The 57671-nt window shown below is 43.2% G+C and carries 56 protein-coding genes (1 of these 56 running past the window's edge); 10 read left to right on the top strand and 46 right to left on the bottom strand.

The window, feature by feature from the left end; translation table 11 throughout:
- The 4 genes from D4N35_RS07435 to D4N35_RS07420 form a co-directional block, all read right to left on the bottom strand.
- Positions 1–649, bottom strand: the 5' portion of a protein-coding gene (locus tag D4N35_RS07435; RefSeq protein WP_120072025.1) for an alpha-ketoacid dehydrogenase subunit beta. It extends 374 nt beyond the left edge of the window; 649 of the gene's 1023 nt are visible here — the first part of the coding sequence; its start codon is at positions 647–649; its stop codon lies off the left edge, out of view.
- A 58-nt stretch (positions 650–707) separates the two neighbouring features.
- The gene (locus tag D4N35_RS07430; protein ID WP_120072023.1) at positions 708–1691 is read right to left on the bottom strand and encodes a thiamine pyrophosphate-dependent dehydrogenase E1 component subunit alpha; all 984 of its coding nucleotides are present in this window, start codon (positions 1689–1691) and stop codon (positions 708–710) included.
- Between the two features lie 351 nt (positions 1692–2042).
- Positions 2043–3968: a sigma-54-dependent Fis family transcriptional regulator gene (locus tag D4N35_RS07425; RefSeq protein ID WP_120072071.1), complete on the bottom strand. Its 1926-nt coding sequence runs from the start codon at positions 3966–3968 to the stop codon at positions 2043–2045.
- A 297-nt stretch (positions 3969–4265) separates the two neighbouring features.
- On the bottom strand, positions 4266–4601 hold the full coding sequence (locus D4N35_RS07420; RefSeq protein WP_120072021.1) for a L,D-transpeptidase: 336 nt from the start codon (positions 4599–4601) through the stop codon (positions 4266–4268).
- A 124-nt stretch (positions 4602–4725) separates the two neighbouring features.
- On the opposite strand from D4N35_RS07420, the gene D4N35_RS07415 reads away from it, so the two are divergent.
- The gene (locus D4N35_RS07415; protein ID WP_120072019.1) at positions 4726–5103 is read left to right on the top strand and encodes a DUF2512 family protein; all 378 of its coding nucleotides are present in this window, start codon (positions 4726–4728) and stop codon (positions 5101–5103) included.
- Positions 5104–5207: 104 nt separating this feature from the next.
- On the top strand, positions 5208–5483 hold the full coding sequence (locus D4N35_RS07410) for a YqhV family protein (protein WP_120072017.1): 276 nt from the start codon (positions 5208–5210) through the stop codon (positions 5481–5483).
- 58 nt (positions 5484–5541) lie between these two features.
- On the opposite strand, the gene D4N35_RS07405 is transcribed toward D4N35_RS07410, so the two are convergent.
- The 4 genes from D4N35_RS07405 to D4N35_RS07390 all read right to left on the bottom strand — a co-directional run bounded on the left by D4N35_RS07405 (position 5542) and on the right by D4N35_RS07390 (position 8532).
- A complete protein-coding gene (locus D4N35_RS07405) occupies positions 5542–6729 on the bottom strand; it encodes a spr1629 family repressor/antitoxin (RefSeq protein ID WP_120072015.1) in 1188 nt (395 codons plus the stop codon).
- A gap of 17 nt (positions 6730–6746) precedes the next feature.
- Positions 6747–7481 (bottom strand): spr1630 family ClpXP-sensitive toxin, encoded by a 735-nt coding sequence (locus D4N35_RS07400; RefSeq protein ID WP_120072013.1) that lies wholly within the window; start codon positions 7479–7481, stop codon positions 6747–6749.
- Positions 7482–7635: 154 nt separating this feature from the next.
- Positions 7636–7956: a thioredoxin family protein gene (locus D4N35_RS07395; protein ID WP_120072011.1), complete on the bottom strand. Its 321-nt coding sequence runs from the start codon at positions 7954–7956 to the stop codon at positions 7636–7638.
- 81 nt (positions 7957–8037) lie between these two features.
- Positions 8038–8532, bottom strand: coding sequence for a sigma-70 family RNA polymerase sigma factor (locus tag D4N35_RS07390; RefSeq protein ID WP_120072009.1), 495 nt, complete (start codon positions 8530–8532; stop codon positions 8038–8040).
- Between the two features lie 457 nt (positions 8533–8989).
- Here D4N35_RS07390 and D4N35_RS07385 point away from each other — a divergent pair, with 457 nt between their 5' ends.
- Positions 8990–9574 (top strand): competence protein ComK, encoded by a 585-nt coding sequence (locus tag D4N35_RS07385; protein ID WP_120072007.1) that lies wholly within the window; start codon positions 8990–8992, stop codon positions 9572–9574.
- Between the two features lie 185 nt (positions 9575–9759).
- Here the strand turns inward: D4N35_RS07385 and D4N35_RS07380 are convergent, their stop codons facing one another.
- The 3 genes from D4N35_RS07380 to D4N35_RS07370 all read right to left on the bottom strand — a co-directional run bounded on the left by D4N35_RS07380 (position 9760) and on the right by D4N35_RS07370 (position 11443).
- Positions 9760–10014 carry a hypothetical protein gene (locus D4N35_RS07380; RefSeq protein ID WP_120072005.1) on the bottom strand — a complete coding sequence of 85 codons (255 nt, stop codon included), beginning with the start codon at positions 10012–10014 and terminating at the stop codon, positions 9760–9762.
- The gene (locus tag D4N35_RS07375; protein ID WP_120072003.1) at positions 10001–10234 is read right to left on the bottom strand and encodes a hypothetical protein; all 234 of its coding nucleotides are present in this window, start codon (positions 10232–10234) and stop codon (positions 10001–10003) included. Before D4N35_RS07375 ends, D4N35_RS07380 begins: the two co-directional genes overlap by 14 nt.
- A gap of 84 nt (positions 10235–10318) precedes the next feature.
- Positions 10319–11443 (bottom strand): NAD(P)/FAD-dependent oxidoreductase, encoded by a 1125-nt coding sequence (locus tag D4N35_RS07370; protein WP_120072001.1) that lies wholly within the window; start codon positions 11441–11443, stop codon positions 10319–10321.
- A gap of 113 nt (positions 11444–11556) precedes the next feature.
- Between D4N35_RS07370 and sspL the strand changes: the two genes are divergently transcribed.
- The gene (sspL, locus tag D4N35_RS07365; RefSeq protein ID WP_120071999.1) at positions 11557–11697 is read left to right on the top strand and encodes a small, acid-soluble spore protein L; all 141 of its coding nucleotides are present in this window, start codon (positions 11557–11559) and stop codon (positions 11695–11697) included.
- Positions 11698–11857: 160 nt separating this feature from the next.
- On the opposite strand, the gene D4N35_RS07360 is transcribed toward sspL, so the two are convergent.
- The gene (locus tag D4N35_RS07360) at positions 11858–12610 is read right to left on the bottom strand and encodes a uracil-DNA glycosylase family protein (protein ID WP_430722743.1); all 753 of its coding nucleotides are present in this window, start codon (positions 12608–12610) and stop codon (positions 11858–11860) included.
- 96 nt (positions 12611–12706) lie between these two features.
- Between D4N35_RS07360 and D4N35_RS07355 the strand changes: the two genes are divergently transcribed.
- Positions 12707–12967: a sigma-G-dependent sporulation-specific acid-soluble spore protein CsgA gene (locus D4N35_RS07355; RefSeq protein WP_235870325.1), complete on the top strand. Its 261-nt coding sequence runs from the start codon at positions 12707–12709 to the stop codon at positions 12965–12967.
- 297 nt (positions 12968–13264) lie between these two features.
- Here D4N35_RS07355 and D4N35_RS07350 read toward each other — a convergent pair whose 3' ends face one another.
- The 6 genes from D4N35_RS07350 to D4N35_RS07325 all read right to left on the bottom strand — a co-directional run bounded on the left by D4N35_RS07350 (position 13265) and on the right by D4N35_RS07325 (position 20347).
- Complete coding sequence (locus D4N35_RS07350; RefSeq protein WP_120071995.1) at positions 13265–14656, bottom strand: YjiH family protein; 1392 nt, start codon at positions 14654–14656, stop codon at positions 13265–13267.
- A gap of 216 nt (positions 14657–14872) precedes the next feature.
- Positions 14873–16135 (bottom strand): peptidase, encoded by a 1263-nt coding sequence (locus tag D4N35_RS07345; RefSeq protein WP_120071993.1) that lies wholly within the window; start codon positions 16133–16135, stop codon positions 14873–14875.
- 66 nt (positions 16136–16201) lie between these two features.
- Positions 16202–17383 (bottom strand): thiolase family protein, encoded by a 1182-nt coding sequence (locus tag D4N35_RS07340; protein ID WP_120071991.1) that lies wholly within the window; start codon positions 17381–17383, stop codon positions 16202–16204.
- 123 nt (positions 17384–17506) lie between these two features.
- Positions 17507–18160 carry a 3-oxoacid CoA-transferase subunit B gene (locus tag D4N35_RS07335; protein ID WP_120071989.1) on the bottom strand — a complete coding sequence of 218 codons (654 nt, stop codon included), beginning with the start codon at positions 18158–18160 and terminating at the stop codon, positions 17507–17509.
- Positions 18145–18822, bottom strand: coding sequence for a CoA transferase subunit A (locus tag D4N35_RS07330; protein ID WP_120071987.1), 678 nt, complete (start codon positions 18820–18822; stop codon positions 18145–18147). The genes D4N35_RS07335 and D4N35_RS07330 overlap by 16 nt, the downstream gene beginning before the upstream one ends.
- Positions 18823–18994: 172 nt before the next feature.
- Complete coding sequence (locus tag D4N35_RS07325; protein ID WP_120071985.1) at positions 18995–20347, bottom strand: aspartate aminotransferase family protein; 1353 nt, start codon at positions 20345–20347, stop codon at positions 18995–18997.
- 147 nt (positions 20348–20494) lie between these two features.
- On the opposite strand from D4N35_RS07325, the gene D4N35_RS07320 reads away from it, so the two are divergent.
- Positions 20495–22126 carry a PucR family transcriptional regulator gene (locus D4N35_RS07320; protein WP_120071984.1) on the top strand — a complete coding sequence of 544 codons (1632 nt, stop codon included), beginning with the start codon at positions 20495–20497 and terminating at the stop codon, positions 22124–22126.
- A gap of 221 nt (positions 22127–22347) precedes the next feature.
- Here the strand turns inward: D4N35_RS07320 and D4N35_RS07315 are convergent, their stop codons facing one another.
- Genes D4N35_RS07315 through D4N35_RS07305 form a run of 3 tightly spaced genes read right to left on the bottom strand, consistent with a single transcriptional unit; the run spans position 22348 to position 24527 of the window.
- A complete protein-coding gene (locus tag D4N35_RS07315; protein ID WP_164876309.1) occupies positions 22348–23127 on the bottom strand; it encodes an ABC transporter substrate-binding protein in 780 nt (259 codons plus the stop codon).
- Positions 23128–23146: 19 nt separating this feature from the next.
- The gene (locus D4N35_RS07310; RefSeq protein ID WP_120071980.1) at positions 23147–23869 is read right to left on the bottom strand and encodes an amino acid ABC transporter ATP-binding protein; all 723 of its coding nucleotides are present in this window, start codon (positions 23867–23869) and stop codon (positions 23147–23149) included.
- Position 23870: 1 nt separating this feature from the next.
- The gene (locus D4N35_RS07305; RefSeq protein WP_120071978.1) at positions 23871–24527 is read right to left on the bottom strand and encodes an amino acid ABC transporter permease; all 657 of its coding nucleotides are present in this window, start codon (positions 24525–24527) and stop codon (positions 23871–23873) included.
- Between the two features lie 401 nt (positions 24528–24928).
- On the opposite strand from D4N35_RS07305, the gene D4N35_RS07300 reads away from it, so the two are divergent.
- Together D4N35_RS07300 and D4N35_RS07295 are read left to right on the top strand one after the other, a co-directional pair.
- Complete coding sequence (locus D4N35_RS07300) at positions 24929–25465, top strand: DUF6241 domain-containing protein (protein WP_120071976.1); 537 nt, start codon at positions 24929–24931, stop codon at positions 25463–25465.
- Positions 25466–25511: 46 nt separating this feature from the next.
- Positions 25512–27230: an ABC transporter ATP-binding protein gene (locus D4N35_RS07295; protein WP_120071974.1), complete on the top strand. Its 1719-nt coding sequence runs from the start codon at positions 25512–25514 to the stop codon at positions 27228–27230.
- A 161-nt stretch (positions 27231–27391) separates the two neighbouring features.
- On the opposite strand, the gene D4N35_RS07290 is transcribed toward D4N35_RS07295, so the two are convergent.
- Positions 27392–28348, bottom strand: coding sequence for a siderophore ABC transporter substrate-binding protein (locus D4N35_RS07290; protein WP_120071972.1), 957 nt, complete (start codon positions 28346–28348; stop codon positions 27392–27394).
- Positions 28349–28764: 416 nt separating this feature from the next.
- Positions 28765–29199, bottom strand: a complete 435-nt coding sequence (locus tag D4N35_RS07285) for a DMT family transporter (RefSeq protein ID WP_120071970.1) — start codon at positions 29197–29199, stop codon at positions 28765–28767.
- Positions 29200–29858: 659 nt separating this feature from the next.
- On the opposite strand from D4N35_RS07285, the gene D4N35_RS07280 reads away from it, so the two are divergent.
- Positions 29859–30599 carry a class I SAM-dependent methyltransferase gene (locus tag D4N35_RS07280; protein WP_120071968.1) on the top strand — a complete coding sequence of 247 codons (741 nt, stop codon included), beginning with the start codon at positions 29859–29861 and terminating at the stop codon, positions 30597–30599.
- Between the two features lie 272 nt (positions 30600–30871).
- Here D4N35_RS07280 and D4N35_RS07275 read toward each other — a convergent pair whose 3' ends face one another.
- From D4N35_RS07275 to D4N35_RS07180, 20 genes are all read right to left on the bottom strand, one after another.
- The gene (locus D4N35_RS07275; protein ID WP_120071966.1) at positions 30872–31492 is read right to left on the bottom strand and encodes an HAD family hydrolase; all 621 of its coding nucleotides are present in this window, start codon (positions 31490–31492) and stop codon (positions 30872–30874) included.
- A 209-nt stretch (positions 31493–31701) separates the two neighbouring features.
- Positions 31702–33417: a phosphoenolpyruvate--protein phosphotransferase gene (gene ptsP, locus D4N35_RS07270; protein WP_120071964.1), complete on the bottom strand. Its 1716-nt coding sequence runs from the start codon at positions 33415–33417 to the stop codon at positions 31702–31704.
- The gene (locus D4N35_RS07265; protein ID WP_120071962.1) at positions 33414–33686 is read right to left on the bottom strand and encodes a phosphocarrier protein HPr; all 273 of its coding nucleotides are present in this window, start codon (positions 33684–33686) and stop codon (positions 33414–33416) included. The genes ptsP and D4N35_RS07265 overlap by 4 nt, the downstream gene beginning before the upstream one ends.
- Before the next feature lie 259 nt (positions 33687–33945).
- The gene (locus tag D4N35_RS07260; RefSeq protein WP_120071960.1) at positions 33946–35424 is read right to left on the bottom strand and encodes an aldehyde dehydrogenase family protein; all 1479 of its coding nucleotides are present in this window, start codon (positions 35422–35424) and stop codon (positions 33946–33948) included.
- Positions 35425–35501: 77 nt separating this feature from the next.
- A complete protein-coding gene (gene rpe, locus D4N35_RS07255; RefSeq protein WP_328591068.1) occupies positions 35502–36152 on the bottom strand; it encodes a ribulose-phosphate 3-epimerase in 651 nt (216 codons plus the stop codon).
- Positions 36153–36164: 12 nt separating this feature from the next.
- Positions 36165–37490: a PTS galactitol transporter subunit IIC gene (locus D4N35_RS07250; RefSeq protein ID WP_120071957.1), complete on the bottom strand. Its 1326-nt coding sequence runs from the start codon at positions 37488–37490 to the stop codon at positions 36165–36167.
- 11 nt (positions 37491–37501) lie between these two features.
- Positions 37502–37786, bottom strand: coding sequence for a PTS sugar transporter subunit IIB (locus D4N35_RS07245; RefSeq protein ID WP_120071955.1), 285 nt, complete (start codon positions 37784–37786; stop codon positions 37502–37504).
- Between the two features lie 15 nt (positions 37787–37801).
- Positions 37802–38251 (bottom strand): PTS sugar transporter subunit IIA, encoded by a 450-nt coding sequence (locus D4N35_RS07240; protein ID WP_164876307.1) that lies wholly within the window; start codon positions 38249–38251, stop codon positions 37802–37804.
- A gap of 25 nt (positions 38252–38276) precedes the next feature.
- A complete protein-coding gene (locus D4N35_RS07235; protein ID WP_120071951.1) occupies positions 38277–40307 on the bottom strand; it encodes a BglG family transcription antiterminator in 2031 nt (676 codons plus the stop codon).
- An 88-nt stretch (positions 40308–40395) separates the two neighbouring features.
- Positions 40396–40908 (bottom strand): YjbQ family protein, encoded by a 513-nt coding sequence (locus D4N35_RS07230; RefSeq protein WP_120071948.1) that lies wholly within the window; start codon positions 40906–40908, stop codon positions 40396–40398.
- 4 nt (positions 40909–40912) lie between these two features.
- On the bottom strand, positions 40913–41608 hold the full coding sequence (locus D4N35_RS07225; RefSeq protein ID WP_120071946.1) for a triose-phosphate isomerase: 696 nt from the start codon (positions 41606–41608) through the stop codon (positions 40913–40915).
- 20 nt (positions 41609–41628) lie between these two features.
- Positions 41629–42465 carry a class II fructose-bisphosphate aldolase gene (locus D4N35_RS07220; protein ID WP_120071944.1) on the bottom strand — a complete coding sequence of 279 codons (837 nt, stop codon included), beginning with the start codon at positions 42463–42465 and terminating at the stop codon, positions 41629–41631.
- Positions 42466–43005: 540 nt separating this feature from the next.
- Positions 43006–43995: a 2-hydroxyacid dehydrogenase gene (locus tag D4N35_RS07215; RefSeq protein WP_120071942.1), complete on the bottom strand. Its 990-nt coding sequence runs from the start codon at positions 43993–43995 to the stop codon at positions 43006–43008.
- Between the two features lie 15 nt (positions 43996–44010).
- Positions 44011–45159, bottom strand: a complete 1149-nt coding sequence (dgoD, locus tag D4N35_RS07210) for a galactonate dehydratase (RefSeq protein ID WP_120071940.1) — start codon at positions 45157–45159, stop codon at positions 44011–44013.
- Entirely contained in the window at positions 45156–46655 is a 1500-nt protein-coding gene (locus tag D4N35_RS07205) for a tripartite tricarboxylate transporter permease (RefSeq protein ID WP_120071938.1), read from the bottom strand. Before D4N35_RS07205 ends, dgoD begins: the two co-directional genes overlap by 4 nt.
- 9 nt (positions 46656–46664) lie before the next feature.
- Positions 46665–47129 carry a tripartite tricarboxylate transporter TctB family protein gene (locus tag D4N35_RS07200; protein WP_164876306.1) on the bottom strand — a complete coding sequence of 155 codons (465 nt, stop codon included), beginning with the start codon at positions 47127–47129 and terminating at the stop codon, positions 46665–46667.
- Between the two features lie 62 nt (positions 47130–47191).
- Positions 47192–48202, bottom strand: coding sequence for a Bug family tripartite tricarboxylate transporter substrate binding protein (locus D4N35_RS07195; RefSeq protein WP_120072065.1), 1011 nt, complete (start codon positions 48200–48202; stop codon positions 47192–47194).
- 22 nt (positions 48203–48224) lie between these two features.
- Positions 48225–49238, bottom strand: coding sequence for a 2-dehydro-3-deoxygalactonokinase (locus tag D4N35_RS07190; RefSeq protein ID WP_120071934.1), 1014 nt, complete (start codon positions 49236–49238; stop codon positions 48225–48227).
- 33 nt (positions 49239–49271) lie between these two features.
- Positions 49272–49901 carry a bifunctional 4-hydroxy-2-oxoglutarate aldolase/2-dehydro-3-deoxy-phosphogluconate aldolase gene (locus D4N35_RS07185; protein WP_120071932.1) on the bottom strand — a complete coding sequence of 210 codons (630 nt, stop codon included), beginning with the start codon at positions 49899–49901 and terminating at the stop codon, positions 49272–49274.
- Between the two features lie 150 nt (positions 49902–50051).
- Positions 50052–50822 carry an IclR family transcriptional regulator gene (locus D4N35_RS07180; protein WP_120071930.1) on the bottom strand — a complete coding sequence of 257 codons (771 nt, stop codon included), beginning with the start codon at positions 50820–50822 and terminating at the stop codon, positions 50052–50054.
- Between the two features lie 987 nt (positions 50823–51809).
- On the opposite strand from D4N35_RS07180, the gene D4N35_RS07175 reads away from it, so the two are divergent.
- Positions 51810–52517 (top strand): GDSL-type esterase/lipase family protein, encoded by a 708-nt coding sequence (locus D4N35_RS07175; RefSeq protein ID WP_120071926.1) that lies wholly within the window; start codon positions 51810–51812, stop codon positions 52515–52517.
- A gap of 181 nt (positions 52518–52698) precedes the next feature.
- Here D4N35_RS07175 and D4N35_RS07170 read toward each other — a convergent pair whose 3' ends face one another.
- The 3 genes from D4N35_RS07170 to D4N35_RS07160 form a co-directional block, all read right to left on the bottom strand.
- Positions 52699–53868 carry a trypsin-like peptidase domain-containing protein gene (locus D4N35_RS07170; protein ID WP_235870324.1) on the bottom strand — a complete coding sequence of 390 codons (1170 nt, stop codon included), beginning with the start codon at positions 53866–53868 and terminating at the stop codon, positions 52699–52701.
- A 993-nt stretch (positions 53869–54861) separates the two neighbouring features.
- Entirely contained in the window at positions 54862–56997 is a 2136-nt protein-coding gene (locus D4N35_RS07165; protein ID WP_120071924.1) for an Ig-like domain-containing protein, read from the bottom strand.
- A gap of 162 nt (positions 56998–57159) precedes the next feature.
- A partial coding sequence (locus tag D4N35_RS07160) for an Ig-like domain-containing protein (RefSeq protein ID WP_235870323.1) occupies positions 57160–57671 on the bottom strand: 512 nt, incomplete at its 5' end.

The raw sequence follows: 57671 nt of genomic DNA, 5'->3' as shown, positions 1-57671 counted from the left end.
CCCTGCCTTCGCGTACGATCTTCGCTTTATTAAGCGGCACAGTATAGGCATCCTGAGGCACATGACCGACGGACTCATCCAGCTGATCCATCCAGCCCAGTCCCTGGAGTGATTTGTGGAACATGAAAAATACGGGATTGTCATCGCGGATGGCCGAAGTCATCATGCCTTTTAAGTCATACGGGGTTGATGGGGCCACCACCTTCAATCCGGGCATATGCGCGAAAGTGGCATATAGTGTCTGCGAGTGCTGCGCCGCATCATTATACCCGCCGCCAACTGCGGTCATCAGCACCATCGGCAGTTTGACGCTGCCTCCGGACATATACTGGATTTTCGCCATATGGTTGTAAATCTGGTCCATGCACACGCCGAAAAAATCGACAAACATCAGTTCCGCAATGGGGCGCATCCCTTCTGCCGCCGCTCCGATGGCCGCTCCAATGATGGCCGTTTCCGAAATCGGCGTATCCATAACGCGCCCGGCTCCGAATCTGTCGATAAGACCCTCGGTCGATCCAAAAATTCCTCCGTATTTACCTACGTCCTCCCCAAGAACAAAAACATCCTTATTGTTTTCCATTTCCAGAGCGATTGCTTCAGCCATAGCTTTATTTCCGGTCAACAATCTTTTCTTCGTCGTTTCCATCGATTTTTCTCCTTTCTGCAGGTGCCTGTGGCACTCCCTGATTTTTGTAGAACTGGGTTTAATTAAACATATCCGCAAGCGCAGCTTCCGGTTTCGGAAATTCGCTTTCTCTTGCAAAGTTGTACGCCTCATCGACTTCCGCCTTCACTTTGGACTCCATTTCCTCCATCTCGGCTTCATCCAACCCATATTCATCGATCAGAAGCTTTCTTATTCTTAAAATCGGGTCTCTTTCCCTCAGTGCAGGCACTTCCTCTTTTTCACGGTATAATTCCGGATCTCCCTGGAAGTGGCCCAGATAGCGGAACGTCTCAATTTCAATGATGGTCGGCCCCTCGCCATTGCGGGCTCTTTTTACCGCTTCTTCCGACACCTTATACATCTCAACCGGGTCATTATCTTTTACGTAGGCGCCTTCAATTCCGTAGGCAGGCGCCCTAAGATCGTTAGACTCGATGGCCGTTGAAGCTTTTTTCGGAACGGAAATTCCATAGGCATTATCTTCAACAACCAAAATCAACGGCAATTTCCAAAGCGCCGCCATGTTAAGCGTTTCGTGAAAAGCCCCCGAATTCGCCGCGCCTTCACCAAGAAAAGCGACTGCTACCCAGTCTTGCCCTTTCATCTTTGCAGCAAGCGCAGCCCCTGCAGCCTGCGGAATCCCCGCACCGACAATCCCGCTGCATGAAAACTTTACGTTCGGATCAAACAAATGCATGTGCCCGCCTTTGCCTTTCGAAAGGCCCGTTTCCTTTCCGAAGATTTCAGCCGTCATCCGGTTCAAATCGATGCCTTTTGCAATTGCATGATGATGCGGCCGGTGTGGAGAGGTCACCGTGTCATCCTTTGTCAGATGAGCACAAATCACCGCGGCAGGCTCCTGTCCCGTCGACAAATGCATCTCGCCCGGAACCGTCCCCGCCCCTATATTGAAAACAGGAGTCTTCCCTTCCATATACACTTCAGCCATTTGATCCTCGTAGTAGCGGCTCTTCGCCATCATTTCATACATCCACTTCAACTTGTCCAAAGGTATTGTCATGTTTGCTCCTCCCTTTTTTAAAAAAGTCTATAATTGTAGAAGCAAGTTTTATTCCAAGTTTTAAGCCGCTGATTTCAACATTCGATAAAAAATATGTCCCATTTCGGGACAGGGTGTCGAGCAGATAGCGGGACACCTGTGCCAAAATGGGACAGTCATGCAACAGCAAGAAGCTTCGCATAAACGCGAAGCTTCGAAAATTATTGATCGTGAATTTCCAATTGAACATGCGAAAAATAAGTTTATCGTGAGCTTTTCATTTCATTTTGCAGTTTTGATTATCAGGGCGATATCCCGTTATACCGACCGACTACCAACGCTGATTTTTCCTGCCATAAGAGCCCTTCCTATCTATCTTATACCATATTTTTCCATTTGCCGGTACAACGTACTGCGTGATATACCCAGATGCCGTGCTGCCCGGCTGTAGTTTCCATCACATAGATCTATCGATCGGACCAATGCCTGCTTTTTGATTTCATCTTTCATTGGAAGATCTTCCTTGACGACTGCACAAAAATTGCCGAACAATTCCGCCGGCAATTCTTCCGGCCCTAGCTTCCAGCCATTCCCCTTTACAATCGCTCTTTCCAATATATTCTGCAGCTCGCGAACATTTCCAGGCCAGTCATATCGTTGGAGAGCCTCGAAAAACTGAGGATCCGCCTCAGAATAGGATTTGCCGATACGCGTGGCCAATTTTTCAATAAAATATTCCGCAAGACGGGGGATGTCGTCCCGCCGCTCCCTTAACGGCGGAAGAGTTACCGGGATAACGTTCAGCCTAAAAAACAAATCTTCCCGGAAATTCCCTTTCACGACCTCTTTGTGCAAATTTTTATTCGTGGCTGCTATGATCCTGACATCTACAGGAACGACTTTGTAGCCTCCGATTCTCACAACCTCTTTATCTTGCAGGACCCTTAAGAGCAGGACCTGCATTTCCAGTGACATTTCACCAATTTCATCCAGAAAAATCGTTCCCCCTTCGGCCAATTCGAACTTCCCCGGTGTCCCGCCGCGCCTTGCCCCGGTAAAAGCTCCATCTTCATAGCCGAATAGCTCGCTGCCCAGCAGATCCCGCGGAATTCCGCCACAGTTGATGGCAATAAAAGGCTTATTTCTCCGGTCGCTTTCATTATGGATCGCCTGTGCGAAAATGTCCTTTCCTGTCCCGCTTTCCCCGGTCAACAAAACATTCGAATCGGACCTGGCCGCAGCAATGGCTTCCAGCTGAACTTTCCTGATTTTTTCATTCTGACCTATAATATCTTGAAACGTCACTTTTGCCTGATTACCGGAAAACTGATTGATCATCTGTCTTACTTTATGTAGTTCTTTTATGGTCAGCAGCTTCCCGATTTTCTTTTTATTCTGGAAAATTCCTTTTGAAGTAATCAACACACGGGCCTGCCGCTCGCTGCCGGAAATTTTCAACTTGATTTCCTGATCCATGACATTAGCCCTTGAAGCAGTGATTTCCTGAAAAAATCGATTATCAAAAACCTCACAGATATCCCTGCCTGCAAGCTCATGCTCTTTTTTACCGATAATTCGATGTAAAATTTCATTCGTTTTTAAAATTTTTCCGGCCGTATCAATGATGATCATACCTTCGGAAAGGGTATCCGTCGTCGCCTCCAGCAGACTTTTCATGACCGCATTTCCCCGCGTTTTTTCAATGATCTGCAATTGCTTTTCAATCGCTGCTGCTGTTGATACGACCATCCCCAATGTATGCGGGTGTACCTTTTCCACGGGACCGGACATATTTAAAATGCCGATGATTTCTCCTTCTGAATCATGAATGGGGGCCGCCGAACAAGTCCAAGGATGGCAAGCCTCCGTATAATGCTCGGAGGCCCACACTTGGATGGGTCCATCAATTGCGATGCATGTTCCGATGGCATTCGTCCCCATTGCCTCCTCACTCCACGATGCCCCTTCGATAAATTTTATCCTGTTCGCCAATTCGAACGTTTCCTTATCGCCCATCGACTTCATCAAGTAACCCTTTTCATCGCAAAGAATGACAAGAAACCCCGACCCTTTCACAAAGGAATAAAGATTCTCCATCAAGGGAAGCGAAATACAAATTAGCTCGTGATTAAGCTGCTGCAGCTCAGCCAATTCATCACTATCCAGAATCTTCGTTGCACTTTGGACATGCGGATTTACGCCATATTTTCTGGAGCGGAGCCATGCCTCCTGAATTTCTGTTTTTATTGACTTGTTGAGATGTCCCCGATATACAAAATCCTCCCACATTTCCCTCATCAACTTTTTGTCTATCAAGCCAGTTCACCCCAACTTTATAGAATATCTTCATTATAAATAGAATTGCGGGAAAATTGAAGCGATGTCTGTAGTAGCGTTCAAAACCCATGTTTTAACCAAAATATACGATTAAGCTTTCAAAAAAAATTACCGGCGCATCTATGGGGCACTATCTCAAGGCATAGCGCCCCAGCTTTCTTACTTCTCTTTTATAGAATATGGGACAACTCTTCCTTATATTTGAAGGAAAGCCTGGGCTTATGGCCCAGGAAAAGCAAGATTGTTTACAATTCCCCTTCATTTATGAATCACAACCTTCGTTCCGACCGGCACCTTGGAAGCCAACTCCAAGACATCGCGGTTATACATTCTGATACAGCCGTGTGATACATTTTTCCCGATAGATGAAGGGTTATTCGTACCATGGATTCCATAGTGAGGCTTCGAAAGCCCCATCCACATCGCTCCGAACGGCCCGCCCGGATGCGGCTGTTTATTTACAATCGTATACGTTCCGGCCGGTGTCGGGGTCAGTATTTTTCCAATGGCAACAGGATAAGTTTTTACCAATTTACTCCCTTTAAAAAGCCTCAGCTTATGGGTTTTCGTCGATACATCTATCCAATACGGCATAGGATCCCTCCGTCCCTTTTTCACCATAGTATGTGAATCATTGCGGGAAGGCTTTTTAATATTAAAAAGGGGTGTATAAAAAAAGGATAAATCATCACCATAATACAGAAGGAGGCGTTTTTAAATGGACAACAACATAAATCATGGCCAGGCCCTGCTGAGAAAAGCGATTTTAACCCTGCCTTTTGTATGGGTGATCCTTTCCGTTTTCAATGATGTTTCTTTCGTACATTCCACATTGCTGGGTATCGTCCTTATGTTGATTTCATATTTTCTGGGAGATCTGATGATTTTGCCAAAAACGGGAAATACCTCTGCAACCATCAGTGATTTCGTCATTTCCTTATTGGTCATATGGGGCGGACTCAATCTGTTTGGGTATGATGAAGCATTTGGAGAATCCCTGTTAACGGCCATTATCCTGACCATCGCAGAATATTTCTTCCATTTATGGATGGAGCGGACTCAATTCAGCGGACCCAGGCACGTAAGACAATCTTAATGAATGGGCAGTGGATTTTATATGATCCGCTGCCCATTAAAGTTTAATTTTTTTAACATCCGATTCATATAATGGGAGTTAGTACAAGCTCGGGAGGAAATCGGATGTTCACTTTTTTGGAAAAAGCTGTAGTGGGGATGGCATTATTAAGATTGCTGTCCGGAGGAATCGAAATACTCGCCGCCTTCCTTATGATTCGGTTCAATGCCGTGGAAAAAGCAATTATCATCAACAGCTCCCTTGCCCTCATCGGCCCGCTGATCCTGATTCTTACAACAGCGATCGGCATTTATGGCATTGCTGACAAAGTGTCTTTTGCAAAATTCATTTGGATATTCGTGGGCGTCGGGTGTATTTTGTATGGGGTGAAAGGGAATTGATAGAGACGGTAAGAACAGTATAAAAGCCCGGGATATAATCTCCGGACTTCTCAACATTTTAACTGGGTGAATATCCTTCTCTTTTTTCGCTAATGTACGACACGTCAAAATAAGCGGGCTGCTCAATATAAGAGCGGATGAAACTTTCATCTAAACCTAATATCTTGGCTATCAGTGTTTCATTATAGTGAGTAAGCTCCATTAACTTCCGTAAAGTAAGAATATTATTTTCCATCAGAAATTCCAGCGAGCTTTTTACTTTCCCCGGTCTTATGATTTTAATTTTATCATCCAACGGCTCAGCTTGATTGTAATTTTGTCTATTCATGGAAGCATAAAAATATCGATGCTGCTGATAGGTAAGATAGCCGAGCCTCCGAGCATAATACGCCATCGCAGCAATGGAAACCGACCACTTTTCCTTTAAATCAATATACGAATTGGGATTGGACAATTTTTTTATGGACATCATATCTTTTTTAAATTCTTCTTCCGGCATTAAAAAATAGGAAGCAAAATCATAAGCATCTTCTTCTTTTTCCTTATATTCCGATTTGGATAGATCACTCAAATCCATTTTATAATGAAGGAGAAGATGCCCAAGTTCGTGAGCCAGATCCAAATTTCTTCGAACCGCAGATTTATTAAATTTTCCCAGTAAAATCATCGGCTTATCGCTTTTACTCCAGGCACTATATGCGTCTACATCTGCACCCAAGGATTTTTCAAATACAAACGCTCCATTCTTCTCCAATGCAAATAGAAGCTTTTGATTGTTCTCTCCTACTCCCAGAAATTCCCGTGCATGTTCTGCAAGATGCTTGATCATTGCTTTTCTGTCCATTTGTCCGGTATTCTCGTTTAAATATTTAATGGAATAATCGCGCAATGAAATCAAATTATTCGGAGGATACGTAATATATCCCTCAAATATGTTCAATAAGCCTTCAATGAATTCTAAATGGGCGGCCTCATATTTTGTTTTGGCGATACTATTTATTCCTTTTGATCTAAAAGCCAGCGCACCCGCGTCAAACTTAGTTTTGAATGATTCTTTTGTGTAAAAGTATTTTGTTTTAACATTAAAAATAGCCTTCAACTTATTAACCACTTCAAGTTTCGGGCTAATATAGTTATTTTCATACTGCCATACTGATTGTTCGCTAACTCCCAGCAGATTTCCTAACTCATTTCTTGAATAACCGTGGAGTAAACGAATGTCGGTCAATTTTTCTCCGACAAACATTCAGCACCACCTCTTTTCTATGCTTCTTCTTCCGCTTCTTTATCAACAACTTTATATCCAAACTCCTCTTGTGTTCCGGAAAATTCTTCTTCTGGAACATTGACAAGCTCTTCAATGGCGCCTAGATTGATATCTGCACCTGTATTCCCCAAGTATTTCGTGAGAGAATCAACTTTAGCCATTTCCACTTGACTGCCGCTTTTATATTCTGGCATCCAAAGATCAATAGCTGACAAAATTTTTGTTTCCGGATCTATTGAATATGTAAGAATATAAAATAGGTTATAATCCTTAATATTAATATTGTCAATTGAACGGTATTCCGGAAAATCAAAAAGCTTGAGACTCCCTTGTTCACTACCTGTTATTTTTCCAAAATCGATATCTCCATTTATTTTGGATAGTTCTACAAGATAATTGTCGGAGGTCTTGGCATCCAATACTGGAGTACTTTTTTTACCCTTAATAATATCGGCATTTTTAATCAAAAGAAGGCTTTTTTTCTTTGGGTCATTAAAGCTTAAATACTCCCACGTATAACCAGCTTTTTCTTTCTTAAATCCTAGACCTTTATTCTGCACTTCCCTTGCAACTTGATCTTCGATATGATTGCCTTTCACCCATGCATAAGCTGCACTTACAAGCAGTTCATCCCTTTTCTTCATTCTAACTTCGGCATAATCACTGTAACCTCTCTCAATTCCACGTACTAAGCTGATGTTCAGCTCATCGTCAAACTTATAATCGGTCACTTAATTACCTCATTTCTATTATTTCCTTCTTTAACTCCAGTATACACCAATCAGAAGTATTCTTAAAGAAAACTCACAAATTCTGATGTTTTTTTAAAGTAACGCGCATAAAAAAAGTCTGTCCCGAAAGAAACAGACTTTTTTTATAAATGAGTCACATATGCTCAACAATCTTCCCCAATTGCCTCCGCATCTCGCCAATCGGAACAAATCTCGCTTTCCTGATCAACTCTTTCCCATTAACAAACAAGAGGACAACAGGCACGGTAAAAATTGAATATTCTCCCGCAATCTCTGGAATTTCATCCGCATCTGCCTGCATCGAAACGATGCTCGGAAATTCTTCCAGCAACTCCTCCACCTGCGGGAGAAGCCCATGGCAAACTGAACAGTCCGGTCTTGAAATATAAAGAAGTGTCAGCTGATTCTCATTGATCATCTCATGGATTGCTTCCAAAGAGTGAACCTTTTTCACTGCGCTCAAATCCTTTACATTATTTATATAGTTTAATCTAAATAACATCAATTTTTAACTGATTATAACTTGGACTGTTCTTCACAACAACACTCCCGCTTCAATGTTCACCTTGATTTTCTCCATCGCCCCCGCCCGCCATTTTTTTACGGCGGACAAGGAGACTTTCTCCTCTTCGGCGATTTCCTTCACAGACATGCCGAAGTAAAACGTATAGACGACCCACTGTTTCTGCTTTTTCGTAAGCCCGTCACAATACGAGAGCAAAGTGGCAAGCTGCAGCGGAGGCTGCTCCCGCTCATCCTTTTTTGTCTCCCAAAAGGCGTCATCAGGGTAGGCATTCCCCTCCTCTGCCTTTGACTGCCTCGTCAACTCCGTCATCATCCGGCCCTTCATATAGGAATAGGCAAACGTGCTGAATTTCCCTTTTTCCGGATCAAACCTCGCATGTGCTTCCCATAACGCAATGAGGGCAATTTGATAAAATTCGTCTTCGTTTTTGTAGATGTTCAGCGAATGCATAATATGATAGATCATCGGTCTGTACTGCTCAGCCAGTTCAGTGAAACCTTCCATTCAGGGGGTCCTTCCTGGAAGCGCGCCATCCGTTTATTCCCGGGTACCTTCACCTTAATCGGAAGCGCCGTTTCAAGCTAATCGCTGTTTTGGCAAAAATTCAATTTTTAACAGGCCAAACTAATAAAAAAGCCTCGATTTTTGAATTTTCCCTAAGGGAAAATTCAAATTTTCAGCAATTTTTTTAAAAAGTTGACCATGATGCCGGAAAAAAGACCTATGCCTTAATACCCTCAAAATTTCCAATAAAATGATATAATTTTCAATAAATTTGCATTTTTATCGTTGACATTTACTATTTCTATTAGGATAATGGAGACAATTGACCATGATTGAATTGGGTGATGCGGATGATTAGGTAAAAAGAGGGTTGTCCGTTACGTTGTAAGATTTCGTTTTGACCATCCAAGAAACTCTTCACGATAAACTAAAAATTTATGAAAAGAGGAATCGCGGAATGGAATTAAGGGAGTTTTACATCATTAAACGATATACGTACGCGCTCATACCAATGCTTGTCGAAAATGGTTACATATTCACAAAAGTAATAGAAGGCCGTTCGGTTTTCCTGGTAAAATTACGTCCGCTCCAAATCATCCGGGACAGCATGCAATATTACGGACACGATTGGGAAGGTGCCAAAAAAGCTGCAAAGTCAGTATTGGGAAGCATCCACATGCCTCCGGTAAAAATAAGCGGGAGCTTGGGGATCTACTGGTTTCCAAGTAAATCTCCCTATGCACATGATTGTGTTTGGTTTGCATTGGATCATATTCAGGACCGTTTGGCTGTCGCGCCTAAAGAAACAAAGGTCTTTTTTCCATCGGGGCACCATGTAACCGTTCCAATCAGCTTGAAACAATTCAACAGCAGAAAGCACTGGGCCCTGGAATTGAAAACAACCTTCGAAAAAAGAACTATAAAAGAAAGCTTTCAATGGCCATACATATATCAAGGGAATCTTCCAATCCTGAATGACCCCACAACTCTCTACCAATTCATCGACACCAGCAAGGAATACAACATCGATGACACTCATTAAAAATAGCAGCCGGCGGGCTGCTATTTTAAGCCTGAAATCTGTCGCCCATATTTGTCTACCCGGTGATCGAGGGGAAGGGCAGCCGCAAACCATGAGGAAGTGACGGTTAAAATGGCCCAAGGGCTTGCACCCCGGGCCATTTATAAGTCAATATTTCCCCAGCCAGACTTCCAAACATTGTGCGGTTAAATCATACTCGGCTGTCTTTTTAGTAAGATAATCCCCGGCAAGCGACCTCCACTGATAACCAAATCAATATCGACGGTGGTGTAATCACTTTTTGTATATAATTCTACAGCCAGGCCACCAACTATGATCGGTTTAACCTTTCTCTCTGCTAACAGTTCTGTCAAAACAGCGGCTACACCGACCATTTTTTCAAATTTACTCTTTCCAATTAGGGAACTGATACGTGTTTTGGCATGCTCAATCGATCTCATAATACCACACACGATCACTTAAATATCGGATCTTCCCCTCTTGCTCGGCCTTTTCCCAACGTTTCATACACAGTTGATCTAAAATTTTTATTTCATCGGGATCGCGAGGCCTTGTTCTTATTTTCCTCCCAAGAGGCTTATTTCTTAGGATCGCACGATCCACATTGCTTTTTTCTTCGTTTATCCAGTCAGTCAGGTCTGAAAGATCCACCTCTTTCATGCTCTCACCCACTTTAACAATTTATCAATGATTATAACAATCATTGCAGGGGATACCAAGCAGGCAAGCCGATCCCTGCCCTTTCTATTGTCTTTCCGGGCATCCCGCAATATCCCTCATCGGATCGTACGCTGAAATATCCATTCCCACTTCCTCACCCAGTGCCAACTTTGCTGCAACCATCCCGGCATACGGTCCCATCGTCAAGCCTGAAGAACCCAATCCGTTCACAATGACCAGCCCTTTTACGGACGGGACTTCCCCAAGCAGCGGCAAGCCGTCTTTTCCAAATGGCCTGAAACCCACACGGATTTCATCAACAGTTCCGTCTGAAAGTCCTGGGGCTACAGACAACGCTTCGTCAAGCACTTCTTTTACCCCTCCGGCTGTCATGCGGTAATCAAACCCGGATCCCGTTTCCCTTGTTGCACCGGCAACTACCCGGGATTCATCGAACGAAACCAAATAATGGCTGCTTTGCGGGATGATGACCGGCCATTCGGAAGTATCCTGATCCGGCACCTGCAAATGTACTATCTGGCCCCGCTGCGGTTCCACGGATATGTCCAATCCCAAAGGTTCCAACACTTTGGTCATCCATGCTCCCGCAGCAACAATCACTGCATCACCCGAAAAAAATTGATCACCAACCTGGACTCCGGACATTCTTCCATCTTTTACCGAAAGTCTGGCCTCGCCGGATAAAAACTGAGCTCCATGCTTTTCGGCTCCCCTTTTCAGAGCGTCCCTCAGTAAAATCCCATCCACACGGGCTGCCCCGCCAATAAAAACAGCTTCCAGGCCACTTCTTAGCGGCGGAAAAAGAGCTTGCGCCTCCTCGGAAGAAAGTCTCCGCACCTCGCCGACTTCAGGACAATTCATTTTCCGCTTTCCAACTTCATACTCAATTCTCTTTAACTCCTCTTGATTATCACTAACCGCCAAAGCCCCCACCCGGGCATAGCTTACATTTCTTTCGCCGTCTTCTTCCAACATCGATACTAACTCCGGATAATAGCAAGCTCCAGCGTTGTAAAGAGCATATTTTTCGGGCCGCTCTTCCAGCCAGGGACAGACAATCCCGGCTCCCGCTTTTGTGGCCTGGCCTTCATGGCCTTGATCAACTACCGCCACCTCAACACCTTTTTTGGCCAAATGGTATGCCGCACTGGCTCCCGCAATTCCTGATCCAACTACAATCACTTTCATATGCCACACCCCTTTTATGTAAAAAAATCACTTAAGTACAGTTTATCAAAAACTCTGGCCGCAAAAGAATAAAATTACAGATTGGCTGAACAATATGAACTGGAGGTGTAGTCATGAAGCGAGATGATAACGTACGGAGTAAAAAGCGAGTTGTAACAAGCGTAAACCCTCAAGGATTGACAGAAGACATCGCCAACCAGGCGCCAAAGACGAAGCTTGAGGAGCGGGCGAAAAAGTCGAATACGAAGATTTAAACAACCACCCCCTCTAGGTGCTACTACGCAAACAATGCAGGTGTTCAGCACCTGCACTTGTTTTTGCCGGCTATAATACCTTAAATAATAGACGGAGGCGATGTTTAGCAAAAGCTGAACCTCGCCTTTTTTGTAACCATATTATTCGATAGATCATTAATCAAAACAACTCCCGCTCATCCACAAACCTCTCAACAATTGCCTTTAGCTCCGCTTTGGCCTTATGAAATTGTTTTTTCCTGTGGCCGTTGGCCCCTGATGGGTGCGGAAATCCGAAGAGACAGCGCTTCTCGGGTATCATCCCTTTATATACTAGGTCCGTCATTACTTCCGACACTACCTTCCCCAGCGGGACCAATAAGAAATCAGTTTCGATTTCGTGTAGTTCCTTTGGAAAAACGTTATGCGCGTAGTGAGTCAGCAAAGCGGATTGATGGATTTTCGGAGCATGTCCTGTATAATTTTTTCCTTCTATAAACACAGGGTATTTAATGATGGATGTCGTATGAAGCAGTCTCCGGCATTCTCCAAATAACAGTCTGCTTGAGCTTAGACTGAAAGCCGTGTTTACTCCGCATTCATCCAGCATTTCTATTAGGTTTTTTCTCATGGCACCCGTAAAACTGGCCGCCCGCTTTGATTCCAAAAGCACCTGTTCTAAGGAATCTCCCTTTTGCAGAGACAATTTTGCCTGCCGAAAAGCGGCTTCCATCTGTGTCCAGCCCGGGGTAATCCCTACGATGACTATTTCCGCATGGCAATTAATGAACTCATTGTGAGGAGCGTAATACACTTCAAGACCATCCGCTTTTCCTATTAAAAAATGTTCATTTAATAAATCCTTTTTCTCCAGAAGGTCAGAATCAGGCAAATTCCGGATAGAAGGCAAAAAACGCTGAAAGTCTGTATTCAAGAAAAACACCCCAATATTTTGGAATCAAAAACGCTTCCTTATGAGAATAAATTCCCACTATGTTAAAACAATAATACCCAGAGCTGCAGAAAGAAGGTGAACCCGATCGACCACACATTAGGCTATCTGCGCGAAGCATTGTCCAATTATGAAGATGACGGCAGAGCTCAAAATTTATTCAAACAGCTGTCCAACCACCATTATGAAAATGAAAAAGACTTTGTAGAGACTTTGGAAAGCGAAGAAATTCAATACTTGGATTCAATCCTTGAAACGGAAATCAGGTACGCGAAGCAGGCACAGGATGAAAAGCGGCTCAAGGAATTGAACGAAGTGCAAGAGCAGTTATTTCCATGAAAAAAGAGCAAGTCTCAAGGGGCTTGCTCTAATCTAAACAAGCACAATTGGCTCGCACGGATCATTTCATGGCCGATTAGGACCATGTCCTGCCAAAATCAGTTCATATCTTCTTAATTACCGATCATAAGTCAGCTTTTTCCGATCATATAACATAATTTACGATCATAACTCACCACTTTTCGATCATAACCTACCATTTTCCAATCATAAGGTTGCTTTTCCGAACGCAAATAGTGCATCAGGCGGCTCCGTACAAATCAAAAAACGACCGGCATCCACCGGTCGTCCTTCATTTTAAAAAATCCAATGCGCGATCAACACGACAATCGGCAATGTAATCGCCGTTCTCAACAAGAAGATCAAGATCAGATCCTTCAGATTGACCGGCAGTTTGGAACCGAGCAGCAGGCCGCCCATCTCCGATAAATACACAAGCTGCGTAACGGATACACAGCCGATGACAAATCGGGTCATCTCGCTTTCGATGCCGCTTCCGATGATCGCCGGCAGGAACATATCTGCAAATCCGATGATCATTGTCTGTGATGCCGCTGCAGCTTCCGGCACTTGCAAGGCTGAAAGAATTGGAATAAAAGGCATTCCCAAATATTTGAACACCGGAGTATATTCTGCGATGACCACGCCGACCGTTCCGATCGCCATCACCACCGGGATGACACCGAGCCACATTTCGATCACGTTCCTGAATCCCTCTTTTACAATGGACGAAACGTTATTATTTTTATTCGCCTGTAAAACCGCTTCGCTGATTCCCCATTTAAGCGGTGTAACATTCGCCGGAATTCCTTCTTCCACTTTCAACTCTGTATGTTCATACCCCGTATCCGGCTTTCTGGACAACGGAGGTATTCTTGGCATAATAATGGCGGCCGCCAATCCAGCGACGACAATGGTCGCATAATATTCAAGGAAATAATCTTCAAGATGCAAATATTGGTTTACCACTATAGTAAAAGTGATCGATACGACGGAAAATGTCGTTGCAATAACAGCAGCTTCACGCTTTGTGTAAAATCCGCCTTCATACTGCTTGGAAGTCAAAAGTACACCGATTGTCCCATCGCCGACCCATGAAGCAAGACAATCCAGAGAAGATCGCCCTGGAATTTTAAATACAGGACGCATGACTTTAGCCAACAAGGCACCAAATAATTCAAGCAAACCGAAGTCGAGCAGCAAAGGCAGGAAGAAGCCGGCCAATAAAAAAGTCGTGATTAAAATAGGGATCAAATCATAAACCAGCATACCGCCTGTGCTTTCGGAGCGAATCCACTCCGGCCCGATTTGATAAACAGCCATAAAAGCAAAAATTGCACCCAAAAGGCGAATGATGACCCAGGTATTGGACACATGAAAAACCGTGTGAAGAAAAGAATTTTTCATGATAAAATCCGGCTTGAACATTTTGGCAATAATAGATACCGAAACCGACAGGATCATTAACCACGCCGCAACAGGCGGGACATAATCAACCAAAAGGCCATTAATCGCATTAGCCAAAAACGCAACCGGAATTGTAACCCCTTCTTCCGTTTTCATCGGAACCATAAACAAATAAATTCCAATGAGAGACGGAATAATAAATTTCAAATAATGGACAATAGAATAGGACTTCAATGAAATGGTCTTATTCTTGGAAGCAATCTCATTAGCTGGAAGACTCATATATAATCACCTTTCGTATAAAAACCTATGCCAGGGTAACTTTTAAAAATCCACACCAATGAATTATTATGCATCATTCGTTATGGTTTGTCCAGGGTGAATTGCTATTTTGATATAAAAAAAGAGGTATGACGTTGAGGAAAGAAGATTCATACGAGGGTAACTTTCAGAGCAGAAAACTGCCAGGAGATTCACTCCTGGCAGTTATTCATCGACTTAATCAATTTCACACCAATCCACAATCGTCGCTGCAATGATTTTGGCGGCTTCAAATATTTTTTCCACCTCAATGGCTTCGTTTGGGAAATGCGCGAGATTCGTGATTCCGGGACCGAACACAACACTCGGTGTATCGCCGACCTGCGATAGAAGGCCGCCGTCCGTTCCCCAAGGTGCTGCTTCAATCACAGGCTCTTCCCCAGCCACTTCTTTAAAATTGCTGATCAATGAGTCCATCAAAGGATGATCTGTTGCAATTTCCCCAGGAACCCATCTTGCACCGAACCACTCTACCTCAACGGGATGATCTTTGAACCAATCATCCTTCTCCGCCAGCCTTTTCATCCATTGTTCCATTTCCGCCTGGACTTCTTCCATTGTCTCGTTAGGAGCAATGCCGATGCGGCCTTCCAATTCCACGATGTCCGGAACAGAAGATGGCCAGTCTCCGCCTTTAATGGTGCCGATGTTGATAGGAACAGGGATCGGAATGTTGTCGTATAACGGGTCCGTAATTCTTTCGTTTCTGACTTTCTCCAATTCCTTCACATGTTCAGTCACGATAAACGTTTTATCAATCGCACTGACACCATGATATCTTGTGCCGCCGTGTGCCGTCCTGCCCGTTACGATGAGGCGGAACCATTTTGATCCCTGCTGTTTCGGAAAAATTTTCATATTGGTAGGTTCCGGAATGATGGCAGCATCCGCTTTGTATCCTTTGAGCACTGCATCCAGGGTTCCGGCACCGCCGCTCTCTTCTTCCACGACGCTTTGAAAAATAACGTCGCCTTTTAAACGGATTCCCAAGGACTTGATCGCGTCTAGGGCAATCATTAAGGAAGCATTACCGCCTTTCATGTCGGTCGCGCCCCGGCCGTACATTTTTCCGTCCACGATTTCTCCGCTATATGGTCCAATTTCCCACTGATTGTGGTCACCTTCCGGTACAACGTCTACATGCCCGTTTAAAATGATCGATTTTCCTCCGCCAGTTCCTTTTAAAACGCCCACCACATTCGGGCTGTTTTCAAATGCTACACGATTCGAATAGAAATATGGATGCTTCTGCAATCTTTCGCCATCCAATTCCCAAACATCCACATCTAAATCAAGATTGGTTAGAAATTGGGCGACGTTTTCTTGAACCTCTTTTTCATTCCCCTGAGTGCTCGCCAGTTGAACAAGCTTTTGTAAAAACTCTATATGCGCTTGTCTGTTTTTATCGATCCATTGATTGATACTATCTTTGACTGTCATGATTTACCTCCTCTTTTCTTGGGTGCCTACTGGCATTCCACGCATTTTGTCGAAGCCGGTTAACCGTTACACTTTCATATTTTCATAGATAACCGTAATTCCCATACCTCCAGCCATGCACATCGTGACCAATCCATATTTCGTCTTGGAGCGGATCATCTCATGGATCAGCGTGACACTCAATTTGGCACCGGTCGCTCCAACAGGATGGCCGAGCGCAATCGCTCCTCCGTTGACATTTACGCGGCTTTCATCCAAGCCGAGCTCCTTGATTACAGCAAGCGCCTGGGCTGCAAAAGCTTCATTCAACTCGATCAAGCCGATATCATCAAGCGTTAATCCCGCTTTTTCCAACGCTTTTTTTGTCGCTGGAACAGGTCCAATCCCCATGACCGAATGGTTCACTCCGGCACTCGCATATGCTTTTACTTTGACGAGCGGCTGCAAGCCCTCCTGTTCCGCACGTTTAGCAGACATCATCAGCAGTGCCGCAGCCCCGTCATTCATAGGACACGCATTTCCTGCCGTCACGAAACCATCCATTTTAAAGACCGGCTTTAAAGTCGTCAGCTTTTCCTTGTCAATGGAGGCCCTTACATTTTCATCTGTTGTAAAAAATTGTTTTCCTTTCCGTGTCTGGAGTTCTATAGGGGCAATCTCATCCGAAAACTTATTTTCCCGGATCGCCTTCGCTGCTTTCACATGACTGTCATAAGCAAACTGATCCTGTTCTTCCCGAGTGATTTGATATTTTTCAGCCAACCGTTCGACTGTCACACCCATATGTTCATTTCCCAGAGAGCAAACCAGGCCATCTGCCATCAGCGCATCTTCCATTACAATATTACCAAACTTGGAACCCCAGCGGTTTTTTACAATGTAAGGGACATTGCTCATGCTTTCAGTCCCTCCGGCAACAATCACCTCATTCTGCTCCGTTTGAATGGCAGCTGTCGCATTTGTGATGGCTTTCAAGCTTGAGCCGCACGCTTTGATCACGACATATGCCGGTGTTTCCTCAGGGAAGCCAGCCTGCTGGGAAGCGATTCTGGCTGAATTCAACCCGCCGCCGTGCACGTATCCGTGTCCGAAGATCACTTCCTCTACACTGCCTTTAGGTAAACTTGTTCTCTTCATTAACTGCTCTAAAACTTGTTTTCCCAGTTCTGTGGCTTCCACATTTTTTAATGACTTGCCAAAGGCGCCGACCGCCGTTCTGACGCCGGCTACAATCACTGCATCCTGCATCGTGAAACCTCTCCCTTTTTGTTTGGAGTCAGTGCTCCCACATGGTAACGCGTTAAAGCAGCAGGGGCCTGACCCCCAGCGTATTAACGTATTAAAGAGTCGAAGGATTGACCTGCTGCCCTGCTATTTTACAAAATCAGCAACGTGAAGTTCCGCCCCTGTAGCATTGATCACATCTTCAACTGTGTACGGATCTTTCACTTCTATCAAACTTAATCCTTGTTCAGTGACTTCGATAACTGCCATATCTGTAATAATCAGGTTGACACATTTCTTGGCAGTAAGTGGCAGTGTGCACTCCCTTACAATCTTTGGATTGCCATGTTTGTCCGTGTGATTCATCAGCACAATCACCTTTTTGGCTTTCTGAGCCAAATCAACGGCGCCGCCCATCCCTGACACGATTTTTCCAGGGACAATCCAATTCGCCAAATCGCCGTTTTCACTAACCTCAAACGCACCTAAAATCGTAACGTCCAAGAGCCCGCGGCGAATGATTCCAAATGCGAGGGTACTGTCAAAATAGGAGGCACCAGGCACCACCGTCATCGGAATTCCGCCTGCATTGCATAAATTGGCATCTTCCTCGCCTTTTTGGGGAGCAGGCCCCGTCCCCAAAACGCCGTTTTCAGCGTGGAACATGACCTTTATGTTCGAAGGTATATAATTGGCCACCAAGGTTGGTATGCCTATCCCGAGATTGACCACCATTCCATCTTTAATTTCTTCCGCAGCCCTCTTTGCAATCGCTTCGCGCACGCTTACTCCCATGCCCATGTCCAGTTCACCCCTTCGCTTTTTACTACTATGTCCACAAACGCACCAGGTGTCACAATTTCTTCCGGATCCAGCTCACCGACCGGGACGATTTCTTCCGCTTCCGCAATTGTAATGGCTCCCGCCATAGCCACCAATGGATTTGTATTCCTAGCACTTTTATCAAAAATTAAATTCCCAAACTCGTCAGCTTTTTTCGCATATACTATGGAAACATCTGCTGTCAGAGGTTTCTCAATAAGAAAAGTCTTCCCGTCAACAACGACTTTTTCCTTGCCTTCAGCAACAAGGCCATCCACGCCAATATCAGTTAAAATCCCGCCTAATCCGACGCCGCCCGCCCTAATGCGCTCGACCAGCGTTCCCTGAGGGGAGAACTCAATCTTCATTTTATTTTCATGCATGAATTTCCCTGCATTCGGATTGGAACCAATATGCGATGCGACAAGCTTCGCCGCCCTTCCATCCGTAACGAGCTGGCCAATCCCTACATGGGGAAACCCCGCATCATTACAGATCAAAGTTAGATCGTTAATGCCATTTTCTAAAATGGCTTTGATCAAAGTCGGCGGATTCCCGATTCCTCCGAATCCGCCGACCATCAGAGAGGAACCGCTTTTTATGCATTTAACCGCTTCTTGTACAGATTGTACCTTTGACATCATCAACGCTCCTCGTGACTTTTTTGAAATTATTGGTAAAATACTACTAGTTTTCGAGATACGCTTCCAACCTTTGGAATTACTCCGATGTTGTGAAAAATACTCTCAACTTTTCAGATTTACTCTTTACTTTCCAAAAATACTCTTAACTCCCTGGATTTATTCTTCAGATTCACCTCTTCGAAAGCTCCCCCAGAAGTTCCCTCTCAACTTTCCCAAGTGCCACCGCAAATCTTCTGACCAGTTCATCGACTTCTTCCCTCGTAATGGTAAGTGGAGGAGATAAAATAACAGCATCGCCGGTCAATCCATCTGCCCCCGCGTTTGCCGGATAGACGAGAAGACCTTCCGCAAAGTTGGCTTCAACAATCTTATTGACAACGTCCAGCGCCCTTTCAAAAGATTTTTTCGTCAACTTGTCTTCTACAAACTCTATACCTACAAATAAGCCTTTTCCGCGGACATCCCCGATGATTTTACTTGCTTCAGCGAGCTCACATACCCTCTCTTTCAAATAAGCCCCGTTCACTGCAGAATTCTCAACAAGGTTGTTTTTCTCGATATAATTCAATACGGCCAAGGATGTTGCGGCGGACTGCGGGTTTGCGCTGAATGTATGGCCGCTCATGACAATCTTGGATCCGTTCAGGATCGGCTCCATCACTCTTTCGCTTACAACGGCTGCGGCCATCGGCGTATAGCCCGCGCTCATTCCTTTTCCGGTCGCCATAATGTCCGGTATCACATTAAAATGCTCCATCGCGAACATTTTTCCGGTTCTTCCCACTCCGGTCATGACTTCATCCGCAATGAATAAAATGTCATGCCGATCGCAGACGGCTTTCATTTTCTGGAAGTATCCATCCGAAGGCGTTAATGCTCCTCCTGCAGCCCCGATCATCGGCTCCGCGATGAACGCAGCGATATGATCTTTCCCGACTCTCAAAATCTCTTTCTCCAATTCTTGCGCATAAAAATCGTCGCATTCCTCTATCGTTCTCTGGCCGGCATCCCGATAATAATAAGGTGCTGAAATAGATGGATAGCTTTCCAGCATCGGTTCAAAGCGTTCCCGCCGCTGAATGTGCCCGGACATGGATAAAGCCCCCATTGTGATTCCGTGGTAGCTCATCCATCTGGAAATGATTTTATTTTTGGTTTTCATCCCTTTTTCCTGCCAATACTGGATGGCAATTTTCATCGCTGTTTCCGTCGCTTCCGAGCCGCTGTTCACAAAAAAAGACCAGTTTAAATCCCCCGGGGTTATTTCACTGATTTTTTTCGCCAGCTGTTCAGCCGCCCCCGTTGTAAACTGGGAACGGTAAACGAAGGAAACCTTCTTGGATTGCTCTGCCATCGCCTCAATGATTTCTTGTACGCCGTGTCCAATACTGGCCGTCACGGCTCCGGATGAACCGTCAATATATTGTTTTCCTTGCTCGTCGTATAGATAGATCCCTTCACCATGCGTGATGGAAGGGTATTTATGGTCTAAAACAGGTTTAATGAGATATGTTCTTGTCATGATATCCACCTCAAATTTTAGTAAGCGTTTACGCTATGAAAATGTTAATATGTGTATAAGAAAATTATAGCCGACACAAAGAAGCCGTTCTATTCGACCAAAATGCAAAAAACAACGGCATTCATTGTACTTTGTGTATAAGAGGGGTTGTTTACAATAGCGATCAGCATTCAAAAAGCACTTCAATTGCCAGTTATGCAAAAAACGAAATTGGCAGCGGGACATAATGGAATCGAAAACAGCATCAAATGGGTGACCATCGTAGAAGTTTTGGAAGATATCGGCCGATTGCAGCCGGGGGAATTTTTGATTACGACGGGGTTCGGAATATCGGAAAGCAAGGAGCAGCTTGAGGTATTCCATAAGCTGCTAAAATCCAAACTGCTGTCGGGGATCGCCATTTATACAAGCTTTTATATGAAGGAAATTCCGCCGAGTTTCATTGAATTGGCGAACGAAAATGATCTCCCGTTGATTGAAATTCCAACTGACATCAATTTTTCCGAAATCACAAAAGCTATGCTCGAACAAATTGTCAATAACCAGATGCATCTGCTCGAGCAGGCAGAGTATATCCATCGGGAATTAACGAATCTTATATTGAACGACAAAAGTTTGATGGAGGTAACTGAGCGTCTTGCTCAATTGACAAGTTCACACATTGTCATCTTAAATGAATTTTACGAGACGATTTATACGAATGACGAGAACAATTTGACAATTTATTCCATTAATGACATCTCCAAACATCTTATAGCCAGCTTAAAAAGAGAATCCAAGGTGAACTTTACATTGGAAAAACACATTTCCACCGTATATCCGATCATCGCGAAACAATCGTGTTACGGCTGGGTTGTCATGACAAAACCAGAGTCCGAATGGCAGGAACTTGATGACATTGCCATCGAACAGGCTGCTCCCATCTATGCGATGGAATTTTTGAAAAAGCAGGCGATCGAAGAAACCCAGCTGCGGATTCAAAGCAATTTTCTTGAAGACATTTTCAACAAAAATTATATCAATGATAGAGTCATCATCGACCAAGGCTTGAAGCTTGATTATGACCTCACCTTAAATCAGTCCGTTTTTCATCTGACATTCAAGCATCCTGGAGACATTGACGTTAATTTGATAGACAGGCTGTATCATTTGACCGACCAAATTCTTGGCCAGAAAAAGAAACAGCATTTGATCCAGACAAAGCTTAATTCCATCATCTTTTTGACGAATGTCGCAGGGGAAACCACTGAAGAAAAATATAAGCATTCCGTCCATCTCGCAAAGGACTTACTGAAAAACTGGACCTACTATTTTCCAAACGTTGAGTTAATTATAGGGATCGGGAAAGATTATAAACAGGTGGATGATTTGGGGAAAAGCGCGCGGGAAGCCCATTATGCCGTTAAATTGAGTGACCTGATCAGCAAAAACGTCAATATTGTCCATTACGATGATCTGGGAATGTACGACCTGCTGTTGGAAATGGAGCGTTCGGGGATTGATTTGACATCCATATATAAGCAGCATATCAGCGGTTTGCTCAGTGATAACGACAAAGAAATCGACCTCATCGAAACGCTGGACAGTTATTTTAAAAATAACCAAAGCATCCAAAAGGCCGCGGAAGAATTGTATATTCATAGACACACATTGAGATACAGGCTGAATCAGATTGAAATCCGGACAGGGCTGGACATCAAATCCACCGAGGACCTGCTGAAATTGCAGCTTGGTGTCATGGCGTATAAATTAGTGAACCTATTGAAAAAAGAGCCGTGATGGCTCTTTTCTCGTTGTTTAATTATAAAATGCTCAGGTTGTTAGTAACTTATTTGTCACTTAGTGCTGCGTCCGGCTCCAGCGCCTATCGACTAGCAGACTTCACGCTTCTTCCTACGATAAGTCAACATCGCTCCGCTCCGCTGCGCGTGTTTCCTTTATCTCGTCAGAAGCGCTCCAGTCTGTACGTCGATAAACAGGCGCTTGCGCCTTTGTTCTTCTTACTTTGAAATGTCCTCTCCAAAATATTTCTCGCTGATTTCACCGTATTTTCCATTTTCTTTAAGCGTATTTAAAGCTTTATTAACATCTTCCAGCAGCTTTTTATCTTCTTTACTAATAGCAATCCCCATTTGATCCAGGTAAATTGGCTCGCCCACTTTTTTGATCTTTAAGTTGTTTTCTTTGATGGCGTACATTCCGACAAGCTGGTCAGTGATGACAGCATCCAATCGGCCTTTTACCATCAAATCTTGCAGCGCCGTCACGTCACTGTCATAGGTTTTTACATCATCTGTATATTCTTTGGCATTTTCCTCGAACGTACTGGAAACAACGACGCCGATTGTTTTGCCTTTCAGGTCATCCACACTTTTAATAGAGTCATTGTCTTCACTCACGAACACTTGCGCACCTGATTCGTAGTAAGGGTCAGTAAAATTGACTTCCTTTAATCTTTCATCCGTGATTGCCATACTTCCGATGATGGCATCGAACTTTTCAGCTTGCAAAGCAGCGATGATCGTTTGCCAAGGGTTCGTTACAGGTTTTGGATTCATTCCCAATTCTTTCGCAATCGCTGTTCCAATTTCCACATCGAAACCGACTAATTTATTATTGTCGGAGTAGTTGAATGGCGGATACAGGCCACTTGATGCGAAAACAAAGTCTCCTCCTTTTTCCTCCCCGCTGGCTGATGATTCTTTGTCTTTTGACCCGCACGCAGCTAAAAGACTCATCAAAATTAAACCCATTAACATGACATAAATTGACTTTTTCAACATGATTACCCCCTATTTTTTATAAAACTTTTCCTAAAAACTGTCTGGCTTTCTCGCTTTGCGGATTAGTAAAAAACTGCTCAGGAGTGCTTTCTTCGGCGATGACTCCGTTATCCAGAAATACAATTCGATCGGCCACCTCCCGGGCAAAGCCCATTTCATGCGTCACAACCACCATCGTCATGCCTTCCTGAGCAAGTTCCTTCATAACATTCAATACTTCCCCAACCAATTCGGGATCCAACGCAGAAGTAGGTTCATCAAATAACAAGACCCGCGGATTCATAGCGAGTGAGCGGGCAATCGCCACTCTTTGCTTCTGTCCTCCGGACAGCTTATCCGGATACACGTGAGCCTTGTCGGCCAACCCAACCTTTTCCAGCAGCTCCAACCCTTGCTGAATCGCTTTCTCTCTTTCCATCCTTCGGACAATAATCGGCGCTTCGATAATATTCTCAATCACTGTCTTATGAGGGAAAAGATTAAAGTGCTGAAACACCATCCCAATGTCTTCCCTTACCTTGTTCAGCTTGATATTGGCTGGATCAACTTTCGTCTCCTCAAACCAGATTTCCCCTTCATCTTTGACTTCCAAATAATTCAAGCATCGAAGCAGAGTGCTTTTTCCCGATCCGCTCGCCCCAAGAATAACGACAACTTCCTTACTCTTAACCTCTAAATCTATCCCTTTTAACACATGTAAATCCTTGAAGTACTTATGCAAATTTTTGACTTTTATCATCTTATACTCTCCCTGTGTCCAGCCGTTTTTCAATTTTGTTCGTAATGAGTGTGAAAATGACGATCAGAATCAAATAATAAATCCCTGCAATCGTATAAAATTCCAACTGTCTGAAGGTGGCGGCGGCCTGGCTCATAGAAAGATTGAATATCTCTGTGATTCCGATGAAAGCGACAAGCGAAGAATCTTTCAAGCCGATAATAAATTGATTTCCGAGGGCAGGAATGGAACGCTTGAACGCCTGCGGAAAAATAATCCTTCTCATCGCCTGCTTCCTAGTCATGCCCAGCGATTCAGCCGCTTCCATTTGCCCCTTGTCGATGGATTGGATGGCTCCCCTGAAAATTTCCGCAATATATGCCCCGCTGTGAATTGCGAGCGCAATCGCACCTGCCCAAAATGCAGACAACACAACAACCTGCGTAATTCCGAAATATAGCCACATGATTTGAACGATCAGCGGCGTCCCCCGAATCACTCCTATATAAAGATTCGCAATCCAGGAAAGGATTTTCTTATTGGACAGTTTCATCAATGCCACGAACAACCCGATGATGCTCGCTAAGATCAGTGAAACAATCGTGATTTGCAGAGTAACCAAAGCGGCTTGCATAAAACCGCCGAATGTCGAAACTAAACTATCCATAAATTGTCCCATTTGTATAACACCCTTTGCTTTTTTTCAAGACCCAGGAAAGCCCTTACACTGGAACCTGCCATTCGGATCAAAAACATATTTATATATTAACAGTAAGGTGACAGCGATTTCATTATCCAATCCATCATAATGTGAGAAATCTTTTTATACGTGTTGTATAAATGGGGAAGGGCTGCAATTGGAAGAAGTGAAGAGTATTTGGGAAAAGTTGAAAGTATTTTTTTAATTTGAAGAGTATTTCTGCTGCCCATAAATATTGTGTTTCTACGGATAGCTTTTATCCCCAAATAGTAGAACAAGGGTCCCTATATACCCCTATCAAAAATTTCTTTCAAATGTTAATGTTTATATAGATTCATCATTTCGGATGAAAAAGCCACTATGAAACGGGGGTATTCATTTTGAAACGGGTATTGGCCATTACTACTGTTTCCGTAGGTGTATTGCTTTTATCCGGATATGGAGGATACCAGTATTTAGTGAATAAGCATGAGAAAGAAAATCTTGAGGTTAAGGAAAAAGCTGACGCAGCAGGTATCACGGAAGAGGAATTCATTGAACAAACGCAGCAAATTGAAGGAATAAGCTACAAGGTTGATCTTGATGAAAACTCCACTCAAGAAGAAGTCATTGATGTGATGCACAAAATGACGCATCAGAAAGTGAGGGCGGAGCAGAAGTGGGGTGCGATTCCAATGATCCCTGAAACTATCAACGACGTTTACGAAATCGTTTCCAAAAGCAGCTTTGAAAGAAAAGAAAGCCTTCTTGAAATCTTGGAAAGATGGAAAAACGGGGACTTTTCCAAAGCTGACGAAGACCACAACTATTTTTGGACCTACCAAGGCGGTACGGTCGGCAAAGCATATGGGATTATGTCTAAAAATGAAGAAGCGGAATTTATCAAAAATAACTTTAAAGAAATGCAGGATAGCTAAAATAAAATAAGTCTTCTTTATATATAGAGAGGAGCTGACTGCAGGCATGGTACGCCAATTTTTTTCTTACTATAGACCGCACCGAAGATTATTTATCGTGGATTTTGTCAGTGCGGTAATCGTTGCAATTCTCGAATTGGCCTTCCCCATTGCGGTGCAAGGGTTTATTGACAAACTCCTTCCAAGCGGCAACTGGACGATGATTGTGACAGTAAGCGTCTTACTGTTGATCGTTTACCTGTTAAGTACCTTTTTGCAATATATCGTAGGGTATCTGGGCCATAAATTGGGCATCAATATTGAAACCGATATGCGGCAAGAGCTTTTTTACCATGTTCAAAAGCAGTCCTTTCGATTTTTTGATAATACAAAGACCGGGAATATTATGAGCCGGATCAGCAACGACCTCTTTGAAATCGGAGAGCTTGCCCACCATGGCCCGGAAGATTTTTTCATTGCCATTATGACTTTTGTGGGTACTTTTTTGATCATGTTTTCAATCAACGTGAAGCTTGCCCTGGTCACGATTTTTATCGTGCCGTTCCTTGTTTGGATCATCACCTTTTGCAATGTCCGCATGAATAAAGCATGGGGACAGATGTATACGAAGATCGCCGATATCAATGCGCGGGTAGAGGACAGTGTTGCCGGCGCCAGGGTCGTCCAATCATTCACAAATGAAAATTTTGAGCAAAAGCGCTTTGACAAGGACAACAGAAACTTCCGTAAGGCAAAATTGGACGCCTATAAAGTGATGGCCTACACCACTTCCAGCATTTATATGATGACGCGATTTGTAACACTCGTCGTTTTAGTGTTTGGCGCCTGGCTGACCTTCCAACAAGAATTATCATATGGTGAATTAGTCAGTTTTGTTTTGTATGTCAATGTACTGATGAAACCTGTTGACAAAATCAGCGCATTAATGGAGTTGTATCCCCGTGGAATGGCAGGTTTCAAACGATTTCTCGACTTGATCGCCCAGCAGCCGGATGTTCAGGACAAGGATAATGCTATCGACGCGCCTGCTTTTCAAGGAAATATCCAGTTTGATGATGTCCACTTTCAATATGATCCGGAGCAGCCAGTTCTGCAAGGCATTGATTTGTCCATTAAAGCGGGGGAGACCGTTGCCTTCGTCGGACCATCAGGCGCAGGAAAATCGACGATTTGTTCACTGATCCCCCGTTTTTATGATGTGAATCACGGGAAAATAACAATCGACCATTTGGATATACGCGATGTAACAAAGCGTTCTCTTCGATCACAAATCGGCATTGTCCAACAGGATGTATTTCTATTTACGGGAACCATCCGGGACAATATTGCCTATGGAAACTTAAACGCAACCGAAGAGGAAATACGTGAAGCGGCGAGACGGGCCCATTTGGAATCATTTATTCATACCTTGCCACAAGGGTATGAAACTGAAGTTGGCGAAAGGGGATTGAAGCTGTCTGGAGGGCAGAAGCAGCGAATCGCCATCGCTCGGACATTTTTAAAAAATCCGCCCATCTTGATTTTGGACGAGGCCACCTCTGCCCTTGATACAGAATCGGAGAAAATTATCCAAAACGCGCTGAATGAGCTGGCCAAAAACCGAACAACATTAATTATCGCACACCGTTTGGCCACCATTCGCAATGCGGACAGAATTGTCGTTGTCACCGAAAACGGCATTGCCGAGCAGGGCAGCTATGAGGAATTGTTGGAGCTTGATGGTACATTTGCCAAGCTCCATCATATTCAATATGAGCGAGTATAATCTATTGTCCGAAATCGAATACAAGCATTTGATAAAACAAAATCCGGCAGAGATGAACGACTCGTTCTCTCTGCCGGATTTTATATAAAAAGGGGGTAATTGAATTTTAAAATTGGCAAAACATTATTCCGCCTTGTCATGCCGTTCAAGGCTTATATGAATCAGTACGCTTTTTCTACGCCTTTGATCATTTCTTTTATGGATTGCAGGCCTCCGCCGGAAAGATACCAGTAGTCGGCATCCAAGTAGATGATTTTTCCATCTTTATACGCCGTTGTCTTTTTCACCAGGTCATTTTCAATCGTTTCTTTTGCCGGTTCAGCGTCTTCTTCAATCGCTGCATTCCGGTCAATGACGAACAGAATGTCAGGGTTGGTTTCTAAAATATATTCGAAAGAAATTCCCTGTCCATGCGTGGATATTTCGATATTTTCATCAGCTGCTTTAAAGCCAAGGACATCATGGATCCATCCAAATCTTGATTTGGGTCCGAAAGCACTCACTTTCCCTTCATTGGCCAAAACGACCAGCGCTTTTTTATCCATGGATTCTGCTTTTTCTTTTACACCCGTAATTTGATTGTCGACCTCTTCCAGCTCAGCTTTGACTTGGTCTTCTTTGCCGAAAATTTTACCAATCGTATTCATGTTTTCTTCAAAGGATTCGAGATAACGGTTTGTATCGACTCCCATGAATACGGTAGGGGCAATTTCTGCAAATTGGTCGTATAATTCAGCCTGCCGCCCGGAAATGAAGATCACATCCGGCTGTAGTTCATGTATAGCCTCAAAATCCGGCTCTTTCAAGCTTCCCACATTCGTATATTCATCGCCTGCATATTTTTCCAGATAAGCAGGAATGTTCACTTGTGGTACGCCGGTTACCTTGATTCCCAACTCATCCAGTGTATCCAGCACACCAAAATCGAAAACAACAATTTTTTGAGGGTTTTTCTTGACTGTTGCTTTCCCGTATTCATGGTTAATTGTTATCTCTTCCGCCTGCTTCTTCGTATCATTCTTCTCTTGTGCCCCGGATTGGCTTTCTTCTTTTGATCCGCAAGCTGCAACAACAACTGCCATAACGAAAAGCATCATGAATAAAGACCACTTTTTCATTTGTTCACTTCTCCTTTAACCCATTGAAATATGTAAAATGAAATCTGAATAAAGATTGCACAAAACTTCGCACTGACGATACATAGAAGCTTCATCAACTACTTGATAACATTTTCCGGATTCACCTGCCCCTGCCATAACGAAAATGATAATCATTATCAGTTGAGCTCGTATTTATTATAACACCGCTTTCGCCAGAGTCAATAACTAATTGAGAATTTTTCTCACTTATATTTGCAACAGCGATTCGGAGCATGATCACCTGGAACGGGTACAGCGTAAACCCGCCGCCGATTATGGCAGTACAACTTCAGCAATCTAGTAGCACCTGGCGGCTGAAAAGCTCCCTCATCAAAATTCGTCTTGTGCTTGTCGCCTAAAGCTGCGCGCCTTGCGCTTTTTTTAAACAGAATGCTTTATTTATGATGAAATAAATAAATCGCACTCAACATCAAACAAAGAGCTATCACCTTTTTCAAATCCATTGGAATTTTTGGTGCGCCAAACAATCCAAAATGATCAATCAGTGCGCTGATCAAGAGTTGGCCTGTGATCACTGCAAGGAAAGACATCGAAACACCAATTCTTGGAACAGCGAACACGATAGCGGCCAAATAAAACGCACCTAAAATGCCGCCTGTTAATTGATATTTTGGGACCTCGGATACTGCAAGAATATTGCCTTTCCCCAAAAATAGAACCATAAAAAACAAGGCAGCTGTACCGATACAAAAAGAAATAAAAGTGGCTTCTATTGATCCAACTTTTTTTCCAAGACCGCCATTAATAGCCGCCTGCATTCCAACCGCAAGGCCGCCGGCTAAAGGCAGCAATAAATAAAACCATTTCATCTTTTTGCCTCCAAATCAGAAGCTCTTCTAAGAAGGGCAGCCCCTTGCCCGTCCGATAAAGAGCGGACACGAAGGCGCAACTGTAATGAACCAGTTATTTTACTCTTTCAAAGAGAGCTGAAATTCCTTGTCCAACGCCAATACACCATCGTAACGATCTTTTTCCAAGTTGGGCCTCTGCATTTCATACAAAAATTTTACCGTCAAAAAATAATACCCGCAGCACCCTCAGAATGGCAAAACTAATGGCCCTGCCATTCACGTTCACCTTTGCAGGATCAGATACAATTGGGGTATTTTGTCCAATAAAGTTGGCGATTTGTTTAGAATGCAGCGAGCATTATTCCGTTCTTTTCTTAAATTTAGAATATTATTCTCCTAAAATCAACTGGAGTAATGATCCAAATCCTTAGTAAAATTTATAAAGCGGGTTCCTTCTTATTTGCTGAACAAAGGGCCCTTTAACATTTATATTATTGATAATCTGCCACATCACTAAATTTCGTTTACCCCTTTGAATCCCCTTGATTATGGAACATTTTCCAATTATAATGGCCTTATTTTTTTGTTAAAACGCGGGAAGCCCTTTACAATATGGAGTTGATGGGCGATTTGTAAATATTAGGAAGGCTGTATTAATAATAGGAGATGTATAAACGATGAAACAAAATAAATATGATGACCCAAATTTCTTTTCTGCGTATAAACAAATGCCGCGATCAGTTAAAGGACTTGAAGCTGCAGGAGAATGGCATATATTAAAGGAACTGCTTCCCAATCTAAAAGATAAAAATGTACTGGATTTGGGTTGCGGTTTCGGTTGGCATTGCCGATATGCTCGTGATCAGCAAGCAAGTTCTGTCATAGGTGTAGATATATCCAAAAATATGCTTAAAAAAGCTCGTGAAATGACAAATGATCCTTTAATTTCGTATATAAAAGCGCCGATTGAAGACATCAGTTTTCCTAACTCGCAATTTGATGTGGTAATCAGTTCGTTGGCTTTTCACTATATCAAGTCATTTAAATCAATCTGCAAAAAAGTTTATGATTGTCTAAAGCCTGGGGGAAGCTTTGTTTTTTCGGTTGAACATCCAATTTTCACTTCTCGAAACGAACAAGATTGGTATTATGATGAACAAGGGAACCGTTTGCATTGGCCAGTTGACAACTATCAAATAGAAGGAGTGCGTGAAACGACATTCTTAAATGAGAATGTTACAAAATATCATCGTACGATTTCCACATATATAAATGACTTAATTAATACTGGTTTTATTATTAGTACAGTTAAGGAATCAGTTCCTTCTGATGAAATGCTAAAAAGTATTCCTGAAATGAAAGATGAGAACCGAAGACCTATGTTTTTAATGATCTCAACAGAAAAGAAAAATAGCTGATAGGATATTCTTTTTCCGCCCGCTTGATAAAATGAAGGGGCGTATGGGTTCCTCGAACCATTTTTTCAAGTATTTTATGTCGTTTTTCACTTAGGTTTATTGAAACGGCTTGCCTTAACCATGTTGATTCATCCTCTTGGTTATTTTCTTCAAATAAAAGATATCAGGGATGGGGTGTGAATTCAGCCGTTCTGCACCAGGATGATCTTAAAAACATATATCTACAGTCGTTCTATAGGTAAACGATATGGGAACATGCGCATTTGTCTAGTCTATAAGTACTCTATAAGTTCTGAAATGCGCTCAATCCGATAATCATATTCTTTCACCTGGCCAAAACCGTAAGCGGCGAAAACAAATGGAATGCCCGCAAATGAAGCTGCCTTCCGGTCTATTTCAGTGTCTCCAACATATACTGGTGATTTCAAGCTGTTCCGCTCCATCACGAGTTTGATATTTTTCCCTTTGCTTAACCCTGTTCTGCCGGGATTTTCATCATCCTCAAAAAAATGTCCCAGACCATGATATTCATAGAACGCTTCTATATAACCCTCCTGGCAATTGCTGACAATAAAGAGACGGTATTTGGTTGAAAGTTTTGCAAGCGCGTCTTCTAACCCTTCATACAGTTTCCCTCCTTCTTTTGCCAGGCGAATCTGCTCACGGACAGAGCACTTCTTGATGAGTTCCATCCGGCGTTTTTCCTCATCTATATCACTGAAAATGTGTGCTGCAGTATCGTAAAGCCGCATACCCATCGTTTTGCGTAAATCCTCTTCCGTAACGATTCTATTTTCATCCAGTTCTTTTTGTACAACTTCCGTCCAAGCCTTAGATACCGTCTTACGCGCGTCCCACAAAGTTCCGTCAAGATCGAAAATAATGCTGTCCATTCCATACACCTCCTATACCAAACTATGTACCCTCAACTTTACGAAACCCTGGGCATCATCGGCCAAGGGAAGGCGTTTCGGGCATTTGTGTATGCCATATAGTAGGAAACAAAATACAATGACCGTCAATCGCCATTTTTCCGCAAAACGGTGATTGGCGGCCACAAAGCACTTGTTGGCAAAAGCGGACTCCAACTATTTTTGAATGATCATTTAGGAAGTCTCTCTTTTACATACTGTACGACTTCCTCCATGCTCTTCATATGTAAAATGTCTCTCTTCCAACTCGCTGCTTTATCTTTAGAGATGTTCTTTATTTGCGACCGTGCTGGTAAAATCGATGTGGCGCTCATGCTTAATTCATCTACTCCTAATGCGAGAAGTAGCGGAATGCCAATTGAATCCCCGGCCAACTCTCCGCACACCCCAACCCATTTGTCTTCTTTATGGGCAGCCTGAATCACGTGATTAATGAGCCTTAATATTGCAGGATGGTAAGGTTGATATAAATAAGAAACATTCTCATTCATCCGATCCGCAGCCATTGTATATTGAATAAGATCATTCGTCCCAATCGAGAAGAAATCTACTTCTTTTGCAAAAAGATCGGCCATAACTGCAGATGAAGGCGTTTCTACCATCATTCCTACTTCAATCCGGTCCGCCACATGTGTCCCTTCAGATTGAAGCTTTTCTTTTTCCTCTATGAAAATAGCTTTCGCCTGACGAAGTTCGTCAAGGGTGGCGATCATTGGAAACATGACTTTTAAGTTTCCGTATACACTGGCACGCCATAAGGCGCGCAGTTGAATCCGGAAAAGCCTTTCTTCTACGAAGCAAAGGCGAATAGCACGCAGTCCCAAAAACGGGTTCAGCTCTTTTGAAAGATTTAAATAGGGAAGTTCCTTGTCTCCTCCAATATCAAGGGTACGAACGACAACTGGTTTACCTGCCATGCTTTCCAGTACCGTTCTGTAAGCTTCAAATTGCTCTTCTTCGGTAGGAAGCTGATCGCGTCCCATGTACAAAAACTCTGTCCGGTACAAACCGATCCCTTGGGAGCCATTTTCAAGAACGCTTGCAATATCTTGGGGAGTTCCTATATTGGCAGCGAGTATCATATGCGTACCGTCTTCTGTCACGGTCGGTTTATGGACAAGTTTTCTCCATTCTTCCTTTTGGGCTTCATGAGCCAATTCCTTCCTCTCATATTCTGTCACGTCATCAGCTTGGGGATCTATAATAACTTTTCCTTCAAACCCGTCAATAATGATTTGCTCTCCGTTTTTCACATGCTCCATTACTGTTTTTGTTCCGACGACAGCGGGAATTTCCAGCGAGCGGGCCATAATGGCAGAGTGAGATGTGCGGCCTCCGCCACCTGTTACGAATCCTTTCACAAACTGCCGGTTTAATTGAGCGGTATCAGATGGCGTTAAATCGTTTGCAACAATGATGACAGGTTCTGAAATCATGCTTGTATTTGGAAGACTGACGCCCAGAAGATGGGCAATTACACGCTTCGTTACATCACGGATATCTGCAGCCCGTTCTTTCATGTACTCGTTTTCCATCGCTTCAAACATCGAAATAAACATATCGGCAATTTCCCAGGTGGCATACTCGGCATTGACAGACTCCTGGTCGATCTTTTGCTCGATGGAGGTCAATAACTCGGGATCTTCCAAAACAAGGAGATGCGCCCCGAAAATTTCCGCTTTATCGGCCCCCATTGTTTTCTCGGTATGTTTCATGATTTTCTCAAGTTCATGCTTCGCCCCTTGGATGGCCTCTCTGAAACGCTGGATTTCAAACTCTTTATTTGTAATTTCTTCTTTATCTACTTTCATTTCCGGCTCTTCCAGCCGATAGGCTTTCGCAATGGCTATTCCGGGCGAGGCTTGAATTCCGTTTAGGATCCTCAATTTGCTACACCCAATCCTTGCTGTGATATGACGTCGGAAATCACCGTGATCGCCTTTTGTTCATCCGGGCCGGAGGCAGCGATTCGGATTTCCGCATGCTGGGGGATGCCCAATGACATGACGCCCATGATTGATTTCAGGTTGGCGGTTTTGGCGTTAAACTTAATGGTTATCTCTGACTCAAATTTGCCCGCTGTTTGTACCAACACCGCTGCCGGGCGTGCATGAATACCTGTACTGTCAATCACCTTAAATGTTTTTTCCATCATCTCATTCAACCGCTCCTTTATGCTTTAATCTTCTGATGAGCATGTACATTTTATAAAGTTGATTATGGCTATTTCAGTCTGAATCAATCATTTGTTTTGTATTGGAACTAGGGTTTTGCAAGCTTGGAATTTCTCACTGCTTAATCGCTCCTTTGCCAATGCAATCATTTACTTTGTTGGTTAAACGACCCGCCCTCTTTATAGAAGGGGCAGATCATTCAACCCAAAACCCATTGTTTCCTGTTTGAAGCTGCTTCGTTTAGTTCAAGTTAATCCAGACGCTCTTTACTTCTATATAATTGTCCAAAGCATAGGAACCCATTTCCCGACCAAATCCAGATTCTTTATAACCTCCGAAAGGTGACGCAGGGTCAGTCAAGTTATAGCAATTGACCCAAACAGACCCTGCTTTTAAACGATTGGCCACGTAATGGGCATTTTTTAGGCTTTCGGTCCATAAACCGGCAGCAAGGCCGAATGGGGTGGCATTCGCTCGTTCGATGATTTCGTCTAAATCATCATAGGGCATGGCGACGACAACTGGCCCGAAAATTTCCTCCCTGGCAATGGACATCGTGTCGTCGACGTCAGCAAAAACAGTGGGCTCAACAAAATACCCTTTCTCTGTATGGCTTCCACCGCACAATAACTCAGCCCCCTCGCTTTTTCCTCTGTTAATATAGCCTACTACCCGGTCTTGCTGCTCTTTGGAAACAAGCGGTCCCATATCCGTATCCGGGGACAATCCACTGCCCAGCTTCACATTTTTCGCATAAGTCACCAAATCAGAAACGACGTTGTCAAACATGTTTTTCTGGATATAAACTCTTGATCCGGCGCTGCACACTTCTCCTTGGTTGGCCATGATGCCTGAAAAAACCCCAGGCGTTGCCTTTGTTAAATCAGCATCGGGCAAAATGATGTTCGGAGATTTCCCGCCAAGTTCCAGCGTTACGCGTTTTAATGTATCGGCTGCTGTTTTCATAATCGACTTTCCCACAACCGTAGAACCGGTAAATGCAATTTTATTGACGTCCGGATGTTTGACAAGCGCAGCTCCGGCAGTTTCACCGAAACCGGGTACAACGTTGATCACGCCTTCGGGGAAGCCCGCTTCAGCTGCCAGCTCTGCTAGATAAAGGGCAGAAAGCGGCGTTTGCTCTGCAGGTTTTAATACAACAGTACAGCCTGTTGCAAGCGCAGGCGCTATTTTCCAGGCAGCCATCATGAGCGGGAAATTCCAGGGAATAATTTGCCCGACGACACCAACCGGTTCATGGCGTGTGTAGTTAAAATATGGACCTGATACCGGAATCGTTTGGCCGATGATCTTCGTGGTCCATCCAGCAAAATATTCGAATTGACCGATCGCATTGGGAATATCGTTTTCTATCACTTCACGCATTGGCTTTCCGTTATCAAGGGAATCGATCTCGGCCAGTTCCTGTTTATGTTGTTCGATCAATTGCGCAAGCCTATACATGAGCCTTCCACGTTCAGCAGCGCTCATTTTGGACCATGGTCCATGTTCAAACGCTTCCTTCGCCGCCACGACCGCTTTATCAATATCCTCTGCCTGCGCCTCACTCACAAATGCCAAAACCTCTCCAGTTGCCGGGTTATACGTTTCAAATGTTCTCCCAGAAATGGATTCGACAAACTGGCCGCCAATAAATATTTTCTTCGTTCCGCTTAAAAAATCTGATACTTTCTTTGAAAGTTTTACCTCCTGAGACATAAACTTGTACCTCCTTTAAACTGGTTCATGGAATTTTTTACCTATAATGCGCTAGTCTCCGCGCTGCAAAAATGCGGTTATACCGTTTTTAATGTGCGGATCGCCGCCTCCATCTCTTCGTTAAAAACATAGGAACCGGCGATCAGTATATCTGCCCCCGCTTCTTTGCAGAGCTTTCCGGTTTCGGGCTGAACCCCTCCGTCTACCGCTATTTTGAAAAGGAGCTGATGTTTTGAGCGCCACTCGGCAATTGTTGAAATCTTTTGTAAAGCGAGCGGCTGAAAAGATTGTCCGCCAAAACCTTCATCACAAGTAAGCAAGAGGACGGTATCTGCTAAATCCAAACAGTGTTCAATTACCTGGACTGGGGTTTCCAGTTTTATGGCAACGCCCACTTTCGTACCGTGATGTTTAATGGTCCGCAATGTTTTTCGTAAAAAAACGGTACTTTCCGGGTGAATGGTGATTTGCCCAGCCCCTGTATCCAAATAAGCCTCTATGAGACGTTCCGGCTGATCAATCATCAAATGGACATCCAAAGGCAAAGATGTGATTTGCCGGATCGCTTTTACTGTGGGGGGGCCCCACGTCACACCGGCAACAAATACACCATCCATAATATCAATGTGGATAGCGTCAGCGCCGGCTGCTTCTAAATTTCTGATATCTCTTTCAAGGTTAAGAAAATCGGCACTCAATATGGAAGGTGAAACAATCAAGGAATACACTCACTTTCTCTTTCACTCGATCGAATTCGGCGTGGAAGACACTCTTTTCACATAAAGGCCGATCGGAATCGTGATGACAATTAATATGATCAGCCCGATGATGCCAAATCGACCGATGTTAGCGATAATAATATCGAAAACGTTCCCATTCCAAAGAGCGGTAGTTTGTCCCTTGATTTCAGTAGCTCCGCTGTTGGCAGCTAGCTTGCTGAAATAAGGGGCAAACCAGCTTGCTATATAAAGCACCCCGATCATGTTAATGACTCCGCTTATAATTGTCTTTAAGATGTTCCCTTTGTGAATGATCGTTGCCATACAAGTGAAAAAAGCGACAAACGCCAAGTCACCGAGCGGCAGCACTTTGTTGCCGGGTAAAATGACTGCTAAAACCAATGTAATAGGAATCAGCATTGTTCCAACAATTTGTGTCGTTGGCAAGCCAAGGGTAACGGCAGAATCCAAACCGATAAAAACTTCTTTCCCATTGAATCGCTTGTTAAAGAAGCCTTTTGCCGCTTCAGAGATGGGAAGCAATCCTTCCACGATGATTTTTACCATGCGAGGGAAGAGGACCATAATGGCCACTACACCCATGAGCAAGTTTGTGCCGTCGGCGAAGTTGTAACCTGCCAACAGGGCCAAAATGATTCCAAGAATGGCACCAATGATCACGGGGTCACCGAACAATCCAACCCGCCCCTGCAAGTGAGAGAGATCGAGCTTGGAATCTCGCAAAAAGGGAATACGGTCATATACTTTGTCCAAAATACTGAAAAGCGGAACGGTACTTGATGCGTACCCTTGCGGAATGGAAATGCCGTCAACGCCAAGGGCGTCTTGCACTTTTCTGGCAGAATAATCTGCAGACAAAAGAGACCATGTTGCCTGGATTAAACTCGTTCCAACACCGAGAACGACACTTCCGGTTATCAAGTGAACGACCGCGCCTGTAAAGGCATAATGTGAATAGTTAAAAATATCAATATTCATTGTTTTGGTAAAGCCAATTAACAATAAAAGAAGATTCAGAACAAAGACTGAGGGAATAATCAAAGCACCGACCAATGATGAGAAAGCAACACCCGCTGCAGCACCCGAACCGATATCGATGACCGTCAAGTTAAAGGAAAAGCGCTCCACGATTTGATTGACAGCCGGTTCCAATGTATTCGAAATTAAAGAAATTGCCAAGCCGAGACCGATAAATCCGATTCCTACCGTAATACCGCTGCGGATTGAACTTAAAATGCCCTGTCCCAAAAAAAGGCCGATCAAAATCAATACGATAGGGACAAATACAGTTGACCCCAAAGACAGGAAATAATCAATAACTACCATGCCCACACCCCTTATTTTGTAAGTAATTCAATAATTTTTTCTTTTGTTGCTTCTTCATTTATACCTAAAAGAAAAGGTGTTCCAACGACAATCGGCGTTTTATATTTTGTTTCATCTAGTTTCATAGAGGTAATAAACAAGTCAGCTTTTCCGTCATAGGAATCCAATTCATAAATTTGCGATTGGGTAATGGAATAGGGAATCCCTTTTTGTTCTAAAAGCTCTTCAACCTTCTTTAAAATCATTGTTGACGTGGCCAAGCCTGCTCCACAAGCAATTACAATCCGCTTACTCATCGCACATTCTCCTTTTTAATTAAAATAATGTTTCATGATCGTGAACAATTCACTCTGAGACTTCACATTCTTTATATCTTTGATTATTTTTTGATTTTGTAATAAGGTACCTAGTTTCTTTAAAACTTCTAAATGTTTCTCGCTATCACTTAGAATGAGTCCAAAAACTAGACTTACGTCAATAGGCTCCAAAGTCTCGATGTTGTGAAACGTTGCAGGATTCTTCAGTTTGATAATGACGAGTTTTTCCGTTTTCGCATATTCTGCCTCTGTATGGACGATCGCTATATTCATTCCATCCAGTTTTAATCCAGTCGGAAATTTTTGCTCGCGTTCTTTAATGGCTTCTCTGAAACCCGATGTTACATATTTTTTTCTTTCTAGTTCATCCGCCATGAAATCAAATATTTGATCCTGATCCCGTAATGGCTGATCATAAAAAATTAAGTCTTCTTCCACATACATGTTGTTTCCTCCAAGTGTTAGCATATTAAGTCAATGGATACTGGCAATTCCCTTGGAATAAGGCAATGAGATCATCGGGCTTCCTTAGAGATTGTAAAAAGTCATTTTTTTCATGACTTTCCAATTTCAAAATCACATCATAAAGATGTCCCAGCAACTTTCGAATATGCACGACATCCTCTTCCGCAACTGCCAGTAATATAATGAAAGAAACGCTAGATTCATTATTCCACTTAATCGGTTTTTTGGTCGTCATGATGGCAATCTTCGTTTCATTCGCCATTGATGAAAGCGCGTGCGGGACGGCAGCCCATCCATGAACTAACGTGTTCCCCAGCTTCTCGCGTTCGTAAACCGAGTCTCTGAAAAACTCTTTTACAATTCCATCTTCCTCCAACCGGCGGATCATCTTGCCCAAACACGCTTCCTTTGTGGTGATCTCTTCGTTGAGAAATATATACCGGCTGTCTAAAAAGGCGGAAGTCATGTTGAAGTCAAGTTCCCTGTCTTCCTTCTTTTTCACTCCGGATGAATATTTCAAATAGTATGAGTAAATATTCATTAAATCTGTATCTCTTACTAATGGTGATACGAAAACGACAGGCTTGGCCACACCATCGAGCGGAACAGAAGAGACGATGAAATCTACTCTGGACAGATCTTCCTCTCTCAGATTCGGTTTAGCGATAAGCCTGAATTGTATATTGGCAGGCAGCAGATTTTTGATCCGGCTCATGATTAAATCGGACGTCACGAGTCCCGTTTGACAAACAATGAGTATTTGTGACATTTCTTCTTTGCGCTCAATCGCCACTTGAAAATGAATCGTAATAAAGGCGATGTCATCGTCTGTCAGCCTGATATCATATTTTTCTTCAAGATTTTCCATAACGTACCAAATGATTCGAAATAGAACCCCATAGTTATTTTTAATTTCATTTAACAAGGGGTTATAGACATAAATGTCTGATTTCAGTCTGTAAATCATCGGGAAAACATGATAAATAAGTGAATCATAAAGCTTCTCATCATCATTCAAGTCGATCTCAATTGCCTCGCTGACATCAGAAATCATCTGTTTCACATCTCTGGAAAAGAGCTTTTCAATGTACTGGTTATTCACTTTAACTTCAATCCGATGGGCAAACAATTGATCGCTGATGTATCGGTGCTCCAGTTCCGTGTACGTGAACCCAAGATGGGAAGAAATATTATGGCAAATGTGAACCGCCAGCGGATAATTGGCCAAATATTCCGTTCCTTCCACTTGCACTTCCGGTAGCGCGTTCAAATGATATCCTTGGTAGGAACGCTCCGTTAGTATTAGTAAGGAGATAAAGAGCGACTTTAAATACTGTTCAGAAATATTGAGATCCAATACGGCAATTAACTCCTGCATCGATTCGTATACTCTATCCAACACGTTTTCGTTGAATAAAGGTTCGAGAATTTTTGCGTAGGCAGACAAGGAATAATTATGCAGTTCTTGTTCGATCAAATAATAAGCAAAGCGCTTGATCGTTCTTTGGATCCCGATCTCTGTTCCGTGAACCCTTGTTCCTTTAATATCTGAAACTAGCTTCACCTCATCATCCATAAAGCGCCGAATCTGTTCTAAATCTTTTATAATAGAAGTCGTGCTAATATAAAGGTCCATCGATAAAGATTGGTATGTGACCGTCCTATTTTCCACAAGCAACCACTTTGCGATGAATACTTGCCGTTCTAAAGACGAGTAACTGGTGTTTTTCTCTGCCTTCACCTTATCCATGATTTGTTGAATAAACTTGTCGGCTGTAGCGGCATCGCTGCGCATTTTAATGCCTTGGTTCGGCTTTTTATCAATTTCAATATGAAGAACCTTAAAAATTTCTTTCAATTTTGTCAGGTCATTAAAAATTGTCCTTTCCGAAACATGTAAGCAATCGGCATAGTATTTGGCAGGAAGATATTCTTTTTTTCTATACATTAATTCAATCAATTTTGCTTGACGCTTTGTTATATCAAACAATATTGACACTTCCTCTTTCTTGGCAGCCATATTGCGACTGCTCATTTAATTTGCTAGCTGTCAAAAGTTATGAAAGTATTATTATACCGATTGTCAATCATATCCCCTCCTTAAATGTATGTAACGGTGTCTTCTATTCGCCGATGACCTTTATAAGACATGTTCTATCTCTTTGCCGGGTTTGGTCCCAATCTATAAAGTAGATGTAGCCCACCAATCCAACTCGCAATTCACCGTTTTCAATGACGAACGTTTCACTTGTTCCCAAAAGGGTGCTTTTCAAATGCGCATCCGTATTAAACATCGTGTACGCATGGGGACTAATTTTTCCTTTGAAATCCTCCAAGCCAACTTTTATATGGTTTGGACCCGGATGATGATACGGACCCTCCTCCGTACAACGAGGAACCAGCTCATTCAAGAGATTATTTAAGTCTGCCTGCAAATACTCATAACCGGCAGCCGTCGTATCGTACGATAATTCTTCGAAAATGACCGAACATGTTGTGTGCGGGGAGGCCACAACACATATGCCTTCTTGAATATTGCTTTTTGCTATATGCTCTCTTACCTGTTCTGTAATTTCATGATACGTTACTTGTCCGCCGGATGATGTCAATGTCAGATGTGCAGAGTAAACCGCCATTTTTTTACTTCCTTTCTTTTCGGTGATTGGCTACCGCCTGGATCATTTTTTTCAGCATATTTTTCGGATTGGCAGCTTTCACAATGCCGCTCGTCACGCCTACACCATCTGCTCCGAGTCTCAACAATTCCGTTACATCTTTTTCCGACCGAATCCCTGCCCCTTGTTCCACTAAAACAGCAGGGTTCGCTTCTTTAATCTTTCCGACTGTTGTTGTGACATAGTTTCGATCGCTTATTTGATCTTTACCGATCAATTCAGTCGGCTCAGCGAGGACAATATCCGGCCCCAACAAAGCCATTGCCTGTCCTTCGACGATGGAATCTGCGCAGACGATCGTTTGCAACCCGGCAGCTTTTGCCCGTTGAATGGTGTGCGCTATAGCGGCAAACGGCAGCGGGTGATCGGCGTGGTTTAAGACAACCGCACCAACACCGGCATGCTTTAATGATTCTGCCAAAATGCGGCCCATTGAGTCGCCGGGCTCGATGCTATCCATATGCTGGGAAGTCACAATCAAACTCGGACATTCTTTTGCGATGACAGCCAATTCAGCTACCGGAGCTGTGAACAAAACGTCCACCTCATATTCCTCAGCTAGTTGATTGGCATAAACGCCCAAATCAATCAAGGGTTTGCCAAATAGAAAATTTTTCGGATTGACAACGAAAAAAGGAGCTTGAATTTTTTTACAAACCAATATTTTGTCTTCCTTTCCCATCAGATGGCTACAGGTTTCGTTTGAAAAACATCGTAATAATGATCAAGACATTTTTCTATACCTGAACGCAGCTGCTCTTGCACCTCAAAATAATTTTTTGCGTCGGATGTGAAATTTTTTACGGCTGCGTCCATTAAATCAGTGAATATGTTAATTTTTACAATGTTGTTTGAAGCGCAGCGATTCAAATTCTCATCCCCAGTAGAAGAGCCGCCATGCAAGACGAGCGGAATGGGTACAGCATGAGCAATTTCATTCAATCTTTCAAAGTTAATTTCCGGTTTCCCAACATATTTTCCGTGGGCTGTACCGATGGAAATAGCCAAGGAATCTACATCTGTTTCTTCGTAAAACTGTTTGGCATCTTCTGTAGCGGTATAAAAAGATTCGCTGTGATCATGGTTTTCATAATTATCTCCCGAGCCGACATGACCAATCTCGGCTTCGACAACAACACCTCTAGGACGGGCGTATGTAATTACCTCTTTTGTTTTGGCAACATTGTCTGCAAAAGGATCTTGGGAGGCATCAATCATGACTGATGTAAATCCTAAATCGATGGCTTTTTTGACGAAATCGATATCTTGGCCGTGATCCAGATGCAGGATAATCGGGACATCAGCTTTTTTTGCATAATATTTGCCGAGTATGGCGGCTTCTTCCAAGCCCATCACTTCATGATGTGCCTGGGCAAAAGAGAGAATAAGTGGAAGCTGTCGTTTCTCTGCCACAGCAATATAAGCTCGTAATGTATTCTGATCTATAAAATTAGTAGCTGGAATAGCAAATTTTTGTTTCATTGCAATTTCAAATAGGCCTTTTGATGTCACTAACATGTTACCACCCCCTTATTAACGATTTATAATTCTAAATTACTATGAAAACGCTTACCAATCATCTTGTTTTGATTCCACAATAATCTTGAAAAAAAAATAATTAAACACTTGTATCGTATAAAAGGTGTTTCAAATATGCGTCGATTTTTAACTGTATTGGTAAATTTTGTTGTAGCAATTATAACCATTCTTTAATGAAAAAAAGACCAGGCATAGTTTACGCTTGGTTTTCCTAAACTGTAATGTTATAAAGAAAATATTATGAAGACAATTAGTCTCAGCCCATACTTGGACTGAGACCTAATATATACTAATTCACTTCTTGGAATTCTTTTTTAAAGAGCCTTCGGATTATACCGAGCTTGTTAGCGGCGAATATTTTATTTCCATCGTACTTGTTGAGAAGCTATTCATAGGAGGGAAAGTTCTACTTTCTCCCACTCAGCCTTTTTATCACCTAGTGTACGGAATATCCGTAATAAGAGCATGATATTTTTCGGCCTTTCTTTTCGCAAATCAACATGTAAAGTATCAACAATCTTATTCCTCTTTGATAAGATCCCTCAATTCTTTCACAACATTTTTGGGCTTGCCGCCTGTTACGCCAGCTACCAGATTTTGAGCAGCCAGCATGGCCATGTCAAAACGTGCTTGCGCGGTAGCCGAGCCAATATGAGGAAGAGTAACAACATTTGACAACTGGAGTAGTGGATTGTTCGTTTCGACAGGCTCTGTCTCATAGACATCCAAGCCGGCTGCCCAGATTCTACCGTTCTTTAAAGCTTCGATCAGCGCCTGTTCATCTATGACAGCCCCTCTTGCTGCATTGATGAAGACCGAATCCTTTTTCATCAGGTTAAATTGTTCTGCCCCAATGAAATGATGTGTCTCTTCTGTCAACGGCACCATAACAACAACATAATCCGATATAGCAAGCAATTCATGTAGTTCCTTACGCTGTGCGCCATATGTATATTCTAATTTCGGCTTCGGTGCCCTGCTGTGATAGATGACCTTCATATCAAAACCAAGCGCTGCCCTCTTGGCTATCTTCTCCCCAATCCGACCAGGACCGATAATTCCCAGCGTCCGGTGATGAACATCTTTTCCAAAATGCTCAACGCTATCTAAATGATGCGACCAATTCCCTTTTTTCACATAGCTGTCATATTCCGGAATACGGCGTGCGGTTGCCAGCAAGAGACTAAAGACAAGGTCTGCAACCGAGTCGTCCAGAACACCAGGGGTATGGGTACCAATTACTCCGTGTCTTCTCATCGCCTCGATATCGAATGCATCGTAGCCTACGGCTATGTTGCTGACAATTTTCAGTTTCGGAGCATGACTTAAAAATTCTTCCGTAATCACCCCTTTTGGGGTCATCAGTCCTTCTACATCCGCTACTTCTCTTTTCAATACCTCTTCAGGAATCGGAACCGATTCTCTCCACACACGATAGTCGCAGTGCTTTGAAATAAAAGCCTCTACCTCCTCCGGGACAGGCTTGGCGATAAATACCTTTGGCTTCATTAGCCTCTCCTCCATTCACCATTCTGCTATGCTTCCGTCCTCGTGACGCCAGACCGGATTCCGCCAGTTATGGCCAATTTCAGCCTGTTGCCGTACCACTTCTTCATCAATCTCAATCCCCAGACCCGGTCCGTCCGGAATGGTTACATAGCCTTCTTTATAATCAAACATATCCGGATCTAAAAGATAGTCCAACAGATCGCTCCCCTGGTTATAATGGATTCCGAGACTCTGTTCCTGGATAAAAGCGTTGTGAGAGGTAGCATCGACTTGTAGACAAGCAACAAGCGCAATCGGGCCAAGTGGGCAATGAGGAGCCAGTCCAACATCATATGCTTCAGCCATGGACGCTATCTTTTTCACCTCAGTGATCCCGCCTGCGTGGGAAAGATCAGGCTGGATGATATCCACATAACCGGCTTGCAGAAGCGGCTTGAAATCCCACCGTGAATACATACGCTCCCCTGTAGCAATCGGAATTGTTGTGTGACGGGCAATCTCGCGCAATGCCTCCAGATTTTCCGATAGCACCGGCTCTTCGATGAACATCGGACGGAATTGCTCCAATTCTTTTGCCAACACTTTAGCCATTGGTCTATGTACACGACCATGGAAATCAATACCGATGCCAAAGTCGGAACCACATGCGCTACGCACCGCAGCGATTCTCTCAAGCACTTCGTCAATCTTCTTATATGAATCAATATATTGAAGTTCTTCAGTCCCATTCATCTTGACCGCCGTAAAACCTGCCTTTGCTGCTTCAACCGCAGCTTTTTCAACTTCAGACGGCCGATCGCCCCCTATCCAGGAATACACTCTGATCTTGTCCCGACAAGCTCCTCCCATCAAGTCATAGACAGGTGCTCCATAGAATTTCCCCTTAATATCCCAAAGCGCCTGATCAATGCCGGCAATAGCACTCATCAGGATGGGACCTCCACGGTAGAAACCGGATCGGTACAACATATTCCAGTGGTCCTCGATTTGCATTGGGTTTTTACCAACAAGATATTCCATTAATTCATCCACACATGCTTTTACGGTACTGGCACGCCCCTCGATTATAGGTTCTCCCCATCCTGTAATCCCTTCATCCGTCTCAATCTTCAAGAACAGCCATCTTGGAGGAACTTGAAACAATTCGTAACTTTTAATTTTCATACAATTTTCTCCTTACGATTTTTTTTAAGCTTGTTCGTCACAATTGGCGAGAACAGTGTAATAAATGCAAGGATTATAAGAACAAGTGTAATCGGGCGTGTGTAAAAGATACTAAGATCCCCTTGAGACATCACAAGGGCTCTTCGCAGATTACTTTCCATCATTGGGCCAAGGATCAATCCTAAGATAATAGGAGAAGCCGGGATGCCTGCCCTCTTCATAAAATATCCGACCACACCTGCAATGAACATAACCAAGACATCAAAGTAACTATTGTTAAGTGCATAAGCACCAACAACACAAAGAACGATGATGATGGGTGTAAGAATGGCTTTTGGTATGTGCAACACTTTTATAAATAATCTAATCCCCACCAGTCCGAAGACAAGCATTAAAATGTTTGCTAACAACATACCGACAAACAGTGTATATACAAGAGGGCCATTCGCTTCAAAAAGCATTGGTCCCGGCTGCAGGCCCTGAACCATCAGCGCACCCAGCAGAACAGCAGTAACAGCGTCGCCCGGGATGCCAAGAGTCAACAAAGGAATCATAGCCCCCCCTGTTACACTATTTCCTGCAGCTTCAGGCGCGGCTACACCCCGCAGATCTCCCTTTCCGAACTCTTCCTTATTTTTAGCAAACCTCTTTGCTTCGTTATAGGCAACAAATGCCGCGATATCCGCACCAGCACCCGGTACCATACCGATGAAGGTGCCAATCCCCGCTGAACGAAGCAGCGTGCCGATGATTCCCTTAAACTCAGTCCATTTCAATTTTGCTTTTTCAACAATCACTTTAATATTTTCAACAGAGAACATATCCTCTATTGACTTAAAAGCCTCAGAAGCAGCAAAAAGCCCAATCATCACTGGAATGAAGTTGATCCCAGTGGATAATTCAGTAACTTCAAATGTGAAGCGGGGAAACCCACCAATCGGATCCATTCCTATTGTTGCCACTAATAACCCGAGGACACCTGCCATTAACCCTTTCACAATTGACGAACCTGCAATACTGGAAACAATTGACAACCCAAACAATGCAAGCGCAAAAGATTCAGGTGCACTAAACTTTAATGCAAAATTTGCCAGATGCGGGGCTACAAAAATGAGTACAAGAACACTAATTGCCCCCCCAATTGAACAGGAAAGAATAGAAACAGTAAGTGCCTTTTGAGCCAAACCCTTTTTCGAAAGCGGATATCCATCCATTACAGTCGCTGCAGAGGCCGGAGTTCCAGGGGTATTAATGAGAATTGCAGTGATTGATCCACCATACACAGAACCGAAATAGACCCCGATTAAAAGCAGAATCCCTGTCACCGGATCCATCCCAAATGTGAGAGGCAGCATAAGTGCCACCCCCATCGTAGAAGTAAGCCCGGGAAGAGAACCAATAGCAATTCCAAGTACTGTCCCAAAGACTAGGAATAAAATTACTTTCCAATTTAGCAAATTTATAAATCCTTCTAAGAGTAATTCCACTTCTCTCACCTCAATTCCTTACAAGAAGAGCGATCCCATGGGGACCTGTACCTTCAATAGTTTTTCGAAGACAATGAAAATAAACAAAGCTACTCCGAGCGGTACACCCACCAACACGAGAGGTTTGCGTATTTTTGAAAAATAGAGTAATGCCGACATGGCAAGGACAGTAGAAATATAAAAGCCTATGTAAGGCAAAATAATAATATAGAGAAACACAATCGCCATGGAGGAGAGCGCATATCCGATGGTTTTACTCCTTTGTATGCCCGTCTCTTCGTCAGAATACTTTTTTATCACACCTTGTATGACCAATATCAATCCAAAAAAAATGAGGAGAAAGCAATAAAGTCTCGGCAGAAAATCAGGTCCGAGTAAATCCGTTTCGATTTCCGGAAAGCCGAATGTTAAAAAATAAAAGAACCCTCCAATTACAATAGAAACAATTCCGCTGGCTATGTTTGCAATCTTCAGTTTCGTCACCACCCATGAATGAGATTTCTTCCACGATAAAGTGAAAAATAAAGATCGGATAGTCCCGACCTTTATTTTTTGCTCAAACCAAGTTCTGAGAACATTTTACCGAAATACTCGTAGCTATCGTTCATATGCTTTGTAAAGGCTTCTGAGTCCTCGTGTTTGATTCCCAACCCGTTATTCTTCATGATTTCTTTGAACTTATCCTGCTCTGCCGCTTTCATAAAAGCGTCTTCTAAAACAGCCACAATGTCATCGGGTGTATCTTTCGGAACAGTGATTCCTCTCCACGTCGCAACCGTCTCACTTTCAAGACCTGCTTCAGTAAATGTTGGAACATCAGGAACAATCTCTGATCGTTTATCGGACATGACTCCAAGTATCTTTACTTTCCCTGCATCAAGCTGCGACTTTACTTCCGCCGGACTGACTGTAACAGCATCCACATGTCCTCCTGCAAGGGCTGTAACTGCAGGTGCTGCTCCTTCAAAAGGTACGTGGCTCAATTTGATATTTGCTTTCTTTGCGAAGCTTTCTGCCGCTACATGCCAGATTGAACCCGTTCCAGCATTGCCAACCTTTAGCTCTCCCGGATGGTCCTTTGCATACGCAATGAATTCCTCTAATGTGTCATACGGGGCATCGACCGGCACCGTTAAAGCGGCCGGATCCAAGTTGATCAAAGCGACGGCTTTCATTTGATCCGGCTTGATCGGAGAAACCCCCATATGGTCTAGCATAGAGATCTCTGCAATCACCATGGTTACTGTATATCCATCCGCTTTGGCATTTGCCCCTTCGGTCATCCCGACAGAGCCACTTCCGCCTGGCTTATTGACCACACCGATGGACTGCCCAAGAAATTCCTCAGCTTCAGAAGCAAGCGCACGTGCAACAGCATCGGTACCACCGCCTGCCGAAGTCGGAACAATCATCGTAATTGATTTATTTGGGAAATCTGAATCACCGTTTCCATTCCCCCCACTCGCAGAATCTGGTTCGTTACTTCCACATCCAGCTAATGCAAACATCAATCCGAATGAAGCTATCAAGATAAGTAATTTTCTTAAGTTTTTCATCCTTTTATTCCCCTCTTTCACTTCAAATAGACAAAAATTTGTGGTCAACTTTTCCGGCAATCTCCTGAGCTCCATAGACCATCGAATATTCCACCTGTTGATCTGTCGCCTCAATTACACTCCATTCAGGTCCCGAGAAACCCAGTAGAAATACAAATGCTTGGCGCAGCGGATTGTTGCCTCCGACTGCTATCCAATTCACCTTATTAACATCCGGGATTGTTGCTAAAAGAGATTGGATATCAGCAGCTAGAACGGCGCCGACAAAGTAATTGGCACAAGCGTTCTCATCTAAATTCGAGAACAATTGTAACAGACGGATATGATAAAAACTTCGCGTCAAACCATATGTACGAGCAGCCTCAAATCCTTTTAGCAATATCTCCTCATCTATAGATTCAATAAGGGAAGAGTTTAGTGAGTCGGACAGAATGGTCTCACGCTGAATTGCCATGAGGGTTTCACCTGCCAGTGTCGATAAACACGTGGAAATAGTCTGATTTTCGTCAATAATGACAAACTTCGTATGGGAACCAGGGAGAACCAATATCCCCTTCCCTTTCAAGTTTAATTGTTTTATTAGACCGACCGACTCCACTTCTTCGCCTCTCATTACATCAAAGTGATTAATAAAATCAAGATTTTTCTCGTTATAACTAACTGAATTGCTCATGCCGGGAACAAAAACGCATGGTATATTATATAGTTCTTCCAAGCAAATCACTTTGGAGAAATCGGCCAGTTCTTCTATGGTTATCGGTCCTTTGACATGAGGAACCTCATAGAGACCTAAGTTTGAGGTAATCATTCCAGAAGCTACTATATAACTTATTTCATTAGCGTCCAGGCCATTTCGGTTGAGTATTTGGCCAATCCTTTCATGAATTGCCTCTTTTAGTTTCTTATTGTGTCCATCGATTGCGGTATTACGGACACCGATTCTAAAATTCTCCGAATCTCTAATGAGATTATTCCTATTATCAACTAAGCGGATTCTAGAATTAGTTGTTCCAGTATCTATTAAAATTGCAAACATGTCTCCACCCGTTTCTGTATAGTCTATGGATGTCTAGATTGATTTAGCGGCTTGTATGAACTGTTTTGCACGTCTTTCAATCTCGTCGTAATTCCCTGTCTCAATCAGTTGATTATCTACAAGAGAACTTCCAATCCCTGCGGAACATGCGCCCGCCTTTAAATACTTGGAAATGTTATCGATTGATACTCCTCCGACCACCATTGTCTGGATAAAAGGAAGAGGTCCTTTTATATCTTTAAGATAATCCGGACCAAAAGAACGGATTGGAAATATTTTGACCATTTTGGCACCAAATTCATAAGCCCGTAATGCCTCTGTTGGAGTAAGAACCCCTGGAATCAAAGGTACACCATATCGGTTTGCCGCCTGGATTGCTCTTTCATCAAGAGTTGGTGCTAAAAGAAACTTGGCTCCAGATCGAATCGCGGCCACTGCGCTTTCAGCATCAAGTACTGTTCCGGCCCCAATATGTAAATCACCTTTAAGCGTTTTCAGTTTCCCGATAGCATCAAGAGCACCCGGTGTATTCATGGTTACTTCAACAAGACGGATTCCGCCTCGATACAAACTCTCTACCGTGTGCATAATATTCTCCGAAGAAGAAGCTCTAATAATGGCTACAATCTTTTCTCTCTTGATTTCCTCAAGTATGTCAGACATTTTCACGCCTCCTTCATTCCTTATTACGGAACAACGTTCCCAAATTCAACTAAAAAGGACTCGTTCCTTATAAAGGAACGATGTTTCATTATCTTGAGTTTATTATAAATCTACTTCTTTCACTCTGTCAAACGAATTTGAAAATTTGAATCAAAACTTTCCTCCAAGAGCCCTAGAAATACCTTTAGATGCTTGAAGAACCTCTTTTGCTATGCGATCAATACTACTCTTATTTACACGCATGATTGGCCCTGCTACGCTAATACCCGCCACAACCTCACCTTTAGAGTTCAAAATTGGTGCTGCTGCACATTTAATGCCTTCTTCGTGCTCCTCGTCGTCAATTGAATAACCGCGTAATCGAATTTCTCTCAAATGTTCGAAAAGTTCCTCACGATCAGTAATTGTATTACTCGTAAATCTCGGTAAACCTTTTTGTTCAATAATCCAGTCAATTTTCTCTTTGGGTAAATATGCTAATATTGCTTTACCTACACCTGTACAATGCATAGGAGCCCGCTTTCCAATATTTGAAAACATCCGGATGGTCGCTGAACTTTCAATCTTATCAATATAAACAATTTCACTTCCTTCACGGATGACTAAATGGGCAGTCTCACCTGATTTTTCCACCAATCTATGCATAAAAGGTGAAGCAATTTGGCGAATATCAAGTTGATTAGCGACTATCTGTCCCAACTGCATTAGCTTTAATCCAAGATAATATCGTTGATTTTCTTCATTCTGTTGAACAAAATCCTTTTTCAATAATGACTGCAGCAAACGGTGAGCCGTGCTTTTCGATACTCCCAATCTATCAGCCAAACGGGATACCCCCATCCCTTGGGGCTCAGACTGCAATATATCCAGGATTTCCAACGCGCGGTCAACGGATTGTACAGTTCCTATTCCTTTCTTCATAAATCCTCCTCCAACGTTCCGATTTACGAAACAGCGTTCCTGAATCTTATTATACATGAAACAGAGCCAAATGAAATAGACCGTATAGCTATTTTTGAGGACAGGATTATAACTAAGCAACGAAGGTTAATGTAAACACTTTGAATCTCTTATGAGTCACGAGATTCTTGGGAATTTGATAATCAACTGCATTAACAGCAATTTTTCTCATATACCAAGCTATCCAAAAGTTTCTGCGGTTCTTAATAATCTCGTTTGTATGTCGGAAAACAGTTTCCTCAGCCCTTCTTACACGATCTTTTTTCTGGCACTCACATGCCGGTTATGGCATGCCCGCAATCCTCATAATTACATGTGTTTTTTCAGAGAAAAAGAGTATTCCAGCACATGACCCATTATATATTTATACAGCGATATTCTTTTCTCGGCTTGAAGGATGTATTGTAAATCAATGACATATTCACCAAAACGTTTAATGTGTTTTGTCAGATACTGGCTCAACATAACAAGATCTTCTTGTGACAGTGTACATGCCCATGGTGCGCTGCATATTTTGCAAGCAACCCATATGGGAAGACGCGGTATATCAGTTACGCCATTTCCTATTTGATCGGTTAACCCCTCCACCCCCTTGTAAGGAAATCGTCTAGTGGACGAAGAATATTATTGGAGATATCTTTCTGCTTATATACTTTCAGGTAAAGATAGATAACCTTGCATCGTAATCACTCCGTCTAATCAATAGCGAAAACCAAGCAGCAAGTCAGACGATGGAGCCCAACGTACTCATAAACTTTCGTTTTCACCGTAGGAGCTGCGGGTAGAGTTAGGGTATATAAAATACACCGCTGCTCATCAAGTATGCTCTGGAATATCGGGACTTTAGTCATAACAGGTTCAAACGACACCCATATTGCAAAAAAATTCATGTGAGCCTCCCTCCTATTTGTGGTAATCTTATACTACCAACAAATCTTGAGGTGCATCATGAACAGAAAAATAAGGCGCATTCTTTTTATTTCTATCGGGTTCAACTTACTGTTCATTATCGTAACCGGGTTTACTTTCGTCAAGCTTGATAAGGTTGATGCAGGTGTAAAGAAAACGAATGCAGTCAATAGAGCGGGGTTCCACTATTATGAGAGGACAAGTTTATTTGACGAACTCTCCATTCCGCCGAATTTCATTGTATTTCTTGGAGACAGCCTTACCTTTAGAACAGAATGGGCAGAGCTTTTTCCCGGGAAAAACGTGATCAACCGGGGCATTGGCGGTGATACTACAGAAGGAGTCCTTGATCGCCTGGACAGCGTGATTGCTGCCCAACCAAAACAAATTTTCCTTCTTATTGGTGTGAATGATTTAAGGAGCCACAGTGTTTCTGCAACCCTCGAAAATTATTCTCTAATTATAGATCGAATTCAATCGGGGGCGCCAAAAACAGAAATTTTTATCCAAAGTTTACTCCCTGTCAATAATAAGAAGTATGGAAAGATATTAACCAACTATAAAATCAAGAAAATGAATGAAGGGCTGCGTTATTTGGCGGAAAATACGGGGGTTCACTATATTGATCTCTACTCCATTTTTGCAGAGAACGATCAGCTTCCGGAGGAGTATACGATTGACGGGATCCATTTGACGGGAAAAGGTTACATTTTGTGGAGAGAGACCATAAAAAAATATGTAGATTAGGTGAGGTTCAGCCGAGCTGAACCTTTTTTAGTAGGTTGGATCATAGATCCGCTTCTCCGGATCATATCTCCAAGCCCAGGATCATATCCCTCACATCCCGGAGCATACTTAATTCTTCCTCCCACCAATTCGAAAACAAAAAAGCAGCAAGACCCAATCAATTTGAGCCTTGCCGCTGTAATTACTCCGTATTCGCTTCTTCATCTGTATTTTCTTTGTATAATCCACCTTCCTCATCATTATTATTTTGCTTTAATGATGGATCTTCTTTAGGTTCCTCTTCGTCCTCCTCAGACGCGGGATTATCCGACGGTTCCTCTTCATAGGAATCGTTCCCATCCTGGTTTTCAGACCCGCCATCACTTTCCCAGTCATAATAGTCATCTTCATTGTATTCCCAATCTGAGTCTTCCCACTCCCAATAATCGTAATATTCCTCATAGAATCCGAACAGGCTGCTGACCTCTTCCGCGCTCATTGGATTCTGGGACCATTGGGTGAATTGGTTATGTACACTGAACATGGGTATTGAAAATCCTATGGATTGATCCGCAATCAACACGGCCGAGTTGATGCCGATCACGTTTCCTGTCGTTGCATCCAACAGCGGCCCGCCGCTGCTTCCTGGAGAAATCTGCGCATCAATCTGATACACTTTTTCATAATTGAATTCTCCCAAGATGTCACGGTCGATCCCGGTCAAATATCCGACTGTTGCCGTATTTTCCAACCCTCGCGGGCTGCCGAGCGCAATGACTTCTGTGCCCACAGCGGTTTGCGCCATTTCAACTGGAAGCGGCTCTTTTCCGGACAACGGATCAACTCGTATGAGTGCAATATCAACGACATCCGAAATACCGATGACCTGGCCCTGGTATTCCGTTCCATCGCTGCTTTTCACCAACACATCTGTGAATCCTGCAACCACGTGCGCGTTCGTCACGACATCCCCTTTATTGGTAAATAAAAACCCAGACCCTTGGCTCGTATCTGTGAAAATAGTAAAAACTTTATTTTGAGCCTCTTTTATAATATCTGTCTTGCTTTTCGTTTTTGGAGGTTCGGGTGCTTTAACTTCCTCTTTCTTTTCCGGTTCTGGTTCCGGTTCTTTTTCTTTCTCTTCCTCGATGACTTTCACTACAGGATCAGGCTCGCGCTCCGCCTTTATGACTTTTACTGGCTCTTCTTTTTTATTAAAAAAGAAGAAGATGCCCAGCCCCGTTCCGGCCAGTGCAATCAGCAACGCCATCAGAGAAATGATGATTGTCGAGCGTGACCCCATCGGCTTTCCGCATTCCCTGCAATATTGACCCCTTTTTTGTTTTTCAGCGCCGCAATTTGGACAGTACAATATCCCCACCTCTTTCTTTCTGGGAAAAATTATCTATTTTTGTTCATTATACTATAGGCGGAAGGGGGTTTAATATATAAAAAAGCACTGGATCTTCATTTTTCAGCGCTCACTCCTTCTGTTAATGACTCTATTTTTTCCATTACTTCTTGAGAGTTTTTCCTTGCTGTCCGTAAAAGTGGAGGTAAACCGGATTATATTCTAAAGTTTTTGGATCATATTCCCGGGGGACGGATCATATTACCTGGAGTTGGATCATATTACCTGGATTCGGACCATTTATGGTGCAGATCCGATTATATGATGCGTAAGATAGATCATATTTCTTGGGGCTCCGATCATATTACTGGGTTTCCGATCATATCTGACGCGGATCGGATCGTACCTAGAGCATATTTTTTGACCAGGATGAATCTCTCCACCTATATAAAGGGTAAGGTTCAGCGGATCATAATACTTAGAAGTCGGATCATATTATGTTTTCCCGGGATCATTTATCGTCGTTTTCAGATCATATCCCTAGCGTTTCGGATCATATCCGAGAGGTTTCCGATCATTTCAAAGGGTTCCAGATCATATCCTAAGTGTCCCGGCAGTTCCAAAGGATGCGGAAAGAACATTTTTCTAAAACCTATTCATCCGTTCTTGAAAAAGAAGCATATTCTCCATTCCCGGAGCATATTCCGCGCTCCTTGGATCATATCCTGCTTACATCGGATTATAAACCGAACTTCCCGATCATATACTGCTCACACCGGATCATATCTCCGCTTTTTCGGAGCATATCCCACACTCCTTGGATCATATTCGCCATTCCTGGATCATATCCCGCTCACATCGGATCATTTCCCTGCACCTCCCGATCATATACTGCTCACACCGGATCATATCTCCGCTTTTTCGGAGCATATCCCCCCACTCCCAGATCATCATTGCCCCCTCAAACAATATAAAAAAGGCCGTCCTGTTTAAAAAGGACAACCTTCTTCCATGTTAAGCTTTTTTAACTGTAACTTTTGCAGCCTTACTCGTGTTTCCTGCTTGATCTTTTGCATATATTTCCAATAACGTACCGACTCTTTGTTTTTTTATTTTCACAGTGAAGCTGCCTTTGTCATTGGCCTTGGCCGTACCAAGCACCTTTTTCCCTGCTTTTACATAAACAGTGGCTCCCTTCTCTGTTTTTCCCTTAACTGCTGTTGTTTTATTTGTCACTTTGTTCACTTCGGGTACTTTGGGAGGGATTTTATCCAGCACAATGACTTTGCGCTCTTTGCTGATATTGCCGGCTTTGTCGGCAGCTTTCACATACAGTGCTGTCCCAGCTTTTCGCCGTGCTTTCAGGTTCACTGCATATTTGCCAGCCTTGTCGGCCATTCCTGAACCAATGATCTTGCCGCCGGCTGTAACCGTAACTTTTGAACCTGTCTCCGCTTTCCCGCTCACTTTTAAGTCCCGATTGCTGACCTTGGAAACGGTCGGCATGGCCGGCGGCGTTTTGTCAATCACTGTCACAGCGGCAGCATCACTTTTGTTTCCGGCTTTGTCAACGGCGTATACTTGCAGCTTGGTTCCCGCTTTTTGTTTTTTAATCGCAGCCGAAAATGACTTCTTGCTGTCGGAAACGGCCTTTCCCAAACTTGCAGTACCCGCTTTTACATATACCGTGGCTCCTGCCTCGGCGGTGCCTTTTACAACCGTATCCCGGTCACTCACTTTTTGTACAACTGGTCTAGCCGGTGCCGTGTGATCCCTAGGTTCGCCGGGTCCAAAAAATGTGTATTTAATATTCTTTCCTTTAGAAGTTGGTATTGTTTCTTTGCCCGTTGCTTCTTTGACCACCGCGCCCCCGCCCCTTAAATTGGCGCTGGATCCTTTGTAAATCCGAGGCCTTATCGTGTTGAAGCCTGGTTCGCTGTTAAATCCGTACTTTCCGCTTTTTTCTTTTAAAAGAAGGGCTCCCCGGAAATTGGTCATCAATGTCCCGAATGTAAGTTTGGGATCAATGTATTTCTTCGCAGCTTTTTCAACAGCCTTGTAGTTATTGCTTTTATCCCTGATGATTTCTTTGAAAATCGCATCGCCCTGTTTTGACTGTGCCTTTACATATTGCATAAAAAGATAAGATAGGGAATAGTTTGCAAGCACGTCCCCATCATCATCCCAATATAAAAGGGAATGTCCGTTTGTGACAGAATAGGAAGAGTTATAATAATCAATCCGGTCTCTTAATACACTGCCCGTATAAATTTGCTCGGCTGCCATTGACAGACCTTCATCAAGCCACGGATCCATCTCCTTGCCGCCTTCAACCAAGACATTTTGGTTAAAGTTCACCATATGCTGAAATTCGTGGGCCAAAGTGCTATATGCAGCCGCAACATCTTTTTTGGAACCCAGGCCCATTGTCGGATAGGTGTCGATATAAAAAATTTCCGACCGGTTCGACCCTGGCACATCATACAAATCTCTCGAATAAAAATAACCGGCTATGTATCCTCCGCTGTATTCGAATCCGTCCTTTATATCGTAACAAAGAATATTTATTTTGCCGTCGCCGTCCACATCCGACTCGGGCCCAAAATTCTCAGTGACTGCCGGGTAAATTTTTTCATCAAATTCATTGCCTAACTTCTTCGCATGTTCTTTTGTAAAATTTTTATCATAACCCCATACATTCACTTTCTTTCCTGTATAAAGAAGCCGGGCCTGAATCTTATATTCTATGAATTTGTCAAAATCAAAAACGCTGAAATACCGAGTTGCCCCGACTTTCATAAGGGATTTATACATTAAAGACCTTCCGTGCAGCTTCCGGTCTTCGAATTTCTCGGTATCGAACGGAAGGTTTACATCCATCCGAAAGGCTTCGGGCCTTACATTTTTCTCCAAAAGATATTTTTCGTTATTAATGACGGGAGTTCCTGTAGATTGTTTGCTATTGGGGTTCACCGATTCATTGCTGATCAGCATATAGTTTTTAGCGGGTTGATTTAAAACATTGGCAGCCGGTTCCCCCTGCATACTCGGATTTGAATCTACCTCTATCTCGGTCTCCGCGAACGCCGAAGCGGGCGCGCTCAATAATATAATCAGTATACAAATAAGGGCTCTTTTTATATGTCTCATCCTCTTGACCTTTCTGTTAGAAAATAATGACTGTCTAAGAGGATTATAGTCTAAATATTAGTGATGGTGGATAGTTTCTAAAAAGAATTTCCTCTTAAACCCTTCAGCATTTTTTCAAAGAAAAAGGCTGCCCGCATATCAATCACGGGACAACCTTCTTTCCTATCTCTTTTGTACTTTTACCTTTGCAGGTTTACCTATATTTCCGGCTTTATCCTTTGCATAGACTTGAAGAACCGTACCCGCTTTCTGTTTTTTAATTTTCACCGTAAAATTCCCTTTGTTATTTGCTTTGGTTGAACCGATGACTTTTTTTCCAGCTTTCACATAGACAGTTGAATTTGCTTCTGCTTTGCCTTTTACCGAAGTGGACTTAATTGTCACCTTGTTTACTTTTGGAACACTTGGAGGGATTTTATCCGCAACTTTTACTTTTCTTGCTTTACTCACATTACCAGCCTTGTCTGTTGCTGTCACGTATAGGATTGTTCCTGCCTTTTGGGCTGATTTCAACGTAATGGTAAATTTGCCGGCTTTCGTGGCCGTTGTTGTTTTGACTGTTTTCTTCCCGGCTTTGACAGTTACCTTTGAACCGGACTCTGCTGTTCCAGTTATTTTTTTATCTTTGTTGCTGACATTTGAGACGGTTGGCATAGCCGGCGGTGTCTTATCAA

Origin of the sequence: Siminovitchia fortis (assembly GCF_003605365.2) — a bacterium.
In the GTDB taxonomy this organism is placed as follows: Bacteria; Bacillota; Bacilli; order Bacillales; family Bacillaceae_C; genus Siminovitchia; species Siminovitchia fortis.
Note: the sequence above shows the minus strand (reverse complement) of the source record. Positions and strands in the feature narration are given on the sequence as shown.

Bases quoted from the DNA above. Each gene is read 5' to 3' on its own strand.
- D4N35_RS07430 (WP_120072023.1), bottom strand. From the start codon at position 1,691: ATGACAATACCTTTGGACAAGTTGAAGTGGATGTATGAAATGATGGCG.
- D4N35_RS07425 (WP_120072071.1), bottom strand. From the start codon at position 3,968: ATGAGGGAAATGTGGGAGGATTTTGTATATCGGGGACATCTCAACAAG.
- D4N35_RS07420 (WP_120072021.1), bottom strand. From the start codon at position 4,601: ATGCCGTATTGGATAGATGTATCGACGAAAACCCATAAGCTGAGGCTT.
- D4N35_RS07415 (WP_120072019.1), top strand. From the start codon at position 4,726: ATGGACAACAACATAAATCATGGCCAGGCCCTGCTGAGAAAAGCGATT.
- D4N35_RS07410 (WP_120072017.1), top strand. From the start codon at position 5,208: ATGTTCACTTTTTTGGAAAAAGCTGTAGTGGGGATGGCATTATTAAGA.
- D4N35_RS07405 (WP_120072015.1), bottom strand. From the start codon at position 6,729: ATGTTTGTCGGAGAAAAATTGACCGACATTCGTTTACTCCACGGTTAT.
- D4N35_RS07390 (WP_120072009.1), bottom strand. From the start codon at position 8,532: ATGGAAGGTTTCACTGAACTGGCTGAGCAGTACAGACCGATGATCTAT.
- D4N35_RS07385 (WP_120072007.1), top strand. From the start codon at position 8,990: ATGGAATTAAGGGAGTTTTACATCATTAAACGATATACGTACGCGCTC.
- D4N35_RS07380 (WP_120072005.1), bottom strand. From the start codon at position 10,014: ATGAGATCGATTGAGCATGCCAAAACACGTATCAGTTCCCTAATTGGA.
- D4N35_RS07375 (WP_120072003.1), bottom strand. From the start codon at position 10,234: ATGAAAGAGGTGGATCTTTCAGACCTGACTGACTGGATAAACGAAGAA.
- D4N35_RS07370 (WP_120072001.1), bottom strand. From the start codon at position 11,443: ATGAAAGTGATTGTAGTTGGATCAGGAATTGCGGGAGCCAGTGCGGCA.
- sspL (WP_120071999.1), top strand. From the start codon at position 11,557: ATGAAGCGAGATGATAACGTACGGAGTAAAAAGCGAGTTGTAACAAGC.
- D4N35_RS07350 (WP_120071995.1), bottom strand. From the start codon at position 14,656: ATGAGTCTTCCAGCTAATGAGATTGCTTCCAAGAATAAGACCATTTCA.
- D4N35_RS07345 (WP_120071993.1), bottom strand. From the start codon at position 16,135: ATGACAGTCAAAGATAGTATCAATCAATGGATCGATAAAAACAGACAA.
- D4N35_RS07340 (WP_120071991.1), bottom strand. From the start codon at position 17,383: ATGCAGGATGCAGTGATTGTAGCCGGCGTCAGAACGGCGGTCGGCGCC.
- D4N35_RS07335 (WP_120071989.1), bottom strand. From the start codon at position 18,160: ATGGGCATGGGAGTAAGCGTGCGCGAAGCGATTGCAAAGAGGGCTGCG.
- D4N35_RS07330 (WP_120071987.1), bottom strand. From the start codon at position 18,822: ATGTCAAAGGTACAATCTGTACAAGAAGCGGTTAAATGCATAAAAAGC.
- D4N35_RS07325 (WP_120071985.1), bottom strand. From the start codon at position 20,347: ATGACAAGAACATATCTCATTAAACCTGTTTTAGACCATAAATACCCT.
- D4N35_RS07310 (WP_120071980.1), bottom strand. From the start codon at position 23,869: ATGATAAAAGTCAAAAATTTGCATAAGTACTTCAAGGATTTACATGTG.
- D4N35_RS07305 (WP_120071978.1), bottom strand. From the start codon at position 24,527: ATGGGACAATTTATGGATAGTTTAGTTTCGACATTCGGCGGTTTTATG.
- D4N35_RS07295 (WP_120071974.1), top strand. From the start codon at position 25,512: ATGGTACGCCAATTTTTTTCTTACTATAGACCGCACCGAAGATTATTT.
- D4N35_RS07290 (WP_120071972.1), bottom strand. From the start codon at position 28,348: ATGAAAAAGTGGTCTTTATTCATGATGCTTTTCGTTATGGCAGTTGTT.
- D4N35_RS07285 (WP_120071970.1), bottom strand. From the start codon at position 29,199: ATGAAATGGTTTTATTTATTGCTGCCTTTAGCCGGCGGCCTTGCGGTT.
- D4N35_RS07280 (WP_120071968.1), top strand. From the start codon at position 29,859: ATGAAACAAAATAAATATGATGACCCAAATTTCTTTTCTGCGTATAAA.
- D4N35_RS07275 (WP_120071966.1), bottom strand. From the start codon at position 31,492: ATGGACAGCATTATTTTCGATCTTGACGGAACTTTGTGGGACGCGCGT.
- D4N35_RS07265 (WP_120071962.1), bottom strand. From the start codon at position 33,686: ATGATGGAAAAAACATTTAAGGTGATTGACAGTACAGGTATTCATGCA.
- D4N35_RS07260 (WP_120071960.1), bottom strand. From the start codon at position 35,424: ATGTCTCAGGAGGTAAAACTTTCAAAGAAAGTATCAGATTTTTTAAGC.
- D4N35_RS07250 (WP_120071957.1), bottom strand. From the start codon at position 37,490: ATGGTAGTTATTGATTATTTCCTGTCTTTGGGGTCAACTGTATTTGTC.
- D4N35_RS07245 (WP_120071955.1), bottom strand. From the start codon at position 37,786: ATGAGTAAGCGGATTGTAATTGCTTGTGGAGCAGGCTTGGCCACGTCA.
- D4N35_RS07240 (WP_164876307.1), bottom strand. From the start codon at position 38,251: ATGTATGTGGAAGAAGACTTAATTTTTTATGATCAGCCATTACGGGAT.
- D4N35_RS07235 (WP_120071951.1), bottom strand. From the start codon at position 40,307: ATGAGCAGTCGCAATATGGCTGCCAAGAAAGAGGAAGTGTCAATATTG.
- D4N35_RS07230 (WP_120071948.1), bottom strand. From the start codon at position 40,908: ATGGCGGTTTACTCTGCACATCTGACATTGACATCATCCGGCGGACAA.
- D4N35_RS07220 (WP_120071944.1), bottom strand. From the start codon at position 42,465: ATGTTAGTGACATCAAAAGGCCTATTTGAAATTGCAATGAAACAAAAA.
- D4N35_RS07215 (WP_120071942.1), bottom strand. From the start codon at position 43,995: ATGAAGCCAAAGGTATTTATCGCCAAGCCTGTCCCGGAGGAGGTAGAG.
- dgoD (WP_120071940.1), bottom strand. From the start codon at position 45,159: ATGAAAATTAAAAGTTACGAATTGTTTCAAGTTCCTCCAAGATGGCTG.
- D4N35_RS07195 (WP_120072065.1), bottom strand. From the start codon at position 48,202: ATGAAAAACTTAAGAAAATTACTTATCTTGATAGCTTCATTCGGATTG.
- D4N35_RS07190 (WP_120071934.1), bottom strand. From the start codon at position 49,238: ATGTTTGCAATTTTAATAGATACTGGAACAACTAATTCTAGAATCCGC.
- D4N35_RS07185 (WP_120071932.1), bottom strand. From the start codon at position 49,901: ATGTCTGACATACTTGAGGAAATCAAGAGAGAAAAGATTGTAGCCATT.
- D4N35_RS07180 (WP_120071930.1), bottom strand. From the start codon at position 50,822: ATGAAGAAAGGAATAGGAACTGTACAATCCGTTGACCGCGCGTTGGAA.
- D4N35_RS07175 (WP_120071926.1), top strand. From the start codon at position 51,810: ATGAACAGAAAAATAAGGCGCATTCTTTTTATTTCTATCGGGTTCAAC.
- D4N35_RS07165 (WP_120071924.1), bottom strand. From the start codon at position 56,997: ATGAGACATATAAAAAGAGCCCTTATTTGTATACTGATTATATTATTG.